Source organism: Pseudomonas sp. CFBP 8770, from assembly GCF_014841705.1.
GTDB lineage: Bacteria > Pseudomonadota > Gammaproteobacteria > Pseudomonadales > Pseudomonadaceae > Aquipseudomonas.
Window position 1 is genome coordinate 1 of the sequence record NZ_JACYUL010000009.1, and the last position, 57,051, is coordinate 57,051.

Consider the following 57,051-nt stretch of genomic DNA (forward strand, 5'->3'; position numbering starts at 1 on the left):
TGGTAGTGTGGGGTTTCCCCATGTGAGAGTAGGTCATCGTCAAGATTAAATTCCGAAACCCCTATCTGCGTAAGCAGGTAGGGGTTTTGTCTTTTCTAACGTGATATTTCACGCTTCGGTCTAGAAGACACCCTTGCTTAACGGGGACGGTAACCCATGGCATGGGCGATGCCATTCCAGTATTGCTCGGTCAGTGTCATGAAGTCATAGAACCCGTCTGCCAACGCCACGAATTCATCGTCGTTGCGGCATTCGAGTGTGGCAGCGTGGATGGCCTGTATCTTGTGTTCCTTTTCGGCATTGCCGATATGCACGTAAAAGTACTCGCAGTGTTCATGGAACTCGTCGTTTGAGGCGTATAGGTGCTGGTAGTGCCGCACCCCTTCGTACAAGCGCGTGAGCATGGAAAAGGCCAACCACTCCTGAGCCAACAGTGTCCCCAGTATGCGCTGACAGCCATGCTCGTCAGGGCGGCGGGTATAGAGGGTTTGCTGTTCCTCGATGAATTGTCGGGTACTGGGCAGGATCAGCTCATCACTCAGCTTGGTCACCGGTTTGTAGGCAACAGCCACTCGACTGAGTAGATCAGTGAGGAATTTCTCGAGCATATGGATGTGTGCTTTTTGCGGTTGGCCGTAGCCATATTCTGAGTACAGATTCTTGGCGATCTCGACACGCGCGCACAGGTTGTCGGTGTGCAGCAGTGACAATGCAATCATCGTCGGCGTTTGTGAAGTTCTTACCAGATAATTCTTGGCAAACAGGGCCAGCTCGTCAAAAGGCAGGGGTGCGTCCATCCAACGTGCATAGAACGCGTTGTTCAGCGCCCCGTGCTGATGCACAGAGGTTGCAAGTTTCGTGATCTCTTCATAATAACCGGACATGCGCAGCTCCTTATTTGTAACTTGGTGCTTCGAAGTTGCCGTTTGGTTTTTGGTATCAGCTTGGCATTAGCAGTAGAATCCACGGGCAAGGGGACTCGCACAACCAACAAAAAATGAATCAATGATTCACTCGAGGTGTATATGGATATTTCGCAATTGCGCATGCTCACCGCCATCTACAAAGCGGGAAGTATCGTCAAAGCCGCCAAGTCCGTGCACTGCGTACCATCGAATGTCACTGCCCGCATGAAGGCTCTGGAAGCCGAAGTTGGGTGTTGCTTGTTGAATAGAGGAGACAAGGGCGTTGAGCTAAGTGCGGCGGGTAAACATCTGCTTGCCCATGCAGAGAAGGTGTTGGAGGCATTTGGTGAGGCACAGTCTTGTTTCAATGACACTAAAAAGCTCGGCGGTACTTTGAGGGTGGGAAGCATAGACTCCTTCGTCAGCACGCAGTTGGCGAGCATTGCTGCAGCATTCGAAAGTGAGTATCCGGAGGTTGTATTGGAAGTCGCTACGGCTACCTCGCCAGAACTTGTAGAACAAGTTATCGAAGGAAAGCTGGATATAGCGGTGGTGGCGGTGAATACGACCAACCCAAAGATCATCAGTCAAAGGTTGCCCGGCGAGCGACCGGTATTGGTCTATCCGCAACGGTGGTTGCACGATGGGCCTTTGAATCTTAACAACAGGAAACTTCTGGCATGGCCCAAAGGTTGTCCATTTCAAACTGTGGCGCAGGTTTGGTGTGACGACTCATTGAAGGGCGTTGAGTGGAGGGTATGTGCGAGTTGGGGAGGCATTTTGACCTGTGTGGAACAAGGTCTGGGCATGGCGGTGGTTCCCAGAGGCGTCTACGACAACTACAGCGCACTAGACGGCCTCGCCGTCTGTGACGCGCTCGAGTTCGACAGGGTTGATCACTATTTGCTGACCCACAAGCGCACTGGCGGTCATCCGGTCAGAGACGGATTCGAACGGATACTATGCGGTACATCCGTACATTCGGGTTGAATGTACGGATGTGTTGCTTCAAGCGAGCGAGGCTATCGTTCCAAAGTCGCAGTAAGGTATTTGCGTTTGCTCAGGCAATGAACTCGACCGCTGCGGTTTCCTGTGCCTGGATGCGTACACCGAAGCTCTTGATGCTCGGCAGCGTGGCAGTATGGTGCGCAATGATCTGCGCTGCATCGGCATGCGCCTTGGATTGGGTGGTATGGGCGTCGCTTACCAATGTGATCTCGTAACCCAGGCCTGCCCCACGACGGATCGTCGTGTCCACACAGAACTCGGTCGCATATCCGCACACTACCAGGTGTGAAATATCGGCTTGCTGCAACAGCGGCTGAAGATCGGTCCTGAGGAACGAGTCGGGCGTGGTCTTGCTGACGTAGTGGTCAGTGTCAGCTGTCACGAGCCGGTTGTCGACTTTCCAGCTTTCACTGCCGCGCACCAGAAACTCGCCACTGGCAAGTTCATGCTGAACGAAAATGACCGGAACGTTTTCAGCTCTGGCACGTGCCGTCAGTGTGTTGATGCGTTCAATGACTTCAGCGGCGAAGGCCGGCGCAGGGTCTGCTTGGAACAGGCCTTGTTGTACATCGATGACGATTAGCGCTTTCACGGATTTCAAGTCCTTTGAATGAGATGAGAAGCATCGAACCCAGCCCGGCCAACGTACCGGGCTGAGCACGGGTCAGCCTAAGCGCTTGCGCCTGATGGGTCCATATGCAAAACGTTGACTGCGAGAAACTTCATCCATGCGCACCTTGATCCAAACGGTGCTACGGGCGCTGCAGTTGGATGACCACTTTCCCCTTTGCGCGGCCGCCTCGAACATGGGCCAGGGCATCTGCAGTGGCCTCGAAGTCATAGACCTTCTCGACCACCGGCGTGATGACGCCGGCTTCAAGGAGTGAAGCTATCTCCCCGAGCTGACCGCCGTCCGCACGCATGAACACGAAATCATAGGACATGCCCCGTTGCCTGACCTGGCTGCGAATGCGGTAGCTCAATGCACGCATTACTTGTATCAAGGGCCAGCCAAGACCTTGTCTGGCGCCAAATTCCGCAGTCGGTGGTCCTGAGATCGAGATCAGTCGGCCGCCACGCTTCAACACCTTCACGGACTTGCCCAATACGTCTGGTCCCAAGCTATTGAGCACTACGTCGTAATCGTGAAGCTGCTCTACGAAATGCTGAGTCGTGTAGTCGATCACCTGGTCGGTTCCGAGGGCCTTCACCCACTCGACGTTGGCCGTACTGGTGGTAGCGGCGACATAGGCACCCAGGTGTTTGGCGAGCTGTATCGCCACCGTGCCTACACCGCCGGATCCTGCGTGGATCAGAACCTTCTGACCGGGCGTGACTTGTGCGGTTTCAACCAGGACTTGCCAGGCGGTCAATGCCACCAGGGGCAGCGAGGCCGCCTCGACCATGGTCAGGTTCGCAGGTTTTTTAGCCACACAGGATTGATCGATGGCAATGCGTTCGGCGAACGTGCCGATACGCGTTTGATGGACCCGGGCGAACACATCGTCGCCCGGTTTGAAGCGGGTGACGTTCGTGCCCACTTCGAGCACCGTGCCTGCCACATCATTACCCAGTATCAGCGGCAGGGTGTAAGGCAAGATGAGCCTGAACTCGCCGTTGCGAATCTTGACGTCCAACGCATTGACGCCCGCCGCGTGTACCTGCACCAGGACATCGTCGGCCGCCAGGGTGGGCTCCGGCATGTCAGCTATCCGGCCGATGACACGTTTGCCGTAACGATCGATTACAAAGGCTTTCATGGGTCATTGCCCGACAGGGGCAGAAGCCAGGTAGCGCTCGGCTGGACTTGCCTGGCGGAGATCCGAAAGCAGATGGCGACGGGCACCTTCCAACGCCTCCCAACGTTCGGCCACGTGCAGCGGTGGGATGGTCACAAGCTCGCGACGGTCGTAGCCCACCAAGGCGGCGTTTACCAGATCATCCACTTCCATGATTTCCGGCAAGGTTGCCATATCGATCCCGGAATGCTGCCAGATCTCGGTGCGCGTGGTTGCGGGCAGCACGGCTTGCACGTAGACGCCCTTGGGGCCCAGTTCCGCCTGCAGGCCCTGCGACAGGAACAATACGAAGGCTTTGGTGGCGCCGTAGACGGTCATTTGCATTTCCGGGGCGAGCCCTACGACCGAGCCGATGTTGACGATACTTCCAGCGCCCGCTTGAATCAGGCGCGGAGCGATGGCTGCCGCCAAGCGCGTCACTGCGGTGACGTTCAGCGCCAGCAGGCTGTCGAGAGCAGTGACACGCTGTTGCAGAAAACCGCCTGACTGGCCTACGCCGGCGTTGTTGATCAAGACGCCGATGCTGGCATCTTCGGTCAAGCGTCGTTCTACTTGTGCAAGGTCTTCAGCGCGGGTGAGGTCAGCCTGGATGACATCGACGCTCACGCCGCTCTCTTCGCGTAACCGTTCAGCCAGGACGTCAAGGCGTTCGCGATTGCGCGCTACCAGTACCAGCGCGTGGCCACGACTGGCGAAGCGTCGTGCGTAGGTAGCGCCGATGCCGCTGGAGGCGCCGGTGATCAGTACTGTAGGGAGATTGCTCATGGGGATTCATTCCTGGGAGAGACGCGCGGCAAGGATGGGCAGTGACGGTTTATGATGATGATCGAAATCTAAACGGTCAAGCATTTTGATGTTGGTCGACATCAATGTATGCTTGTCACTGGCTCTATTTCATAGGCACCGGCATGAAAGTCTCCAAGGCACAGGCGCAGGCCAACCGTGCGCACATCGTTGAAACCGCCTCCACCTTGTTTCGCGAACGGGGTTACGACGGCGTGAGCGTGGCTGATCTGATGGCAGCCGCTGGCTTTACCCACGGCGGTTTCTACAAGCATTTTCGCTCCAAGTCAGACCTCATGAGCGAAGCGGCGGCGTGTGGTTTCGCGCAGATGGAAGCCAGCACCGGTGAGGCGGAACGTGCAACGCTGATCGAGCGCTACCTGTCGCGCGAGCACCGCGACGCACCCGGTGATGGCTGTACCCTTGCCGCATTGTCGGCCGATGCCGCACGGCAGCCCGAAGAGATCAAAGCAGTGTTCGCGCAGGGAATGGAACGGCTGTTGGCCAAAGCGACGCCCGTTGAGCCCGATGCAGACGAGGTCACCCAGCAGACCACCCGGGCCGAACGAATCAATGCACTGGCGCATCTGGTCGGCGCATTGATGCTTTCCAGAGCCTGTCCGGACGACTCCGCGCTGGCTGACGAGATCCTGGAAAGCTGCCGAGCACATGCGGTGGCGCGGGTGGAGAGTTGAGGGGACTGTCTTAACTTTGTGTCTGATATTCCGTATGAGGAATGTGCTGCGAGACGCCGTTCTACGCGTATGCCCGATGGCAACTCGAATCTACTTACGTGAGTGTTCACCATGACTTACCCGAACCCCACCACACTCAGGGGTACGTATCCATTGAATAATACTGGAAGGCATCTTTGCCTATCGGGCCGATAGGCTCTTCCAATTTAGCCACGCTAGTGGCTGCCGTTACCCTCGGGGTTTCTTCATAACATAAGAAGCGTGAGGGATTCACTATGAAAATCAGAACCTTATCAGGGTATGCGGTCACGGCATTGGCCATCGGCATATTCTCGTCATCCGCTTTTGCCGACACCTTGACCCGCGACAACGGTGCCGCCGTTGGTGACAATCAGAATTCACAGACGGCCGGACCCAACGGGCCGGCGTTGCTTCAAGACGTACAGCTATTACAGAAACTGCAGCGTTTCGACCGCGAACGTATTCCGGAGCGCGTAGTGCATGCCCGCGGTACCGGCGTGCATGGCGAGTTCGTCGCGTCCAGCAACATCAGTGAGTTGACCAAGGCAAAGGTGTTCACGCCAGGAACCCACACACCGGTGTTCGTGCGCTTCTCGTCGGTCGTTCACGGCAACCACTCGCCGGAAACGCTGCGTGACCCACGTGGTTTCGCGACCAAGTTCTATACGGCGGACGGCAACTGGGATCTGGTCGGCAATAACTTCCCGACCTTCTTCATTCGTGACGCGATCAAGTTTCCAGACATGGTGCACGCGTTCAAACCCGATCCGCGCACCAACCTCGACGACGACTCCCGTCGTTTCGATTTCTTCTCCCACGTGCCGGAAGCGACGCGTACGCTCACGCTGCTGTATTCCAATGAAGGCACGCCTGCGGGTTATCGCTTCATGGACGGCAATGGCGTGCACGCCTACAAGTTCGTCAACGACAAGGGCGAAGTGCACTACGTGAAGTTTCACTGGAAAAGCCTGCAAGGTCTGAAGAATCTGGACCCGGATCAGGTCGTGCAAACCCAGGGCAAAGACTACGCGCACATGACCCACGACCTGGTCACCGCAATCAACAAGGGTGATTTCCCGAAGTGGGACTTGTACATCCAGGTGCTCAAGCCTGAGGACCTGGCCAAGTTCGCCTTCGACCCGCTAGACGCGACCAAGATCTGGCCAGACGTGCCGGAGCAGAAGATCGGACAAATGGTGCTGAACAAGAACGTCGACAACTTCTTCCAGGAAACCGAACAGGTCGCCATGGCACCGTCCAACGTGGTGCCGGGTATCGAACCGTCTGAAGACCGTCTGCTGCAAGGCCGTGTGTTCTCGTACGCCGATACCCAGATGTACCGCCTGGGCGCCAATGGCATGAGCCTGCCGATCAACCGTCCTCGGGTGACTGTCAACAATGGCAACCAGGATGGTGCCTTGAACAGCGGCCATACCACCGGTGGGGTGAACTACGAGCCGAGCCGTCTTGCGCCGCGCCCCAGTGACGACAGCGCGCGTTATAGCCAAACGGCTTTGAACGGTACAACCCAGCAGGCGAAGATTCAGCGCGAGCAGAACTTCAAACAAGCGGGTGACTTGTACCGCTCCTATTCGCCCAAGGAGCAGCAGGACCTGATCAACAGCTTCGGCGGTTCCCTGGCTGACACTGATACCGAGAGCAAAAACATCATGTTGTCGTATCTGTACAAAGCCGATCCGGCCTATGGCACAGGCGTAACCGAAGTTGCCAAAGGCGACTTGGAAAAGGTCAAACAGTTGGCCGCCAAGCTGCAGGACTGATGCATCCGATCACCGACCGTGCAACAACGGTCGGTGATCTTCAGGAGCAAAACCTAATGCGCTATTTCATTCCCTGGATCTGCTCGGCCATGATGGTCGCAACGGTCGCCTTGGCCGATGACACACCACCCTCCGATACCCGGCAGCAACTTCGAGAACTGTACTTCGACGCCGCACGCACGGGCAGTACCGACCGTTTGGGCGCGTTCATCGAGGCTCATTATGATTTGGACACCCGCGATGAAAGCGGCTACACCGCACTGATTCTGGCGGCCTATCACGGCCAGACTGCGGCGGTGGAGCAGTTGCTGGCGGCTGGGGCTAATCCGTGTAGTCAGGATAAGCGCGGAAACACTGCGCTGATGGGGGCTATTTTCAAAGGTGAAGTGAGCATCGCTCATCGGCTGCTCGGCGCAGACTGTGCGCCGGATGAGCGTAATAACTCAGGGCAGACGGCGGCGATGTATGCGGCGCTGTTTCAGCGCAAGGATATTCTTGAAGCGTTGGCGGCAAAGGGCGCGGATTTGGATGCGCGGGATGATAGGGGGAATGATGCACGGGCGTTGGGGGAGGGGCGGTTTAGTTCGGCGCCAATACGCTGAGCTGTAGCGCTGGGGTAAGTTGGGTATGTCATTAGCCCAGCGTACTGCCTCGGGGGTGTCAGAAATTTTGTGTTCGGGCATAACATGAGTAAGAGGTGCATGTATGCCAACCAAAAAGAAACCCGAGTTACGGAAGCTACCGAAAATCCCAAAAGAACTGCTTGAGCAGTTCAGCGAGGGGATGATGACCGCGGAAGCCATCGAGGACGCCTCTGCGGCGTTCAAGAAGGCTTTGATCGAGCGAGCTCTGGGTGCCGAACTCGGCCATCACCTGGGCTATCCGCCGGGCGCGCAGCGCCCCGAGGATGAGACCAACCAGCGCAATGGCAAAAGTGGCAAGACGGTTCTGACCGGAGATGGCCCCATCCGACTGGATATTCCGCGCGACCGGGACGGCAGTTTCGCGCCCATCCTGATCCCCAAACACGAGCGCCGTTATACCGGTTTTGACGACAAGATCATCGCCATGTATGCCCGTGGAATGATGGTCAGAGAAATCCGTGCATTCCTCTCCGAGCGGTACGGTACGGACGTTTCGCCCGACTTCATTAGCTCGGTAACCGACGAGGTCATGGCCGAGATCGGCGCATGGCAGCAGCGGCCTCTAGAGCCGATGTATCCGGTGATTTTCTTCGATGCCCTGCGGGTCAAGATCCGTGAAGAAGGGCTAGTTCGCAACAAGGCGATCTACTTGGCCTTAGGCGTTTTGCCCGACGGAACGCGCGATATCCTCGGCATCTGGATAGAAAATACCAAAGGCGCGAAGTTCTGGATGAAGGTTTTTAACGACCTCAAGACACGCGGCGTCGAAGACGTACTAATTGCCGTCACCGATGGCCTCAAAGGCATGCCAGAAGCCCTTGGAGCCGTGTTCCCGGATACGACATTGCAGACCTGTATCGTTCATCTGATCCGCAACAGCCTTGATTACGCGGCTTGGGATAAACGTCGCGAACTGGCGAAGGCGCTCAAACCGATCTATCAGGCGGTCACCGCCGAAGCGGCTGAGCAAGCCCTCGATGCGTTTGAAAACGGGCCATGGGGCAAGCAGTATCCAACAGTAGTGGCGGCTTGGCGTCGGGCTTGGGATCGAGTGATTCCATTCTTTGTTTTCCCGCCAGCGATCCGAAAAGTGATCTACACGACCAACGCCATCGAGAGCATCAACGCTCAGCTGCGCAAGATCATCAAGACCCGCGGCCACTTCCCGACCGATGATGCGGCGACGAAACTGATCTGGCTTGGGCTACGCAACATCACGGCAAACTGGGGCTCAGCGGCCCATGATTGGAAGAGTGCGATGAATCAATTCGCGATTCTGTACGGAGATCGATTTATCAGGCCGACCTGGTAAAAGCACGGCCTGCCTGGCGGCAGGCCGTTAACGCCCCGCACACAAAAAATCTGACAGTCCCGACGACTCAGCCTGCCATTTCCCTACGACCAGCATTCAGCGCCGCTCAGCGAACTGGGAAATTCAGCCGCATGCAACAGGTATCACTTCCAGCTCATTACCAGCGGCGATGAGATTGCATTCATCGTCACAGCAAGCCCAGATCATCGCGGGTATGACAAGCGAAGTCAGAAGCCCGTAGTGCACAACTTCGCAGTCAAACGCTTTTTTGAAATCTACAGAACTGACCATGGCAAGCAGCACCTAGCCTAGTTTTCGGAGGGCAGCGATGCCAAATTCCTTTATCTTTGAAAGACGTTCAGCGATGATGCCAGAATGAAATCACTGCAATGCAGGACGCCCTGCCTCTGTTCGCAGACCTGACCCCTAGCGTTTATGATGGAATCGAGAAATGGATATCAACACTTTAAAAGACTTGGCAAGCTCCTCATTTCTTGCAAGTAGCTATAGAGACTCTTATAAATACAGCTCCTCAGTAATCGAAGCCGATCCCACCGAGTCAGAGGCTTGGCTTATTAAAGGCCTATCTGCTGCTGCAATGATGGTTGATGACGACACCATTAAAGTTGAAGAAGTTCTCTTCAGTCTAGATCGAGGCTTTAAAAATCACACGCCAAGATTCAGCATTGAAAACATTCAGTCGATTATAGAAAACTGCTACGCAGACATTATTAAAAGCCTGGAAGCCAGTCACAAAGAAAAAATTATCGATCACCACAAGGTGCCAATGCCTCCAGGCGGCTCAGCATTGCTCCATCGTGTAGCTCAGAAAGGATTCGCACGGTTATCTGCGAAGGGCTTCATCCCCAAACGCATCGCAGCAATTAAGCTTTTGGAGAAATCGATTTCGTTGAATGAAAACGAAACCTCCTTGAAGTCCATCATAGCTGCCGTAGATTCCTTTTACTCTCACTCATCAGAGCATATGGACTATTTAAAAGATGAGCCTGAAGCCACATCCTACCTGTCGCAGCTAAGAACCTCGCTTATCTCGAAAGCAAATGCGGCTGGCGTTCAAGTAAATACAGCACCACCTGCAAAATCAGGTTGCTTCATTGCAACAGCAGCGACAGGGAGCTCTGACCATCCAAAGGTTCTCGTGTTGAGGTCGTTCAGGGATGAAATCCTTCAAAAGCACAAGCTCGGTCAGGCATTCATAGCTTATTACTACAGGGTCAGCCCTTCGATTGCTTCCAAGATTCAAAAGAGCGAAATGGGAAAGAAGTTAGTTCTTGGAGCATTCGTTACACCTCTCGCCTTCATGGCCAGTTGGATTGTAAACGCCACACAAGCTAAGAAGCGATAAGATCAAAAGTTTGACGTTGCTGGGCGCGCACCTCCCAGCCACATCAATCTTTGAAATTAAATCAAGCAGTGATGCACTCAGTAGCTAATCTGTCCGCGTTGTCCTCAATCGAAAAGTCATTGCCCATGATACCCAGACGCTTTAGTTCCCTAGGTGGGGACCATGGTGATGTTGTCAGTTTGTGTGCCGCTCCGTGCCGGTACGCCGCTTGCCGTCGACTGCTTATGGTCGGTTCTTGCCTTTCGTGAAGAGCAGCTTTGGGTCGATAGTGGCCAGTCGCAATCGCTCACCATCCCCTTGATATGCTTCAATTAAGATGAGCTATTAGGGCATGAAGATTCTTACCTACCCAAGGACGAGCAGGAGAATGGATGAAAGCTGACATTAACGATGCCCCGGAACGAGTCCTTCGGAGACGTCACAAGCATAGCGTCGTCTACACGGTCACCTGTCTGGTGATTGGAGGCGTAGCCATAATAGGTGCGTTCCTACTGATCAATAGGCCCCTAAGCGTTGACTCAACATACAAACAGCCGATCGGATCAAACTCTAGAGTCGAGGAAACGCGTCAGGTAAGTGAAATGCCTTCGAGGCAAGACCTCGAGTCCTCTCGATCTCGAGCATCATCCGAACTACCTTTACCATCCGATACCGCCCGGCAAACCGTCTTCAACGATCACAACTTCGTTCCCAGAGGTGCTGACAACGTCGTTACCTTCCGAACTGGCCGCGATCCTTACCCAGCGAACGCGGCCCCAAAGGAAGTGACACTGACAGTCGTTCCTCAACCGCGCAGCATGAAAGAGCGTGCGTGCTGGCCGTATAGGCAGGGAAGTGTCGAATTCCGAAACTGCCGCGCTTCGATCGGCCTCAAGCACCGAGACTAGGCCATGGATCACGTCCAGTAAAATGATGGCCTCTCGACGCCAGATAGCCATCGCCGCGCTGGTGCGAAGTAGCTCCCAATATCTTGTAGGAAATTTCCTCATCTTTGGTAGGCTTTTGCCACCACGTGAGAGGAAATGGAATGCCCGTAGTCATCGTTGAGAACGACACATCGCAATGGGAAGACGAGACAGGTTCCGTTTACCATTTTCCAAAGCGCTACCGCCCCTGGCTTTCCACCGGCGCCGAAGTGATCTACTACAAGGGACGCATTAAGGACAAAGCATTTGCCCCTACGCGCCTTAGCGGCGAGCCGCATTATTTTGGTATGGCACGTATCGGCAAGGTGTACGCCGACCAAAGCAGCGAGAAAGGTGATCTTTTCGCACTGATCGAAAACTTCACTCCTTTTGAAAGGGCAGTACCGTCAAAAACTGGGGGCGAATATCTAGAAACTGTCCCTACGAGCCGTCTAAAAAACTATTGGCGTGATGGAGTCCGACCTGTCTCTCAGGCTGATTATGATCGGATCCTGAGCCACGCGACGCTTTTGCCTGCTCAGGTTGAGCCGGATGTACCGGATATTCAGGATGATCCGTTGACCTTCATATCCGCGAACGAAGGCAGCAAGACAAGCTACTTCGGAACGCGCTACGAGCGCCGCAAAGATTTGCGGGTGAAGGCTATTGCGATCCATGGGCTGGACTGCAAAGCGTGTGGTTTCAATTTCGAACAGGCTTATGGTGACCACGCGAAAGCCTTCATCCATGTTCACCATGTAGTACCTATTTCAGACTTCGGTGGCCAAAAAGCCGTCAACCCGGAAACAGATCTTGTGACGCTTTGCGCCAACTGTCATGCAGTGGTCCATCGTAAGCGCGACATGACGTTGTCCCTCGATGAATTGAAGAGCATCTTGCGCGGCCGATGGGTCAAAACCCCCTGAATTCCCGGCACAAAAAAAGGCCGCCCAAAGGCGGCCTTTTCCTAGCAGTGCTAAGCAGGACCAACCATCAATCCCAGCTCAAAGCCCCACCCGTCTGATACTCAATAACCCGAGTCTCAAAGAAGTTCTTCTCTTTCTTCAAGTCCATAATCTCGCTCATCCAAGGGAACGGATTGGTAGTCCCTGGATACTCTTCCTTCAACCCAATCTGCGACAGGCGACGGTTGGCGATGAACTTGAGGTAGTCCTCCATCATCGCCGCGTTCATGCCCAGCACGCCGCGAGGCATGGTATCGCGGGCGTATTCGATCTCGAGCTGGGTGCCTTGCAGAATCATCTGCGAAGCTTCTTCCTTGAGTTCGGCGTCCCACAGGTGTGGGTTTTCGATCTTGATCTGGTTGATCACGTCGATGCCGAAGTTCAGGTGCATGGATTCGTCGCGCAGGATGTATTGGAACTGCTCGGCGACGCCGGTCATCTTGTTGCGGCGGCCCATGGAGAGGATCTGGGTGAAGCCGCAGTAGAAGAAGATGCCTTCGAGTACGCAGTAGTAGCCGATCAGGTTGCGCAGCAGTTCTTTGTCGGTTTCGACAGTGCCGGTGTTGAATTCCGGGTCGGAGATGGCGCGAGTGTACTTGAGGCCCCAGGCGGCTTTTTTAGCGACCGATGGGATCTCGTGGTACATGTTGAAGATTTCGCCTTCGTCCATGCCCAGGGATTCGATGCAGTACTGGTAGGCGTGGGTGTGGATCGCTTCTTCGAAGGCCTGGCGCAGGATGTACTGGCGGCACTCCGGGTTGGTGATCAGGCGGTACACGGCCAGGGCCAGGTTGTTGGCGACCAGGGAGTCGGCGGTGCTGAAGAAGCCCAGGTTGCGCATGACGATGCGGCGTTCGTCGTCGGTCAGGCCTTCCGGATTTTTCCAGAGGGCGATGTCGGCGTTCATGTTGACTTCTTGCGGCATCCAGTGGTTTGCGCAACCGTCCAGGTACTTCTGCCAGGCCCAGTCGTACTTGAAGGGTACGAGTTGGTTGAGGTCGGCGCGGCAGTTGATCATGCGCTTTTCGTCGACGGCGACGCGGGCGGCGGAGCCTTCGAGCTCGGCCAGGCCTTCGGCGATGTCGAGTTTGTTCAGCGCGGCCTTGGCGCGGGCTACGGCAGCGGAGTCGCTGGCGCTGGCGGCGCGTGCTTCTTGGGCGGCGGCGCCGCCGGCGCTGTCGAGCTTGTCCATCGCAGCTTCGCTGGCGTGGCCGGCGTTGGCGCCTTTGGCGGGTTCGGCTGCGTCTTCTTTGTCGAATTCGTCCCAGCTCAGCATGGGGGAGGCTCCTGCTCGAGGCCGCTGTGGGCGGCTGATGAATTTAGAAATCTGATTGCCGAGGTTGCGTGGCGCAAGCTGGCTTTGTGTGCGTGTTGCGTCGCCGGGTCCAGGCTTTTTCAGCGTGGTGCCCTGGCGGGGGCTATCAACGATCCGGTTGGAGCGCGCTGAGACGCTGACTTCGCGGGCAAGCTTCGGTCGAGGTGCTCGTGCCGGCTTCGATGTCGCGATGGGTCATGTCTCAGGTCCTTGAAGTGGGCGGCGATTATAGGGTTTTTTGCCTGCTCGTGTTCACGCCAGGACACAAAAAAACCGCCGAAACGGGTATTTTTTACAACCTTGGTGCCAGTCGTCCGGCCAGGACCTGAACGCTTTGGTTTGCACCAAAAATCGCATATGTGGTGGTTTTGGTAAGAAGTGGACACAGGATATAGGCTTGAGTTCGGGTTGCAAACCCGATGAGCTGGTTAGAAAACAGCCAGATTTTCGCTGTGCTGGGCGCAAAACCTTGCCCGGCTTGGCTTGCAGCGAATGCAACCGTTTCAAGGTTTTTTTATGGTTCTGTGAAGGAGTCGATGAGCGGCAAGAAAGCAAGTGCGACGGCGTTTATTTCACCGTCCATTTGCCCCTTCCAGGCTTATGGGCTATTTCCGGGCGGTGATCACTGCGCGCATCGGCGCCGGCAGGCCTTCGACCGTTTTGCTGTGGTCATCAGGGTCCAGGAAGTCGCTCAGCGACTGGAATTTCATCCATTCGGTGCCGCGTTGCTCGGCCACGGTGGTGATGCTCACGTCCACGCATTTCACGTCGGTGAAGCCGGCGCGGCGCACCCACTTTTCCAGGGCTGGGACGGAAGGCAGGAACCAGACGTTGCGCATCTGCGCATAGCGGTCTTCGGGGACCAGCACCTGGTGCTCGTCGCCGGGCACTACCAGTGTTTCCAGGACCAGTTCGCCGCCTTTGACCAGGCAGTCCTTGAGCGCCAACAGGTGCTCGATGGGGGAGCGGCGGTGGTAGAACACGCCCATGGAAAACACTGTGTCGAAGCCTTCCAGGCCGGCGGGCAGGTCTTCCAGGGCGAAGGGCAGGTGCCAGGCGGGGAGGCCGGGCAGGTAGCGTTGCACGGTCTGGAACTGACAGAAGAACAGCCAGTTGGGGTCGACGCCGATGACGCTGTCGGCGCCGGCGCCGAGCATGCGCCACTGGTAGTAACCGTTGCCGCAGCCGACGTCGAGCACGCGTTTGCCGCGCAGGTCGAGGTGGGGGGCGACGCGGTCCCATTTCCAGTCCGAGCGCCATTCGGTGTCGACGTGGACGCCGAACAGGTCGAAGGGGCCTTTGCGCCACGGGGACAGGCCCATCAGGGCGGCACGCATTTGATCGCGGGTAGCCGCGTTGTCGGCGCAGTCCAGGCGCAGGCCGTTGACCAGGTCTATGTTGCAGGCGGTCACCGGGGGCAGGGCGTCGAGGGCGCTCTGCCAGCGCTGGAGGTCGCCGTGACCTTTTTCCATCTTGGTGTCGAGCTGGGCTTGCAGGCCATTGGCCCAGTTGGCCAGTGGGGTGTTGGCCAGGCGGCGGACGAGCGGGGACAGGTCAATCATGGCAGGGCGATCATCGAGGCGAAGTTGAGGCATTGGAACCAGGGCACGACCTTGCTGAAGCCGGCGGCGAGCAAACGGTCGCGGTTTTCTTCGAGGCTGTCAGGTTTCATGACGTTTTCGATGGCGCTGCGTTTCTGCGCGATTTCCAAGTCGCTGTAGCCGTTCGCGCGTTTGAAGGCGATGTGCAGGTCGGTGAGCAGGTCGTGTTGCTGGTCGTCTTCGAAGCGCAGTTTTTCCGAGAGGATCAGTGCGCCGCCGGGGACCAGGGCCTGATGGATGCGGGTGAGCAGTTCCAGGCGCTGGGCCGGGGGGATGAACTGTAGGGTGAAGTTGAGCGCGATGACTGATGCGGGTTTGAAGTCCAGGGCCAGGATGTCGCCCTCTATGACGTCGACCGGGAGCAGTTCCTGGAACATGGAGTTCTGCGCGTTGAGGTATTCGCGGCAGCGCTCGACCATGGCTTGGGAGTTGTCGATGGCGATCACCTGGCAGCCTTCGGCGCGCACGTGGCGGCGCAGGGCTTGGGTGACGGCGCCCAGGGAGCTGCCCAGATCGTAGAGCGTGGTGTTGGGCTTGGCGAATTGCGCCGCGAGCACGCCGAGGTTTTCGACGATGGTGGGGTAGCCTGGGACCGAGCGTTTGATCATGTCCGGGAACACGCGCACCACGTCTTCGTTGAAGGCGAAGTCGGGGACCTGGCTCAGGGGCTGGGCGAATAGGCGGTCGGGCTCTTTGCTCACGGGGCGATCCAGGCGGGTTGCAGGAAAACGGGGCGGCATTTTAGCGGATGTAGGGCGGGGGTGCATTTTTTGTGGGATGTGCGGTGTGGCAGTTGAACGGCGGTGCCTGTTTCGCGGCCGATGACCGCTCCCACAGAGGGTACGCGGTTTGCTGTAGGAGCGATCTGTGGCCGCGAAGGGTTTGTGCGGTGTGTCAGGTGAACCGCGGTGCCTGTTTCGCGGCCGATGACCGCTCCTACAGGGGGTACGCGGTTTCCTGTGGGAGCGGTCTGTGGCCGCGAAAGGTTTGTGCGGTGTGTCAGGTGAACCGCGGTGCCTGTTTCGCGGCCGATGACCGCTCCCACAGGGGGTACGCGGTTTGCTGTAGGAGCGGTCTGTGGCCGCGAAGGGTTTGTGCGGTGTGTCAGGTGAACGGCGGTGCCCGTTTCGCGGCCGATGACCGCTCCTACGGATTATTTTACGGTGATGTCGCAGCTGAAGGTTTGGGCTGGGGGGATTTCCGGGGCCCAGGGTTGCTGCAGCACCAGCATCAGGTGTCCCTGGCCTGGGGTGCGCGCCTGGAAGCGCCAGGTGGATTGCCCGGCGGCTCCGACCACACCGGCCTCTTCGGGATGGCTGTAGACCTCCGGCCCGAGGCTGCGCAATACACTCGCGCCCGGATTCTGAACCAGCCAGCGGTAACCGGTGCTCGGGTTGGTGGGCAATTGCAGGGTGATGGTCTGGTCGACGCTGAGGAAAACCGGGCACTGGCTCTGACTTTCCAGCACGACGCTGTGAAGCGGTTGCTGGGCGCAGGCCGTGAGCGCGGCAAGGCTGGCGGGCAGTATCAGGCGGACGACGGACATGGTGGCTCCGAACGGACGAGGATCTGGAAAGCATAACCCAGTTCGTTGAATGTGCAGGAGTGAGGCACCTGAGCCGCGTTTGGGAAGATTGCGGTGAGTCTGGTAGGGCGGTGGCGGGGCCGGACGCGGCTCGCGCCGCTGCTACAGGGATCGTGTTGTTTAGAGGCGTTGTGGCCACCGCCCGAACCGCGTCAGGACGCAACGGTGTGGCGGACGAGGCCGTCGTAGCAGCAGCGCGAGCCGCGTCAGCGCGCAAGGGGTGTGGCGAATGGGGCCGTTGTAGCAGCGGCGCGAGCCGCGTCAGCGCGCAAGGGGTGTGGCGAATGGGGCCGTTGTAGCAGCGGCGCGAGCCGCGTCAGGGCGCAAGGGTGTGGCGGATGGGGCCGTCGTAGCAGCAGCGCGAGCCGCGTCAGGGCGCAAGGGTGTGGCGGATGGGGCCGTTGTAGCAGCGGCGCGAGCCGCGTCGGCGGTAGATGAGGTGTGTCTGAGCAGACGCGATGTCCCCTGACGCGGCTTGCGCCGCTGCTACAGAGGATTGTGTTGTTTGGAGGCGTGGCCACCGCCCGAGCCGCGTCGGCGGTACATGAGGGATGTCTGAACGGCCGCGATACCCCCTGATGCGGCTTGCGCCGCCGCTACAGGGGGTGGATGGGTCAGAAGAGGATCTTGGCGACGTCGGCAAAACGTTTGGCGAAGTGCACGGTGATGCCCTGCTTGAGGTAGTCCGGCAGCTCTTCGAAATTGCCACGGTTTGGCTCGGGCAGGATCAACTCCATGATCTTCTGCCGCCGTGCGGCGATGACTTTTTCGCGCACGCCACCGATCGGCAGCACGTGCCCGGTCAGGGTCAGTTCGCCGGTCATGGCCACGCCTTTCTTCGGCGCCTGATCACGGGCCAAAGACAGTAGAGCACTGGCCATGGTCACCCCTGCACTCGGGCCGTCCTTGGGCGTGGCGCCTTCGGGTACGTGCAAGTGCACGAACGCCTCGTCGAAGAACTTGGAATCGGCGCCGAACTGCGCCAGATTGGAGCTGACATAGCTGTAGGCAATTTCTGCCGACTCCTTCATCACCTCGCCCAATTGCCCGGTCAGCTTGAAGCCACGGTTCAGCGTATGGATACGTGTCGCTTCGATCGGCAAGGTGGCGCCGCCCATGCTGGTCCAGGCCAAGCCGGTGATCACGCCCTTGCCCGACAGCACCTGCTCGCTGCGGAACACCGGCATGCCCAGGGAGGCTTCGAGGTCCTTGGGTACCAGCTTGATCGGCACGTCGGGCTTGTCGATCAACTGCACCACCGCTTTGCGCACCAGTTTACCCAGCTGTTTTTCCAGCTGGCGCACACCGGCCTCGCGGGCATAGCCTTCGATCACCGTGCGCAGCGCACTGTCGCTGATGGTCAGGCGGTTCTTGTCGACACCGGCCTTGGCCAGTTGCTTGGGCCACAGATGGCGCTTGGCAATGGCCATTTTCTCTTCGGTGATGTACCCGGACAGGCGGATCACTTCCATACGGTCGAGCAGCGGGCCGGGGATGGAATCCAGGGTGTTGGCAGTACATACGAACAGCACCTTGGACAGGTCCAGGCGCAGATCCAGGTAGTGGTCGAGGAAGTCGACGTTCTGTTCCGGGTCCAGGGTTTCCAGCAGCGCCGACGCTGGGTCGCCCTGGAAGCTCTGACCCATCTTGTCGATCTCGTCGAGCATGATCACCGGGTTCATCACCTCGACGTCCTTGAGCGCCTGCACCAGCTTGCCCGGCTGGGCGCCGATGTAGGTGCGGCGATGGCCCTTGATCTCGGCTTCGTCACGCATGCCGCCGACGCTGAAGCGATAGAAGGGACGACCCAGCGATTCGGCGATGGACTTGCCGACGCTGGTCTTGCCCACGCCCGGCGGGCCCACCAGCAGCACTATGGAGCCGCTGATCTCACCCTTGTAGGCGCCGACGGCAAGAAATTCGATGATGCGCGTCTTGATATCGTCGAGGCCGGCGTGGTGCTGATCGAGCACCTTGCGCGCGTGCTTGAGGTCGAGCTTGTCCTTGCCGTACACACCCCATGGCAGGGCAGTGGCCCAATCCAGATAGTTGCGCGTGACGGCGTATTCCGGCGAGCCGGTTTCCAGGATCGACAGCTTCTGCATTTCCTCGTCGATGCGCTTCTGCGCGGCGGGCGGCAAGGTCTTGTCCTGCAGACGCTGCTGGAACTGCTCGACGTCGGCGCTGCGATCGTCCTTGGTCAGGCCCAGCTCCTGCTGGATGACCTTGAGCTGTTCCTTGAGGAAGAACTCGCGCTGGTGCTCGCCGATTTTCTTGTTCACTTCGGCGGAGATTTCTTTCTGCAGCCGTGCGACTTCGACTTCCTTGCGCAGCATCGGCAGGACTTTTTCCATGCGCCGCAGCATCGGCACACAGTCGAGTACGCCCTGCAGCTCGTTGCCCGTGGCCGAGGTGAGCGCGGCGGCGAAGTCGGTCAGCGGCGACGGGTCGTTGGGGCTGAAGCGATTGAGGTAATTCTTCAGCTCTTCGCTGTACAGCGGGTTGAGCGGCAGCAGCTCCTTGATGGCGTTGATCAGCGCCATGCCGTAGGCCTTCACCTCGTCAGTGGGCTCGATGGGCTGCTGCGGGTATTCGACTTCCACCAGATACGGCGGGCGATGGTGCTTGAGCCAGGTGCGGATACGCACGCGCGACAGCCCCTGCGCGACGAACTGCAGCTTGCCGTTTTCGCGGCTGGCGTGGTGGATTTTCACCAAAGTGCCGTACAGCGGCAGGCTGGAAGTGTCGAAATGACGATGATCGTCGGGCGGGGTGTCCATGAAGAACAGCGCCAGCGAGTGGTGCTCGGTGTTGGCGACCAGGTCCAGGGTTTCTGCCCAAGGTTCTTCGTTGACGATGACCGGCAGCACCTGCGCGGGGAAGAACGGGCGGTTGTGGATCGGGATGACGTAGACCTTGTCCGGCAGGTTCTGCCCAGGCAGGGCCAGCTCGGTGCTGGAGTGGGTCGAGTGCTCGATGTGCTCGTTGTCCAGATCTTCGGACGGATTCTCGTTGGATTCCTGCTGGTCGCTCATGGGGCACCTGCGTCAATGACTATGCTGCTTAGATGGGGCAGGGTGCGACTGGTTTCAATGGTTGCACTGAAGCTTTGCAGCCGGCTGCCGATAAGGTTGTAACCGGGCTTGTAGCCCTAGCAGGCCACGGCAGGCGACACTTTCATCCGTCAGGTAAATTTCATGATCAGGTTTGGCGCCTTGCTCGGCAGTTTCGTCCTCAGCACTTGGGTCAGCGCGGCCTCCTTCGAGGCACGTATCACCCAGGCCGACGGCAAGCCGCTGGCCGACGCGGTGCTCAGCCTGTCCGGGGGGCCGGCGGCCGCCGGATCCAGGCAGGCCACGGCGATCATGGACCAGCGCGCGCAGAAGTACCTGCCGCACGTGCTAGCCGTGGCCACCGGTACCTCGGTTTCATTCCCCAACAGCGACAATATCCGCCATCAGGTGTATTCCTTTTCGCCCGCCAAGCGCTTCGAGCTGCGGCTCTATGAGGGCACGCCAAGCAAGCCGGAGTTGTTCGACAAGCCTGGTGTGGTAGTCCTGGGTTGCAATATCCACGACTGGATGCTTGGCTATATCTATGTCACCGATGATCCCTGGTTCGCCGTCAGCGACCAGCAGGGGCGCGTGCGTTTCGATCAATTACCCGCAGGCCGCTACCAAGTGAGCCTGTGGCATCCGCGCAGCGTGGATGCGCAAGTACAGCCAGGAGGCGAGATCGACATGACGGCTACGGCCATGACGCAGAACTACACCCTGAAGGTCGAGGCAGCGGCAGACGACGCTGCGCAGGAGCCGGCGACCGGCGCTTTCAGCGATGCATTCAAAAAGGCTGCCGGTGAAGCTGCGCAATAGTTTCCAGGCGCGCATCGCCTGCGTACTCATTCTGCTGCTGTCAGTGGTGGTGGGGGCCTTGACCGTGGCCGTGAAAGTGGCCACCAACGATGCCGTGCGCGCCCAGGCCCGCGAGCAGCTGCAAGTGGGCACGCGAGTGTTCGAGCGTCTGCTGGATGTGCGTGGTCGGCGCCTGCGCGACGGCGTGCAGTTGCTGGCTGCCGACTTCGGTTTTCGCGATGCGGTGTCCAGCGGCGACTCGCCGACCATCCGTTCGGCGCTGCAGAACCAGGGCGCGCGCATCGGCGCCACCGACATGTTCGTGTTGGGCATGGACGGTCGTGTACTGGCCAGCACCGTGGATCAGGTTCCCACCGGCAGCGTGTTTCCCTACGACACGGCGCTGCGCGAAGCCCGCCGAACCAGCCAGTCGATGCTGTTCGTGCCGTTGCAGGGGTTGCCGCACTTGCTGGTGGAAGCGCCGGTGCTGGCACCGCTGCCGATTGCGCGGGTGGTGATGGGTTTCAGCATGGATGTGACCCTTGCCCAGGAATTGCACTCGCTGACCAACTTGCAGGTGTCCTTCCTGACCACCGAGGCCGGCAAGGTCGGCACGCTGGTGAGCACCCAGCCGACCGAATTGTCCGCCAGCATCAGTCAATGGATGCAGGTCAATGAATCGGCGGCGCAACACATTTCCCTTTCCGAACACAACGAACGTACCTACCTCAGCCAGCCCTTGCTGCTGGCCAGCAGCAGTGGCCCGGAGGGCGGAAAGGTCATGGCACTGCTGCAGAGCCCGCTGGATGAGGCGATGCGCGCGTTCGTCGCCCTGGATCGCAATATCTTCGGCATTGCCTTCGCCGCATTGCTGGCCTCCCTGGTGGGTGCCTTGCTGCTGGCGCGCAGTGTCTCGCTGCCGGTGCAGAGCCTGGCGCGGGCCGCCGGGCGCATTGGCCATGGCGATTACCAGACCGACGTACCGCTGGACCGCACCGACGAACTGGGCGTGCTGGCCCAGGCCATCAGTCGCATGCAGGCCGGGATCGCCGAACGCGAGCTGCAGCTGGCCCACAATGCCTTGCACGATGCCCTGACCGGCTTGCCCAACCGCACGCTGGCGATGGAACGACTGGGCAGCGCCATTGCCGCTGACCGACCGATCGGCCTGCTGTACATCGGGATCGACAATTTGCGTGAGCTCAGTGAAAGCGGCGGACCGACCTTCGTCGACAAACTGCTCCAGCAAGTTGCGCAGACCCTGCTGGAACTGGTGCGGCCTGGTGACACGGTGGCGCACCTGATCACCGACGAATTCCTCCTGCTGCTGGAAAACCTCGACAGCGACAGTGCCGTGGCGGTGGCCGACAAACTGCAACAGGTGCTGCTGCAACCCCACCGTTTTGGTGGCCACGACATTGCCATCGACTGCCGTATCGGCATCGCGGCTTTTCCCTCCGACGGCCTGAGTGCCGAGGAGTTGCTGGCGCGTTCGGCGATCGCGATGAAAGACGCCGCCGACATGCCGGGTCGCCTGCAGGTGTATCAGCACGGTCGTGACCTCGCGCACCAGCGTCAGGTGCGGCTGATCCGCGACCTGCGTCGGGCCGCCGCGAACAACGAGTTGTCCCTGCACTACCAGCCCAAGCTTGACCTGCGCGACAAGCAGGTACGCCAGGCCGAAGCCTTGCTGCGTTGGCAGCATCCACAGTTGGGCAATGTCTCGCCCGGTGAATTCATCGAGCTGGCCGAGCGCACCGGCAGTATCCAGACGCTGACCCGGTGGGTTATCGAGGAAGGCATTCGACAGTTGAGCGAATGGAACACGCGCGGCTTGGTCGTGCAGTTGTCGCTGAACATCTCGGCGGACGACCTGCTGGGTTCCGACCTGCCCGAGCGGGTCGTGCGTCTGCTGGGCCTGCACCAGGTGCCGGCCGAGCAGTTGATTTTCGAGATCACCGAAAGCGCGATCATGCGCGAGCCCGAGAAGGCATTGAAGGTGCTCAACAGCCTGCGCGACTGCGGTATCAGCTTGTCTGTCGACGACTTTGGCACCGGTTATTCGTCGCTGGCCCACCTCAAGCGTCTGCCGGTGCAGGAGCTCAAGATCGACCAGTCGTTCGTGCGCAACCTCGACGAAACCAGTGAGGATGCAGTGATCGTGCGGTCCACCATCGAAATGAGCCACAACCTGGGCCTCAAAGTCGTGGCCGAGGGCGTCGAATACGAACACAGCCTGCGCTTGCTCGAACGTTGGAACTGCGACACCGCCCAGGGCTATCTGATCAGCCGGCCGCTGACCGCTGTCGCCTTCGAAGCCTGGATGCAGCAGTCCTCGCGCATTTCAATTGTCGTGGTTCATTGATGTCATGATGCGAAAAGCCATGTTGTTGTGCTCGCTGGCCTTGTGCTGGCAACCGTCGCTCCAGGCCAACGAGGGCCGTCTGTTGGCCACCGGCGGTGCCAGCAGTATCGACGGCGCCGCCGGTGGGGGGATCACGCCCTGGGCGGTGCTTTCCGGCTATGGCGAGCAGGGTGAGTGGGGCGCGACGGCATTTGCCACCCGCGTGGACCTGCCGGACTACCGGCTCGACGTGGCAGGCATGGCGGCCAGCTACGACAATCGCATCGAATTCTCCTACGCCCGACAACGCTTCGACCTGGGGTCGCTGGTGCACAAGCTGGGGCTGCCCGAAGACAGCCTCAGCCAGGATGTTTTCGGGGTGAAGGTGCGTCTGTTCGGTGACCTGATCTACGACCACCTGCCACAGGTGGCGCTGGGCCTGGCGTACAAGCGGCAGAAGGATTTCCTCATTCCCAGCCTGGTCGGCGCCAAGCGTGACGAAGATGTCGAGGGTTACCTGACGGCCAGTCGCCTGTTCATGGGCGCAGCGTTTGGCTACAACCTGCTGGTCAATGGCGGTGTGCGCTACAGCCGCGCCAACGAACTGGGCCTGTTGGGTTTCGGCGGTGATCGCCGCGACAGCCGCAGCCTGCTCAAGGAGGGCTCGCTGGCCGTGCTGTTCAACCCGCGCTGGGCGTTGGGCGTGGAGTACCGCGAGAAGCCGGACAACCTGTCGTTCGCCGGCGAAAGCGACTGGGCGGATGTGTTCCTGGGGTATTTCCCCAACAAGCATCTGGCGATCGTGCTGGCTTACGCGAGGCTGGGCGAGATCGCCACGCTGGACAATCAGAACGGTACCTACCTGTCTGTGCAAGGGAGTTTTTGACATGCGCATGTGTGTGCTGGGCATGGCCCTGCTGTTGGGTGCCTGTACGGGGCACCAGCAGCCGGCCAAGGACGACAGCCTGTACCAGGCGCTGGGTGGCAAACCGGGGATCAGCCGGATCGTGGAGGGGATGTTGTTGAACGTGGCCCGGGATGAGCGAATCGTGGCGCACTTTCGCAACGTCAACATCGAGTTGCTGCGTGTGCAGTTGATCGACAAGTTCTGTGTCGAGGCGGGCGGGCCGTGCAAGTACACCGGGGATGACATGGTGGAAGCGCACAAGGGCCAGCAGATCAGCCGCAGCGAGTTCAACGCGCTGGTGGAGGATCTGATCAAGGCCATGGAAGCCCAGGGTGTTCCGGTGCCGGCGCAGAATCGGCTGTTGGCCCGGTTGGCGGCGCAGCGCGGAGAGGTGATCGAGAAGTAGGGGGGTGAATGGTCGTCACTGACACACTCAAAAAAAACGGCTCCCGAAGGAGCCGTTTTTCATTACATCGACATCACTTTTTTTCAGGCAGTGCAAACGCCATCACGTAGTCACCTTGCTTGGTGCCCAGCGAGCCATGCCCACCAGCGACCACCAGCACGTACTGACGGCCGTCCTTGCCGGTGTAGGTCATCGGCGTGGTCTGTGCGCCTGCAGGCAGGCGACCTTCCCACAGCTGCTTGCCGTTACGGATATCGTAGGCACGCAGGTACTGGTCAAGCGTACCGCTGAGGAACGACACGCCGCTGGCGGTGGTGAAAGCGCCACCCAGGCTCGGCACGCCCATGCTCAACGGGATTGGCACAGGCGAGCTGTCGCGCACGGTACCGTTCTTGTGTTTCCAGATGGTCTGGTGAGTGGTCAAGTCGACCGCAGCCACGTAGCCCCAGGCAGGCGCCTGGCAAGGCAGGCCCATTGGCGACAGCAGCGCCTCCAGGATTACCCCGTACGGCGCGCCCTTGTTGGGCTGCACACCCTCGGTTTCGCTCTTGCGACCAGGGCCGCCGGCCACTTCTGCAGCAGGCACCAGCTTGGAGCGGAAGGCCATGTAGCTTGGGTTGACGAACGCCACCTGGCGAACTGGGTCGACCGACAGGCCGCCCCAGTCGAACACGCCGAAGTTGCCTGGGTACACCAAGGTGCCCTGCAGCGAAGGCGGAGTGAACGGGCCTTCATAGCGCAGCGACTTGAAGTCGATCCGGCACAGCATCTGGTCGAATGGCGTCACACCCCACATGTCGCGTTCTTGCATGACCGGTGGCATGAAGTTGAGGTCGGATTTCGGTTGAGTCGGCGAGGTATGGTCGCCTTCCACCGCGCCCTGGGGCACCGGTACTTCCTGGATCGGCACGATCGGCTCGCCGGTCAAGCGGTTCAGCACGTAGATGCTGCCCTGCTTGGTCGAGGCCAGCACGGCCGGCTTCACGCCATCGGCGGTCTTGAGGTCCATCAGGGTAGGCTGACCGCCCACGTCCATGTCCCACAGGTCATGATGGGTGAACTGGTAGGTCCACTTCACATGGCCCGTGTCGATGTCCAGCGCGGTCAGGCCAGCGCTGTACTTCTCCGACTCGGGAGTGCGGTTGCCGCCCCACTGGTCGGGCATCTGGTTGCCCATGGGCAGGTACAGCATGCCGTTCTTTTCATCGACGCTGAACATGGACCACATGTTCGGCGAATTGCGGGTATAGGTCTGGCCCGCAGCGATCGGCGTGGTGTCGTCGGGGTTGCCGCTGTCCCAGTTCCATACCAGGTGACCGTCGTGCACGTCGTAGGCGCGGATCACGCCCGAAGGCTCGTCCACCGAAACGTTATCGGTCACGTGGCCGCCGATCACCACCAGGTTCTTGGTCACGGCCGGTGGCGAGGTGGAGTAGTAACCACCCGCGGCGAACTCGCCGATGTTGGCGCGCAGGTCGATCTGGCCCTTGTCACCGAAGTCTTCGCACATCTTGCCAGTGTCGGCATTCAGGGCGATCAGACGGGTGTCGGCAGTCGGCACGAAGATGCGCTTCGGGCAGGCAGTCGGCGCAGCCGCAGGTGCGCTGGCGTCGGTGGCCGGGCTGGCGGCGGCGTAGGCTGCGTCATCGTGATACGACACGCCACGGCAGGTCATGTGCGCCCAGCCCTTGAAGTTCGGCGCGTTCTGCGTGCTGATCTTCGGGTCGAAACGCCAGATTTCCTTGCCGGTGTCCGGGTCCAGGGCGATGACCTGGCTGTGCGGCGTGCACACGTAGAGCATGCCGTTGACCTTGAGCGGGGTGTTCTCCGCAGTGGTCTCGCCCGGATCGTTCGGGCCAGGGATGTCGCCGGTGCGGTAGGTCCAGGCCGGGGTCAGCTTGCTGACGTTCTCCGGGGTGATCTGCGCCAGTGGCGAGTAGCGATCGCCATGGGCACTGCGACCGTAGGAGTTCCAGTCACCGTCGGGCATCGCCGGTGCGGTGTTGGGCATGTTGGCGGTTTCGCGGTCCAGCTCGCCTTTGATTTCACCAGGGTTGGTGAACTGGCTGGCCAGTGCGCAGAGGCCCGCCAGCACCACGGCGATGCTCAGCGCAGCCGTGGCCTTGGGCGCAGGCTGGCGCAGCAGTGGCTTGCGGAACCAGGGCAGCAGCAGGACCACGCCCAGGGCAAACCACAAGGCCAGACGCGGCACCAGTTGCCACCAGTCCAGACCCACTTCGTACAGCGACCAGACGGTGCTGGCGAACAATACCGCTGCATACAGACCAATGGCCGAGCGACGACCCTGCAGCAGCAGCACGCCGGTGAAGCCTACGCCGATACCGGCGATCAGGTAGTACAGCGAGCCACCCAAGGTGGCCAGTTTGATACCGCCGGCCAGCAAGGCCAGGCCCATCAGCAGCATCACGATACCCAGAAGTTTGGGCAGCAGGCGCGACCGACGCAAAGCACCGTCAGTGCTCATAGTGAGTTTTCTCCGTCATGTTCAAATGGTTCAGCAGAGTTCAAGTTTTTCTGAGCTCGTGTGTGTAAGGGTATTTCAGCGCCGTTTAGTTTCAGAACGATGCTTGAATCTTCAAGCCGCCAATCAATGCGTCGTCGATGTGGCTGACGCCGCCCGGGTGGCGGATGTATTGCAGGTTCGGTCGCAGCACCAGCCAGTTGGCCATGTGAACCCCGTAGTAGAGCTCGGCGCTGTATTCGGTGTCCTGGATCGGCAGGTACGCGGCATCGTTGTAATCGCTGATCGCGAGGGTACGGTTGTGCCACTCGGCGTTCTTGCGATACGCCGGGTTGACGTGGACCCTGGCCACAGCGAAACCGATGTCATCGCGCGCACGCGCATCGAACAGACCCTTGTAGACGACGCCGGCCTGGACGTAGTTGTCGATCGCGTTGGTTTTCTTGTCATGCAAGGTGGCGTTGGCGAACACGCTCAGGCCCCGCGAGTTGTCGCTGGCGATGCGGGTCAGCTGTTGCTGGGCACCCAGCCAGAAACCGTGGCGGCTGGAAGCGCTGCGGTAGTCCTGGCCGGTGATGGCGGCAGGCTGGCCGCTGCGGTCCTTGTAGACGTCGTCGGCGTCTGCGGTGCTGTAGTAGTAGCCGGCGCGGTACTCGCCCGGCAGCCCGTTAAGCGTAGGCTTCCAGATCAGCTCGACCGGCAGCATGGCGCCCTCGGTACCGCTGCCGCTGAGCTTGAAGCCGTTGTCGTTCTCCAGATTCGAGGGGTTCTGCTCGAAAATGCCGACCTGGGCATACAACTGCGGCGTGATGTTGTACTTGATACGCAACGCCCACTGGCTCACCGGCCAGTTGTACCAGACGCTGCCGACCCAGTTGCCCACCTGCGATCCACAGAACGCCAGGTTCTGGAAGTCGCACGGGAAGCTGTTGAATTCTTCGCCTTCACCGAAGCGACCGGCCTTGATATCCAGGCGCTGGTCGAAGAACTTCTGTTGGTACCACAGCTGGGTGATCCGCGTGATGTTGCCGCGACCCCAGACTTCCTGCGCCGATGTGAAACCGCCGACACGCGGATCGTTGATCCGGTCGTTGCTGATGTTGTCGCCGTTGCGGTCGGTCAGGGTGAGCTGGAACTCGGCGTCGTGCCAACCGAGGATCTTCTCCAGGTCCATGTGCACGCCCAACGCAAACTGGTCGCTGTAGCGCGTGGCATGGTCGTGGTTGTAACCGCCGTGCAGGTTGCTGCCGACTTCGCCGGTGTAGTCGAGCTTGAAATCGTAGCCTTTGGCGGAAAGATCTCCGCGGGTGCCGTTCCAGTCGCCGAACATGAACGGAGACTGCGAATCGAAGGCGGGCAGGGCAACAGCGCTTTGGCTGGTGCCCAGGGTACCCAGCGCAAGTAACGCGGTGAACGGCAAAAACGCCATGGGGCGTGAGGGGGCAGTAAGAGGCATTGGCAGAGGGTTCTTCTGGTGGGTCCGAAGCTGTTCGAGAAGCGCTTCGTTATTTTTCAAAAGTGAAACGTTTCAGTTTGTTGCAGCGGAAGGATATAGCTCGAGGCCCCGCTTTTAAAGCCGGGTTTGAAAGAGGGTCAGTTGCCGAAACTGCAACAGTGCGGCGACCTGCCGCAGGGCACGGGCACGCGCAGCGCCCGCTTCGATAGCCTTTGCGCCCCACTGAGGTGGCCCAATAAAAGCTTTGCGCAACCGTGCCCGTTGGTTAAGGTGCGCACCTTCTGCCCCGCCGCTTTTGGAGCCTGGCATGCATGAGCCTACACACAACCCCCTGCACGGCGTGACGCTGGAGCAGATCCTCATTGCGCTCGTGGCGCATTACCAATGGGAAGGACTGGCGCAACGGATCGATATCCGCTGCTTCAAGAGCGACCCGAGCATCAAGTCGAGCCTGACCTTCCTGCGCAAGACGCCTTGGGCGCGGGAGAAAGTCGAGCGGCTCTATGTGCAACTGCAGCGCGGCAAGCGTTGATCCCGGCCGAACGCCGGCTGGTTGCACTGGCCGCGGCCGGCACCTGGTTTGCCCTGGCCTTGCAGCTGTACCTGGTGCTGTGGTCGCGCTGGCAGATCGAAGCGAGCCTGCTGGGTGGGTTGGTGCATTTCTTCAGCTTCTTCACCATCCTCACCAATACGGCAGTGGCTGGCGTGTTGACTGCCCACGTGTCGAAGCGCGATTCGATGTGGCGTCGGCTCTGCCTGCGACCAGCGGTGAGCAGCGGGGTGCTGGTCAGCATCGTGGTGGTAGGCGTTGCCTATAGCTTGTTGCTGCGCAACCTCTGGCAGCCTCAGGGCTGGCAATGGCTGGCCAACGAGTTGCTGCACGATGTGCTGCCGGTCGCGTTCGTGGTGTATTGGGCGTGCTGCGTGCCCAAAGGTACGTTGCGCCTGTGGCACGTACTGGCGTGGGCGATCTATCCACTGGTGTATTTCGCCTACCTGTTGCTGCGTGGACAGAGCATCGGCGTCTACCCTTATCCGTTCCTGGACGTTTCGAAGCTGGGCATGGGGCAGGTCTGGTTGAATGCACTGGGCGTATTGATGGCCTTCCTTGGCTGCTCCGTGCTGGTGTTGGCTGTGGACCGCTGGTGGGGGCGTCGGGGCGCGCGCTAGGCGACCCCGTGCACCGACCAGGCGCCAACGTCACTCGCCGTCGTCACCCTCGAGCCGCCAGTAGCCGGCGGCCTTGATCTGCTCCTCGCTCAGCCCATGCTTGTCGAGCAACACGCGCCGCAGCTTGCGCGCGAGCCCCGCCTCGGTGGCGATCCAGCCATAGACCACGCCTTCGGGCAGGCGTAGGTCGCTCACCGTCTGCAGCAGGTCGCCATGGCGACGGTCGACCCAGATCACCTCGAATGCCGCCGCGCTGTCGAACGGCTGCTGCTCGTCGGCGTTCTCCACCTCGACCACCAGCAGAGCGCGGCGGTTGGCCGACAGTTCTTCCAGACGGCGCGCCATGGCTGGAATCGCCGTTTCGTCACCGATCAGCAGGTAGGCATCGAACACATCCGGTACATGCATCGAGCTGCGTGGGCCGCCGATATGCAGGAATTGACCTGGCTCGGCCTGGGCGGCCCAGGTCGCGGCAGGGCCGTCGCCGTGCAGGACGAAGTCGATGTCCAGCTCGCCGGCCGCGAGGTCGAAGCGGCGAGGGGTGTAGTCGCGCATGTCGGGCTTGGCACCTTCGGGCGTGGGCGCCCCCAGCACCATGGTGTCGAGCGCCGCTTGTTGCTCCGGGGTGGTGGCGAACATCAGCTTGATGTGGTCATCGCAGCCTTCGCTGACGAAACCGGCCAGCTCGGGGCCGCCGAGGGTGATGCGACGCATGCGCGGCGTGAGCTGCGCAACACGCAACACCTGCAGGCGGCGACGTTTGATCTCGTGCATGACGCGCTGAATACCGAACGGGTTGTCTGCCTTCATTGCGAGGGGCTCCTGGGCCGATAGGGGGCTATCGATATAGCTTATTACGCCGCCAGGCGCGAGTGAATGAATTCGTTCGCCGTATACCCGCCCTTCAACGCGCCGCCTGCAAGGGCGCATTGCACTGGGTATGCGCACCTGGCTGCAGGTAGGGAGTGAGAATCGGAGCCATGCCCTTGAGCACCTGCACCGGAAGCGCCGAAGTGAAGCGAAAGCCCTCCGCCGCCTTGCCCGGCACGAATGCGGTCAGGGTGCCGAAGTGGTTCTCACCGATGAAGAACACGAACGTGGCGGTACGGTTGATGGCCTTCGAGCTGATCACCCGGCCACCGGCACCGAAGCTGGAAATGCGGTTGTCACCGGTGCCGGTCTTGCCGCCCATCACCAGCGCCGTGCCGTCATCGGTCTTGAAGCTGCCCGATACCCGCCGCGCGGTGCCGGCGTCCACTACCTGCGACAGTGCCTCGCGCATGGCCGCCGCGACCTCGGCGGGCAGAACTCGCTTGCCGCGGTCCGGATCGCTGATCACCCGCGTGTCGTAGGGGGTGTCGGCAGCAAAATGCAGGGTGTCGATGCGCACGGTAGGCAGCTTGATGCCATCGTTCTGAATGATGCCGATCAGCTCGGCCAAGGCCGCAGGGCGGTCACCCGAGCTGCCGATGGCGGTCGCCAGCGACGGCACCAGATGATCGAACGGATAACCCACGCGCTGCCAGCGCTGATGGATATCGGTAAACGCTTCGATCTCGAGCATGGTGCGAATACGGTTGTCGCGAGCGCGCTTGTGGCGACTGTTGAACAACCAGCTGTAAACCTCCTGCCGTTCGAACCGACTGGCCGCGCCCGCCTCGCCGAACTTGGCGTCCGGATGATTGAGCAGGTAGCCCAGCAGCCACAGGTCCAGCGGGTGGACGCGCGCGATGTAGCCCTGATCCGGCAGGTTGTAGCGGCCCGGGCCATAGCCGGTGTACATCTCGTTCAGGCGCTTGTCGGTGACGTTGTCGCTTTTGCTGTGCTCGCGCACGAAGCGATCGAATTGCGCCTGGGGCGCATTGGGGTACAGGTAGCGATGCACGGCCGCCAGCCGCTGCGGGGTAGGGCGCATGCCGTCGAGGAAGGTTTCCAGGCGCTGCTCGGTGGTCTTGCGCTGGTACTTCTTCCAGAAGCGCTGGAGGAACTCCGTGCCTTCGCGATCGGCGAAGCGTGCCAGGTATTCCTGGCGACGCGGATCGTCGTCGTCCCTGAGCAACTGCCCGCTGTTGCTTGGCGCAGAGTAGGTGCTGTAGCGCACCAGGTCGCGCATCAGGCGGATGAAGGGCAGGTTGATGGACTCCTGCAGCGCTTCCTTGAGCGTGGGAATACGGCCGTTGTCCTCGCGGCGAAAGTTGCCGAAAGTGTGGATCCCGCCGCCGGTGAAGAAACTCTCGGCAGGGCTTGCCGAGTACTTGCGCTCCAGGGCGGCGCCGAGCAATGCCCGCGCATCCGCGCCGGGGTTCTGGATCATGTAGTCGAGCACCCAGCGCGACAGCCGATCGGCTTCTTCGATCTTCACCTGGCGCAGTTGCGCGGGTGTCTGCCCGGCATAGCGCTCATGCAGTTCGTGAATGATCTCGAGGTAGGTGGTGAGCACGCGCATCTTGGCCGTCGACCCCAGCTCCAGCTTGCTGCCTTCGTTGATGTCGAAGGGCTGGTCGGTGTTGTCGGTCTGCACTCGTACCCGCGAGCCGTCGGCCGTCCGTTCGAACAGGGTGAAGCTGTAGCTGACCTCTCGGGTGCTGGCCGAGGTCAGCAGGCGCTCGCCGATCAGGCCGATCTGCTGGGCGAAGGCCGGGTCGGCGAGGTGGCGCAGGTAGTCGCTGGCCTGTTTCTGCAGATCGGCATGCAGGGTGGTGGTGGCCGAGAGGTCCAGCCGGTCCAGGTCGTACAACGGTCGGTCAAGCATGGACGAGAGGCGGTTGCGCGCCACGCTGATGCCCTTGTTCGACTCGTTGGGTTGCCAGGTCGGCTCCTGCACCCAGTCGCGGTACACGACCTGGCTGGCCAGGGCTGTGGTGGCCAGGGTCGGGTCAACGATACCGTTGGCGGCCAGCAGGCGAATATGGCTGTCGGTCAGCTCGGCGAGGTCGTCATGGCCCTTGTTGAGGAAGTACGAAGGACGGCGCTGGGCGATCATCAGCGACAGTACCTGGCGCAGGGCGAGCCCACGCGCGGCTTCGCTGGCGGGGTCGGTGGTGGTGCTGGCGAGGGCGCGGTTGACCTGCTCGAAATCGGCGCCGTACCAGACCCGCAAGCCTTCGGCCATGCCGTGCACTTCACCATGGCCAGGCACGGCTGACAGCGGCACGCTGTTGAGGTAGTCGCGCACGATGCGCTGGCGCGCCTCCAGGGTCTGCGGACCGTCCTGATAGGCACGCACGCTGGCCGAGATCATCTGGCGAATCTTCTCAGGCCCCGAACCGGTCAGGCCGTCGGGCGAATGCCGATACTTCTCCAATTGCGTGGCCAGGGTGCTGCCACCGGCCGACTGGCCGGGGAGGGCGAACATCTTGGCCACCTGCGACCACGCGGCCTTGGCAAAGCGCGGCCAATCCACGGCAGGGTTGAGCAAGGGCTCGGGACTGTCGAGCAAGCCGCGGTTCTCGACGAACAGCAGGCTGTTGACCATGACTGGCGGAATCTGCGCGAACTCGGTGTAAAGCTGCTGGGGGTAGCGATACAGGTACAACGGGTCGCCCCGGCAATCGGTGATCACCAGCCCGGCCTGGGGTTTTTCCTGATAGGGCACGAACAGGTCGTGCCCGGCGTAACGCATCAGCGCCGGCGAGAAATGGGTCTGTCGTTCGACCACGTAATTGCGCTTGAGCAGGCGTGGAATGAAATCGCCCAGGGCGCTGTAGCCCAGGCGCTTGTCGAACGGACCCTCCCCGGGATAGACGATGGCTTCGCTCGGCCCAGGCTGCACATCATAGGTCAGCGATGTCGCCCAGCGGCTGAATTCGCGCGCCTGCAGTCGCGATGTACGCATTTCCGCATATATCGCATACGCCAGCGCCGCAGCAGTGATCAGTACCAACAGCCAGAACAGACGCCGCCACAAGTGACGTTGACGTGGGCTATCTGGCAATGGAGACGGGTCAGGACTGCCAGCCGGAGTTGCAGTCTTGTCAGGTTCGGTTTGCCACAAAACGCCCATAGATATTCACACCGGTCACGGAAAATTCATCGCACCTGGAGCAAGTCTAGACGCTAGAGCAGTTGCGTGAAAAAAATGTGAAAATCAATGTGTCGGATATGTCGGTTCATTCCGATCGACTCTGCGGGCCCGATTCGGCTCGCCGGGGTCTCAGCGCAGCATTTCCTTGACCAACCGATCCTGCTCGATCAACTCGCGCTGCCGTGCATCGATTCGCGAGGCGAGCTGGAAGTTGTCCGCAGCCCGGCGCTTGGCCAGGTCCAGTTGCTGGATGGCCTGGTCGAACTCGCCGACCAGGGCGAAAAACTCGGCGCGTGCCTGATGCAGCCCGATGATGTTGCCGTTCTGCCCGCGCGTTTCGGCCACCAGATACCAGACGTCCGGGTCATCCGAGCGGCTCTTGAGCAAGTTTTCCAGCGCTTTCTCTGCATCCGCCATGCGGTTCTGCTTGAGCAGCACATCGACCCGCTTCTGGTTGATCGGGTAGTTGCCGGGGTACTGCGTCACCAGCCGATCGATGCGCTGCTGCGCATCGGGGATTCGGTTGTTGGTGATGTCCAGATCGACCTGCGCCAGGTTGAAAGTGATGTCGTCCGGCTGCTTGGCCAGCAGCTGCTTGAGGTTCTCCCGTGCTTCGTTGAGTTGGCCAGCCTTGACCTGAGCCAGTGCCAAGCCATAGCGCGCGGGGAGCGCATTGGGGTTTTCATCCAGTTGCGCGCGGAAGCGCTTGGCTGCCAGCCCTGGGGTTTCCTCGTAGTACAGCTGAACGCGCGCGCGCATCAGTTGGTACCACAGGCTGTCTTCCTTGCCCCCTTTGGCCGCTTGTTCGGCGCGGTTGCGCGTGTCGGCGATACGCGATTCGCTGACCGGGTGAGTCAAGAGGAATTCCGGCGGCCGTGCATCGAAACGGTACTGGCGCATCAGCCGTTCGAACATGGTCGGCATATTGCGCGGGTCATAGCCGGCCTTTTCCATGTTGATGATGCCGATGCGGTCGGCTTCTTCCTCATTCTGCCGGGAGAAGCGTCGCTGCTCCTGGATCGCGGCCGCCTGGCTGCCGGCGATTGCCGCAATGCCGGCATCACCGGCACCGGAGGCGGCGATCACGATGCCAGCCAAGAGCGCCGCCATCATCGGCAACTGCATGCGCTGCTGAGCCTCGACCCCGCGAGCGAAGTGGCGCTGCGACAAGTGCGCCAGTTCGTGGGCCAGCACACCGATGTACTCGCCCTCGGTCTGGGCATTGAAGAACAACCCGCCGTTGACCCCGACGATGCCCCCTGGCGCGGCGAAGGCATTGAGCTCTTTGCTGTCGATCAGGATGAACTCAAGGCGCCGGTCGTTCAGCTGGCTGGTTTCGGACAGTCGATACACGCTGGTTTCGACGAAATTCTTCAGCTGCGGGTCATTGAGCTGTTTGACCTGGCCGCGCAGCAGGCTCAGCCAGGCGCGACCCAACTGATGCTCCTGCTGGGGCGAGACGATCGCGGAACTGGCGTCGCCAAGGGACGGCAGATCGCTGGCGTGGCCCGGCAGTGCCAGCAGGCAGGCAAGTGTCAGCAGGGTAGGGCGCAGAAAGGGCATGCACTGAGCTCGGCAGATGAAAGGCCCTACTGTAGCCGCCCCATCCGATGACCACCAGAGGCGCCGGCCTTGGGTTATCCTGTCGCGCCGCTGGCTGCCGCGATCGAGGCAGCATCACGGCTTTCTTTGGTTGGAGAAGATATCGATGAGCGATGCGCCCGAATGTGACGCCGAGCTGGACACCAGCGGTCTTAATTGCCCGTTGCCACTGCTCAAGGCCAAGCTGGAACTGAACCGGATGGCCAGTGGCACGGTATTGAAGGTGATCGCCACGGACGCCGGCTCGCAGCGCGACTTCCGCTCGTTCGCCACGTTGGCAGGTCACGCGCTGTTACATGAACAGGCGCTGGACGGGGTCTACTCGTATTGGTTGCGCAAGGCCTGAGCCACCACCTTCGGTAGCTGGGCCATTCAAGGGAATTTCAATGTTCAAAGTGTTACGCAACTGGATCCAGCGCTACTTCTCCGACGAAGAGGCCGTCGTCCTGGCGGTGCTGCTGGTGCTGGCGTTCACCGCCGTGCTGACCCTGGGCGGCATGCTGGCGCCGGTGCTGGCAGGGATGGTGCTGGCGTTTCTCATGCAGGGCCTGGTCAATTTCCTGGAGCGCTTGCGGGTGCCTTCGGGTGTGGCCGTGGGAGCGGTGTTCGCGCTGTTCATGGGTGCGCTGGCGCTGTTCATGCTGGTGCTCGTGCCGCTGCTCTGGCACCAGTTGATCACGCTGTTCAACGAGCTGCCCGGGATGCTGGGCAAGTGGCAGTCACTGCTGTTGCTGCTGCCCGAACGCTATCCGCACCTGGTCAGCGACGAACAGGTGCTGCAGGCCATCGAAGCGGCGCGCGGCGAGATCGGCAAGTTCGGCCAGTGGGCACTGACCTTTTCGCTGTCCAGCCTGCCGCTGCTGGTCAACATTATGATCTATTTCGTGCTGGTGCCGATCCTGGTGTTCTTCTTTCTCAAGGACCGAGTGATGATCGGCCGCTGGGTCAGCGGTTACCTGCCTCGCGAGCGGGCGCTGCTGACCCGGGTGGCACAGGAGATGAACCGGCAGATCGCCAATTACATCCGTGGCAAGGTCATCGAGATCTTCATCTGCGGCGTGGTGACCTACATCGCGTTCGTTGCGCTGGGCTTGAACTACGCGGCGCTGTTGGCCCTGCTGGTAGGCTTGTCGGTGGTGGTGCCCTACGTGGGCGCCGTGGTGGTGACCGTGCCGGTGACCCTGATCGCGCTGTTCCAGTGGGGGTGGGGCGACCAGTTCATCTACCTGATGGTGGTGTACGGCATCATCCAGACCCTGGACGGCAACGTGTTGGTGCCGCTGCTGTTCTCTGAGGCGGTGAACCTGCACCCGGTGGCGATCATCTGCGCGGTATTGCTGTTCGGCGGGCTGTGGGGGTTCTGGGGCATCTTTTTCGCCATTCCCCTGGCGACTTTGTTCAAGGCCGTGCTCGATGCCTGGCCGCGCCAGGAGCCCACCGTGGCGCCGATGCTCTGAGACTGCGGCGCGGCCTTCGCGGCCGCTGACCGCTCCTACACACGATCGTTGCAGGAGCGGTCAGCGGCCGCGAAAAACCCAACCCCCTCTCAACCCTTGCTCAACGCCTGTGCCGCCTCCAGCACACTCTGCACATGCCCCGGCACCTTCACGCCACGCCATTCATGGCGCAACACACCTTCCCGGTCGATCAGGAAAGTGCTGCGATCCACGCCCAGGTATTCCTTGCCATACAGCTTCTTCAACTTGATCACGTCGAACAGCTGGCACAACGCCTCGTCCTGATCACTGATCAGCTCGAAGGTGAAGCCCTGCTTGGCCTTGAAATTCTCGTGGGACTTGAGCCCGTCGCGCGACACCCCGAACACCTCGGTGTCGGCGGCCTTGAACTGCTCGAGCAGGTCGCGGAAATCCTGGCCCTGGGTGGTGCAGCCCGGCGTGCTGTCCTTGGGATAGAAGTAGACCACCACCTGGCGACCCTTGAGCTCGCTCAGGTGGACGGTCTGGCCGCCGGTGGCCTGGGCTTGAAAATCGGCAACAGGTTCATTGAGAGCGACAGCCATCGGTCAGTCCTTACATGGGGTTCTGTGGGCGCCAGGGTTCGATCAGCGCATCGAGGTTCAAGGCATCGGCGAAGTCCAGGAACTGGTCGCGCAACCAGCTGATCTGCACGCCGGCGGGCAGTGTCACGGTAAACGTGGCATTGAGCATGGTGCCACCGGTCTGCGGCGCCTGATAGGTGTCGCAGGTCAGGTTCTCCAGCTCGACGTTGTGGTCGATGAAGAACTGGCACAGCTCGTTGATGATGTCCGAGCGGTACGCCGAACTGACGTAGGCCACGTACGGCAGCGCCTGCGGGCGGCTGTCGAGGGTGGCGCTGCGCACCAGGCTGACCGTGAAGTCGTGCTTCTTGGCCAGCGAGGCCAGGCTGGTTTCCAGGCGCGCCAGGGCGTCCCAGTTGCCTGCCACCTGCAGCACCAGGGCGCTGTATTCGCCGTGGCGGGTCAGGCGCGAGGTGGACACCGAGCAGCGGGCGTCGTGGGCCGCGCGGCACAGTACATTGGTCAGTTCCATGGGATTGCGGCCCAGGGCGCTGATGACGAGGAATTGTTCGCGAACTGTGGGGGTGGACATGCAGCATTCCTAAAGCGATGAGCGGTCGGCGGCGTCAAGGGGCCGGATGACTGGTTCAAGGCCTGCGCCGTACCTCGTGCGTACCTCGGCCGACCGCCCGGCAACGCCCGCAAATACGGGGTAAAGCCAGGTGGCAAGGCTCAGGGACGGGGTTCGAAGCGCCGTTACGGCAGGCGATGACCAGGCAAGAAAGGCAACCCCTGCCGATCAAAGTCTGAAAGGGTATAGAAAACCGGCGCCAAGGGGAATGCTCGCGGCGTGGTACTTCGCTTGTGCAAGGTGGATAGCGCCAGTACCATTACCGCTCTCTTTTTCCGGCAGGAGCGGTTGCATGATTGCGGGCAGTATGGTGGCACTGGTCACACCCATGGACGCCCAAGGGCGTCTGGACTGGGACAGCCTGAGCAAACTGGTGGACTTCCATCTGAAGGAGGGCACCCATGCCATCGTCGCGGTCGGCACCACCGGCGAATCGGCGACGCTCGACTACGAAGAACACATCAAGGTCATCGAGCACGTGGTCAAGCAGGTGAACGGGCGCATCCCGGTCATCGCCGGCACCGGCGCCAATTCCACCCGCGAGGCCGTCGAGCTGACCCGCAATGCCAAGAAGGCCGGCGCCGATGCCTGCCTGCTGGTCACGCCGTACTACAACAAGCCGACCCAGGAAGGCCTGTACCAGCACTTCAAGCACATCGCCGAAGCCGTCGACATTCCGCAGATCCTCTACAACGTCCCTGGCCGCACCGCCTGCGACATGCTGGCCGACACCGTCGTGCGCCTTTCCAGCGTGCCGAACATCATCGGCATCAAGGAAGCCACCGGCGACCTGGCCCGTGCCAAGGACATCATCAGCCGTGTCGACAGCGACTTCCTCGTGCTGTCCGGCGATGATCCCACTGCCGTCGAGCTCATCCTGCTGGGTGGCAAGGGCAATATTTCGGTCACCGCCAACGTCGCCCCGCGCGCCATGGCCGACCTGTGCAATGCGGCGTTGAAGGGCGAGGCCGAACTGGCCCGCGCCATCAACGACAAGCTGATGCCGCTGCACAAGAACCTGTTCCTGGAAGCCAACCCGATTCCGGTCAAATGGGCGTTGCATGAAATGGGCTTGATGCCCGAAGGCATTCGCCTGCCGCTCACCTGGTTGAGCGCCACCTGTCATGAACCGCTGCGGCAGGCCCTGCGCCAGTCCGGCGTCCTGGTTTAATTGAGGAAGTAAGACGCATGAAGCGATTGGCTGGCCTTTCTGCCCTTGCCTTGGTCATTTCGAGCACCAGCGGTTGCGGGTGGCTCTGGGGCGAAAACGGTTACTTCCGCGATCGTGGCAATGATTACCTCGAGGCGACCCAAACCGCCCCGATGCAACTGCCGCCCGGCGTGCAAACCGACAAGCGTCTGGATCCGCTGCTGCCGATCCCGCGCAACGTCGCCGACGATAACGCCAAGGCTTCCGAATTCGAAGTGCCGCGCCCACTGCCTTTGCAGGTGGCTGCGCAGGCCAGTGATTTCTCGCTGCAGCGCAGCGGCGAAAACCGCTGGATCATGGCCCAGCGTGCGCCTGCCGAAGTCTGGCCGATCGCTCACCAGTTCTTCGAGGACAACGGTTTCCGCATCGCCGAAGACCGTCCGCAAACCGGTGAATTCACCACCACCTGGCAGCGCTTCGACGAGCTCTCCGCCGCTATGGCACAGCGCCTGAGCGGTGCCACCACCTCCAGTGGAAGCGAAACCCGTGTGCGCGTGCGCATCGAACCAGGCGTGCAGCGCAACAGCAGCGAAATCTACGTGGTCAGCGTCGAGCGCCCGGCCGGCAGCAGCACCGAGCCCGATTTCCCGGCGCGCTCGGTGAACACCGGCCTGGACTCGATCCTGGTCGACCAGATGCTCGCCAGCATGACCCGCGACTCGGAACGCGGCGGCTCGGTGTCTCTCGTCGCCGCGCGTGATTTCGACGCGCCCAGCCGTGTGGCCATGAGCGAAGACGGCAGCGGCAACCCGGTGCTCAACGTCGGCGCCGACCTGGACCGTGCCTGGTCCAGCGTGGGCCGTGCCCTGGAGCAGGGCCAGTGGCGCATCGAAGACATCAACCGCAGCCTGGGCCTGTACTACATCAACGTTGCCGAATCCGCCCAGCGCGCCGACGACAAGCCCGGCTTCTTCAGCCGCGTGTTCGGCAATGCGCCGAGCAAGGAAGAAATCGAAGCCCGCGCCGAGCGTTATCAGGTGCGCCTGAGCAAGGTGGGCGACAGCGTCCAGGTCACCGTCGAGAAGAACATCAACACCGTGGCCCCGGCAGATGTTGCCCGCCGCGTGTTGGGTGTGATTCAAGACAACCTGGGTTAAGCGATGCGTTTTGCCGTTCTCGGCAGCGGTAGCCAAGGGAATGGCACGCTGATCAGCAGCGAAGACACCCATGTGCTGGTCGATTGCGGTTTCTCCCTGCGCGAAACCGAACGTCGGGTGGCCCGCCTGGGCCTGAGCGCCGCGCAATTGAGCGCCGTGCTGGTGACCCACGAACATGCCGACCATGTGCATGGCGTGGAGCTGCTGGCGCGCCGCCATGGCGTGCCTGTCTACATGAGCCTCGGCACCGAGCGCGGCCTGCGCAAGCCGGTGCCGGTACGTACCCATGTGCGCTGTGGCGACGTGCTGGAAATCGGTGCGTTGCGTGTCGAAGTGGTTGCCGTGGCTCACGACGCCCTGGAGCCTACCCAGTACGTGTTCAGCGACGGCAAGCGGCGCTTCGGCCTGTTGACCGACCTGGGCTCCCACTGCGCCAGGGTGCGTGACCACTACCAGGGCCTGGATGCCCTGATGATCGAAAGCAACCACTGCCGCGACATGCTTGCCCGTGGGCACTACCCTTATTTCCTCAAGCAGCGCGTCGGCGGTGACTGGGGCCATTTGAACAATCACCAGGCTGCTGGCCTGGTGGCGCAGTTGGGCTGGCAGAACCTGCAACACCTGGTGCTGGCCCACCTGAGCAGCAAGAACAACCTGCCGCAGCTGGCCCGGCAATGCTTCGTCGACACCCTGGGGTGCGACGCGGACTGGCTGCAACTGGCCGACCAAGATTCAGGGCTCGACTGGCGCCACATCGCCTAGCGTCCCAAAGGGGCGCCTAGCCCATACTTTTAGCAAGCGGAGCCCATCATGGAAAAACGTGAAGAACTCTACCGCGGCAAAGCCAAGTCGGTGTACAAGACCGACGACGCCGACCGCTTGATCCTGCTGTTTCGCAACGACACCTCGGCGTTCGACGGCAAGCGCATCGAACAGCTCGACCGCAAGGGCATGGTGAACAACAAGTTCAACGCCTTCATCATGCAGAAGCTGGAAGCCGCCGGCATCCCGACCCAATTCGACAAGCTGCTGGCCGACAACGAAGTGCTGGTCAAGAAGCTCGACATGATTCCGGTCGAATGCGTGGTGCGCAACTACGCCGCCGGCAGCCTGGTCAAGCGCCTGGGCGTCGAAGAGGGTATGAAGCTGAACCCGTACACCTTCGAGCTGTTCCTCAAGGACGACGCCAAGGGTGACCCGTTCATCAACGAGTCCCACGTCGTCGCCTTTGGCTGGGGCACCGCCGAGCAACTGGCGAAGATGAAAGAGCTGTCGCTCAAGGTCAACGACGTGCTGACCAAGCTGTTCGACGACGCCGGCCTGCTGCTGGTGGACTTCAAGCTCGAGTTCGGCGTGTTCAGCGACGGCTCCATCGTCCTGGGCGACGAATTCAGCCCCGACGGCTGCCGCCTGTGGGACAAGGACACCCGCAAGAAAATGGACAAGGACCGCTTCCGCCAGGGTCTGGGCGACGTGATCGAAGCCTACGAAGAAGTGGCCAACCGCCTGGGCGTGCCGCTGTAACACCGCTGTAAACGCGCAAGCACCTGAATTCGCAAATTATTTTGCATCAGGGGCTTCGCGTTTGGCGCAGACGCTGGTATGATTCGCGCCGTTGGAGAGATGCCAGAGTGGCCGAATGGGACGGATTCGAAATCCGTTGTACCTTCACCGGTACCTAGGGTTCGAATCCCTATCTCTCCGCCATTATTTGAAAAGCCCCGAGTGCTTATAGCCTTGGGGCTTTTTTGTTTCGGGGATTTAAGTAGTTGGTGCCTGTGCGTCTGCAGCCGGCCATCCCTTGACGCTTGAGTCCGTGGTTGTCAGTGCAATGCTGCCCTCTGCGATTCCTGTTTGGCGCCTACAATAACGACACAGCAGCTTTCAAAAAATCAGACGTGTTTCATATCGGACCGAGTAAAGTTCCAGCGGCCAAACGAAAACCCAACGGCAGGGTCGCCCGCTATTCAAAGGAAGGAACAAATGTGCGCGTTCAGAATGATCGTAACAACTGCATGCTGTTTTTTTATGATGGGCTGCGAAAAACGGCAGATAGAACCATGCCCCAAGGCAGGGAGAGACTTTCTGGAGAGATCGGTGCGGGCCTACTTTGATAGGTTCAGGCCGAATCAAGGGGGCAATTCCGTCCAGATATTGCATGACGAAGAATATAACCCCTCGACCAAAGGCTGGATAGTTTCGGTAGACAGCCCTGGCAAAGAGTACTTCGCGCTTGTGTCGTGCGCGGGCAGTGTGGAGCTGTCGGTTAGGGAGCTAGGAGCGGTGGCTCCGAAAAAATCCCTATAGGGGTTTTTCCCAGGGTTTCCAGCAGGGAATGATTTAACCCGCCTGAAGCAGGCTTTATGGGATAAATAAAGAAGCTTTTAGTAAGCCTTGATCGCTATAGATTCGTGCTGGAGTACGATAGATATGCTAACCGGTTGGGTTGCAGCAGTATAGAAATTATAAGTGCGAACTGGTGGCGGCAGATGACTGGAAAAACAAGATTAATCGATTCGCGATTATCTAGTGAGATATGGTAATCAAGTTAACTCGGTAAAAGCACGGTCCGCACACAAAATGATCTAAGAGTCGCGTATCAAGCTTAGTTTCGGTGCCTACATAGCCCTGATAATCTCCGACGCCCACCACTTCTATCTGAACGCCCAGGCCGATAACGACCTTTCAGTCAAATCCCAACCATACGTCGTCACCCATCCAGTGGAACTTCCCCGCCTTAATTCCCTTCAATACCCATGAACCTGTCGCGCCGTCTGTCCCCTTCGGCACCCGTGCAGGTTTTTTTTCGGTAGATCCTGAAATCGGTTTCAGGATCTACCCTATACCAGTCCATCTCATCCCGCAGGAGCCTGGAACGGATGACCAAAAACCCATTGAAGCGAGCCTCGATCACCGTCCTGGCGGCCGCAACATTGGCGCTGGCATTGAACGCAGCCCATGCCGAGACCATCGATCGCAGCCTGGTTCCCGTTGGTTCGATCCAGGAGGTGGCTGCGTTCAGCGGCCCAGGCCCGTCAGGTATCGTGGTGACCCCGGAAGGGCGCACGTTTGTTGGCTTTCCGCGTCATGCCGAGGATCACGCGGGCATGACGCTGGGTGAGTTGGTCAACGGCAAGCTGGTTCCCTATCCCTCCGCCGCCGTCAGCCTGCCGTCTGAGCTATCCGACGCCAAGCGGCTTGTTTCCCTGCACGGCATGACCCTGGACAAGCGTGGGCGCCTCTGGTTGATCGACGATGGCAAGCGCGCCGGCAAGCAGGGAATTCCGGCGGGTGCAGCGAAGGTGGTGGGTATCGATTTGAGCAGCGACAGCATCGTGACCTCTATCGAGCTCAAGGATGCCTTGCGTCAGGACAGCCATATGAATGACCTGCGCATCGATTTGACCCACGGCAGCCAAGGCACCGCTTATGTCGCCGACTCATCCTTCGGCGACGACCCGGCTTTGGTAGTGGTGGATCTGGCCACCGGGAAGCAGCGTCGTGTGCTTGCCGGTCATCCTTCCATCGTGGCGCAGAAGGATTTCGTCACCCAGCTCGACGGTGTGCCCATGCGCTACGACGGCAAGAACAGCGCATTCCCTCACGATGGCGTCGATGGCCTGGCGCTGACGCCCGACAGCTCGCGTCTGTTCTACTCGCCGCTCACCAGTCGACACCTGTGGAGTCTGCCGACCGCGGCGCTTGCTGACTTCGGCCTCGATGATCGACAACTGGCTGCGCAGATCAAGGATGAGGGAGAGAAGGTGATGGTCGACGGGATGGACATGGATGCTCAGGGCCGCTTGTACATGACCGATGCCGAGCATCATCAGGTGTTGCGCCGCTGGCCAGATGGCCGCCTCGACGTGGTCGTGCGCGACCCGCGACTGGTGTGGCCGGACGGGGTATTCGTGACTGCCGATTCGGTGTACGTGACGCTGGGGCAGTGGAGCCGGATGGGCAAGGGATTCGACACCCGGCAGCCGCCGTATTTGTTGGTCAAGGCACCTATCGAGGCCACCTCGCAGTTCGACGCTGCACAATGACCGGAGCGGGGGCACAATCGTGCTCCCGCTGACCGCGCAATCTCTCCGGATAGGTCCGAGTACCCCGACGACTTAAATCGTGGAAACCCCGTTGCTATCCGTGCCCCCTGAGCCTCATCAGCCACCAGTAAAAACCGCGGCACACATATTGCTCTGCTAACAATAATTTCATAGATAGCTAGCAAAGCCGGGGCTCCATATCATGATCGCTACCTCCTCTCGTGCGGTGATCTGCACGCCTCACGCCCAAGCCAGTGCCGCTGGGATGCAGATCCTCGACGCCGGTGGCACTGCCATTGATGCCATGTTGGCAGCCAGCGCCATGCTCGCCGTGGTCTTCCCGCACATGACCGGCCTGGGCGGCGATGCCCTATGGATGATCCACGACACTCAGGTCCGCACCATCGTGGGGATCGGGCAGGCTGGGCAGCGTTTGCCTGAGGGTGGAATCATCGGTTTGAGGGGGCCGTCGTCGGTCGCCACCACGGCGGGTGCGCTGGCGAGTTGGCAGACGGCGGCAACCATCAGCCGGCATGAGTGGGGTTCCCATTTTGGGTGGGGCGACCTGTTGCAGGACGCCGCCAGCGTGGCGGAGGCGGGAACGCCTGTTTCACAGTCGCAGCTGTTTTGGCAGACATTGCGGCAGCCACTCATTGAGCAGTTGCCGGACCTGCATGGTGTTTGCAAAACCGATGGGCGTTGGCTACGCGCGGGCGATACGCTGCGCCAGCCGGCGCTGGCCAATACCTTGCGGCATCTGGCCAGGTACGGTGTCGAGAACTTCTATCAGGGCGAGTTGGCCCACGCCTTCGGGGCGGAGTTCGATCGCCTCGGTTGTGGCTTGACCCAGGCCGATTTGGCGGCCACGCGAGCGCCGCTGGTGGCCCCTGTTTCGGTACCTTATCGCCAGGGCCGACTCTATAACGTCGCACCGCCGTGCCAGGGTCTGTACACATTGCAAGCCATGGCCGCGCTGCAGCATAAGCCACTCGCGCGGCTCGGCAATGGCAGTGCGCTTTACTACCACTACCTGGTCGAAGCCATCAAGCAAGGCCTGCTGCGCCGTAACGCGCAGTTGTGCGATCCCCTGAGCACGCCATGGGATTTTGCCGCCAGTCTCGATGAACGACACATTCAAGGGTATGCCGATGCCATCGACGACCAGCGTGCAGCGCCGTGGAACGAGCCGGGACGTCCGGCCGATACGGTGTGGATGGCGGCGACCGATGCTCAGGGGCGGACGGCCTGCCTCATCCAGAGTTTGTTTCACGACTTCGGCTCCGGCTGTATTCTGGGTGACACCGGGGTGCTGTGGCAGAACCGTGCTGCGGGTTTCAACACCAACCCCGAACACGTCAATGGCTGGGCTCCTGGCAAGCGTCCCGCGCACACGCTCAACCCGTCCTGTTACCTGGCGGATGATGGCCAGCGCTGGTTCTTCGGCACGCAGGGTGGCGATGGGCAGCCGCAGACGCAGATGGTTCTGGCGACTCAGCTGATCGACTATCGGCAGCCTGTCGATCAGGCGCTGGCCACTCCACGCTTTCTGCTGGGTCGCAGTTTTTTCGACAGCACCGACAACCTCAAGCTCGAGGGCGACATGCCTGCCGCGACCATCGAAGGCCTGGCGGCGCTAGGCCATGAGGTGGAAATCATAGCTGCGCAGAGCCCGATGACGGGCCATGCCGGTATCATTGCCATCGATGCCGAGGGTCGGCGCAGCGCCATGCATGATCCGCGAGGTGAGGGTACGGCCCTCGGCCAGGTAGACTGAGGGCCGAACCGGGCATTTGCCGGATACGGGGCTTCTCGTGTATAGGCATGAGGCCTTCCAGACAACAGAGGAAACGATGGGGTTGAGTACCGTCACTGCCAAACAGCTCGAGGTGCAGCGCATCGTCGATGCGTTGTTCAAGGCCATTGCCCAACATCGCCTGCCGCCCGGCACTCGGTTGGTCGAAGCCCACATCGTCGAAACTTTGCAGGCCAACCGCAATCATGTGCAGGTCGCGCTACAGCGGCTGGCGATGCAGAAAGTCGTGACCATCGAAGCCAATCGCGGCGCCATGGTTGCCCAGCCTACGGCGAAGGAAGCGCGGGATATCTTCAGCGCCCGTCGTGCCATTGAGCGGGCCATTGTCGAGGCGATTACCCCGGCCGTGATGCGCAAGCAGCGGCAACGCATTGCCAGCCATATGAGTAACGAGCGCAAAGCCACCAGCGATACCGATCGCCGCGCCATTGTTCGCGAGCTGAGCGAATTTCACCTGCTGCTCGGCGAGATCAGCGGCAATACCGTGCTCAGCGATATCCTCGGCAACCTGATGGTGCGCAGCTCGTTGATCGTGGCGCTGTACCAGCGTAACGACGTGCCGTCGTGCGCGTCGGATGAGCATCAGGAAATCATTACCGCGCTGGAGCAGGGCGACAATGCACGGGCCGTGGCGGTCATGCTCGAACACCTGGACGAACTGGAAGGGCAGCTGGCGCTGGAAGAGCGGGCGCTGGAGGAGTTCAACCTCAAGCAAGCGCTGCGTGGCTGATGCGCAGCCTTTGCCTGTTCGATCACGGCCTCAGCAACTTCCCCGCCGGTCGACTGAAGGTTTGCCTGCCACCCTTGAAGCCCATCACCGGCGCGCTGATCTCGGCGATCACCGCAGCGGGTGAGGGCGCGTCGAAGACGATGAAGTCGGCGCGGCAGCCCGGTAGCAGGCCGTAATTTTTCAGCCTGAGCAGGCGTGCCGACTCGCTGGAGACCCAGGCCAGGCATTGCAGCAACTGCCCGACAGTACCCATCTGACAGACGTTGGCGAACAGATTGGCCTGACGCACCAGCGAGGCATCGCCATAGGGCGTAAACGGATTGCCGACATTGTTGGTAGACACCGAACACGTCACGCCGCAGGCGTGCAGATGGGCCAGCGGCGCCAGCCCCCGGGGTTTGTTGTGGAACACCTCGCGACCCATCAGGAACAGGTCGGTGCTGGGCAGGCAGGTCACCTGTACGCCGGCTTCGGCCAGCTCGAGGGCGATTACCGTCAGTGATTCCCTGGGCAGGGCGGACAGCTTGGTCACATGGCCGATGGTCACGCGTCCGCCCCAGCCGTGCAGCCGCGTACAGCGTGCGACTTCCATGACGGTCAGGCCTTCGGGGTTCAGATCGAAATCCAGATGCAGGTCAAGGTCGCAGTCGTAACGCGTAGCCAATTCGAACAAGCGCTGGATCTGTCCCAGCGGGTCGCTGTCCATGTACGGACACCCGCCCAGGACTGTTGCGCCACTTTCCAGTGCCTCGCACAACAGTGCTTCGGTCCCCGGATTGTTCAGCAGCCCTTCCTGCGGGAATACACACAGCTCCAGGCTGATCGCCCAGGCATAGTCAGCCTGCAAGCGGCGAATGGCATGGAAGCCGGTCAAGCCGATCTGAGGGTCCAGCTCGACATGGGTGCGCATGTGTGTCGTGCCTTGCACGATGGCTTTGTCCAGCACCTGCGCGCCGCGCCGATAGACATCGTCTTCGGTAAACCCCGCTTTCGCCGCTCGGGTCTGGGCCACTGCTTCGGCCAGCGTGCCTTCCTGCAGGTGGCAGCGTTCCATGATGCAGGCCTTGTCCAGATGAATGTGGGTTTCGATCAGGCCGGGCATGATGAGCTGCCCATGCAGATCAAGGGTGGCCCACTGGCGTATGTCGTCACTCCAGGCGTCGACGAAAAAACCGTTCTCTACCTGCAGCTGGGTCAGGTGGTGACCGTCGCCAAGCCGCGCATTGATGATCTGCAAAGCGTTCATGCGCTGACTCCTTCGCCCAGGTAGGCCGCGGCCAGGTCTTTGTCGTCGCGCAATTGCGTGGCGCTGCCGGATTTCACGATGGTTCCGGTTTCCAGCACATACGCGCGGTCAGCCACTTGCAGCGCGAGGTTGGCCATCTGGTCTACCAATAGAATGGTCACGCCCTCGTCGCGCAGTGCAGCCAGTGCGTCGTAAAGCTCGCCGATCATGGCAGGTGACAGGCCCAGCGACGGTTCATCGAGCAGAAGAATTTTCGGCTTCGCCATCAGGCCGCGACCCACCGCGACCATCTGTTGCTCGCCACCGGACAGCAGACCGGCCGGGTTGTCGATGCGATCGCGCAGACGAGGGAAGCGCTTGAGGATGGCCTCGATTTCAGCGTCGGTATCGAAGGGTTCGCGACGTGAGTAACCACCCAGCAACAAATTGTCGCGCACGCTCAGGTAAGGAAAGACCTGACGGCCTTCGGGTACCAACGCTAGGCCCTGCGCGGCAATCAGGCTGGCACTGGTCTGTTCGATATTTTCGTTGTCGAGCAGGATGCTGCCACTGCTGGCGCGATGCAGGCCGGCCAGGCATTGCAGGATGCTTGATTTACCTGCGCCGTTCGCGCCGAGGATGGCCACCAGTTCGCCGGGATTCACCAGCAGACTGACTTTGTTGACCACGGCGGACGCGCCGTAATCAATGACAAGATCCTTGACATACAAACGCGCGTCGCGGTTACCCGCCCAGGGTTGTGCGCGCGGGGAGGCTTGGTAGTCGGTGCCGCCCAGATACGCGGCGATCACCTGCGGGTTCTGGCGGATTTCGGAGGGTGGCCCCGACGCAATCGGCTTGCCCGCATCGAGCACCAGTAAATGCTCGGACACCGACATCACCAGTGTCATGTCGTGCTCGACCAGAATCACCGTGAGGCCAAAATCCGCCAGCTTGCGCAGCAGTATCGCCAGGTCGTCGGTGTCGCGACGGCTGAGGCCTGCCGCTGGCTCGTCCAGCAATAGCACGGTCGGTGCAGTCGCCAGCGCCCGGGCTATTTCCACCAGGCGGCGGTCTACGTGGGGCAGCTCCTCGGCGGCAATGTTGACTTCGCCGCGATAGCCCACCAACGCCAGCAGATCCAGCGCCAGGCTGCGTTGCGTTTCCAGCGCACGACTGAACGGCAGCCCCAGGCGCCCCTTCTGCATCGCCAAGAGCAGGTTGTCGAGTACGGACAGTTCACCGAACAACAAGGTGGTCTGGTACGTACGGGCGATACCGGCCCGGGCAGTCTTCCAGGCAGGCAGCCCGGCCAGCGGTTGCTGCAATTCGATCTGGCCGCTGTCAGGGGCGTAAAACCCGCTGATCATATTCAGAACGGTGGTTTTGCCTGCACCGTTGGGGCCGATGATACTGGTGATACTGCCAGCGGGAGCCTGCAGGCTGACGTGTTGCGCAGCCTGCACGCCGCCGAAGCGGATGCCGATGTCCGTCACCCGCAGGCCTGAGGACGGGCCGCGGCTGCGTAAATGAGCAGCGATGCGTGCGTGATCGATGCACGTCGGCGGCAGCAGGCGAGCGGGTTTGATCACGCGCCGGGCGAGGGCACCGAGCAAGCCGTTGGGCGCGATCCACAGCACGATCAGCAGCAGTATGGAGAAAATCAACAGCCGGTATTCAGCGAAATCCGACAGCAGTTCCGGCACCAGCACGATCAACACGGCACCGATCAACGGCCCGAACAGCATACCGCTGCCGCCCACGATCACGGCCAGAACGAACAGGATGGATTGCGAGAAGGGGAAGGATTCCGGGTTGATGAACATCAGCAAGGGCGCGAGCAACCCGCCTGCCAGCCCGGTCAAGGCCGCCGACAATGCGAATGCCAGGGTTTTACTTATCACCGGGTTGAAGCCCAGCGAGCGCGCGGCGATCTCCGAAGTTTTCACCGCCAGCATGGCCTTGCCCCAGCCGCTCTGGCTCAGGCGCCGATAGAACAACAGCGCGCCGATCATCAGCGCGGCGGCCAGCAGTGCGAGCAGGATCGCCGGATCGAGGCCGGCGAACTCCGGCAACGGGATACCCATCAGGCCATTCGAGCCCCCTGTTACGTCCCGCCATTCGATCAAGCCGTGATGCACCACGAACGAGAAGGCGATGGTGATCATCGCCAGATACGGGCCGCTGACCCGAAGCGCGGGGATCGCCAACAGCGCGCCGATCAGACCCGCCACGGCACCGGCCATCGGCAGGGCCAGCCACAGCGTCCATCCGGCCATGCTCAGCAGGGCCGATACATAAGCGCCAATCGCGTAGAACGCGATGTGCCCGAAGGAAATTTGCCCGCTCAGGCCAATCAGGATGTTCAGACCCACACCGACCACTGCCGCCAGCGCACAGAGGGTGAAAACCAACAGCGAGTAGCTGTCGAGGGTGAATGCCAGAACGCCACAGAGCACAGCGAGCAAGGCGATGAACGCCGGAGCGACCAGGGTTTTGAGGTTGTTCATACTTTCACCAATGCCCGGCTGCCAAACAGACCGTTGGGACGAATCGCCAGCGCCAGAATGACCAGCGCGAAGGTAAATATCTGGGTGAATGCAGAGCCGAAGTACAAGGTGATCAATGCTTCGGCCAGGCCGAACAGCAATCCGGCGGCAAATACACCGCCCGCGCTGCCGATGCCGCCGAGAATCGCTACTGCAAAGGCTTTCAGGCCGAACAACATGCCCATTTCCGCGTTGACGCTGAACAGCGGCGCAATCAGCAGGCCCGCCACCCCCGCGAAGACGGTCGACAACGCAAAGGCGATGGCCACCACTCGATTGACGTTGATACCCATCAACATCGCGGCGCGCGGATTCTGCACGCAGGCTTCGAGTACCTTGCCCAGCCGGGTGTAGCGCCGCACCAGATGCAGCGCCAAGGCGACGGCTGCGCCCGCCAGCGGAATCAGCAATTGCAGGGCACTGATGTGGCTGCCGAACAGCTCGACACTCAGGTTCACCAAGGCGCTTTCGAACTGCCGAGGCTCCTTGCCGAAGGTAAACAGCGCAAGGTTGTCCACCAGAATTCCGCCCGCCACCGTTGCCATCAGCCAGGCCTGCGAGCCACGGCTGTGGAAAGGTCGCACCAGGTAGCGCTCGATCACCAGGCCATACAGCGCAGAGAGGATCAGCGTCAGCGGCACGCCCAGCCACAGTGGCCAGCCCCAGTTGATGCAAAACGTGTAGCCGAGCACCGCACCGACCATCATGGCGCTGCCCTGGGCAAAGTTGACGGTGCGCGATACGACGTAGGTCAGGTGAAAACCCAACGCCAGCAACGCATACATGCTGCCCAGGCCGAGCCCGGTGATAATGGCGGCGGTGAACATCGCTTACTCCTGAGGCTTGAGCGGTACGATCTGGTCGTTGACGAAGTGGCTGAAGATATAGTCGTCAGGCCCCAGGGCATCATGCTTGGAGGCGCTGAACGGCTGCTTGTAATGCTTGATCAAGCCGTCATGGTCGGTGATTGCGTAGAAACCATCGCGCACGGCCGGGCCGTCCGTTTTGCCGGCCTTTTCGATGGCTTGCGCGGCGAGATGCAGCGCGTCGTACGCATTGGCAATGCCGACTGCCGGGGTCACGTCGGCCACGGTCTTGATCTGCGGGTAGGCTGTTTTCAATGCGGCCAGCAATGCATCGCCCTTGGCGCCGTTGTGTTCAGTGAACACGTAGGTCTGGATGAAATGCACCTTGGACGCATTCGGGCCTGCCAGTTCGCCGAAGCGACCACCGGCCGGTCCCCAGTGGGAAACCACCGGGACGTTCCAGCCCATGCGGTCCAGAGACTTCACGACCTGCGCCGATGGACCCACATTGCCGACCATCAGCAAAGTGTCCGCACCGGCGTTTTTCAAGCGCGTCAGTTGCGGAACCACATCCAGATCGCTGTCCTGGATGCGCTCGACACCGGCATTGGCCAGGCTGCGTTTTTCCAGGGCACGTTTGAAACCTGCCTCGTTGGATTCGCCCCATGGGTTATTGATAAGGATCATGCCCGGCTTTTTCATGCCGTTGGCGACGCCGTATTGCACCAGCGCCTCGTCCACCAGCTCGTCGACAGCAGAGACACGGAACACATAGTTATCTGCCGCGCCGTTCTCGGTGATCTTCGTACCTGCCGCCCAGATGCCCATGAACGGTACTTTCAGCTGATTGGCCAGCGGTACGATTGCCAGAGAAACCGGCGTGTCCAAGCCGCCGAACAGCACGGTGACCTTCTCGCGCTGGACCAGCTCGCGGGCGGCGAGCATACCTTTGGAGGGGTTGCTTTCGTCATCACGACGCACCAACTCCAACTGACGGCCAAGCACGCCGCCGCGGGCGTTGACCTCATTGATGGCCATGCTCAGGCCGCGCGTCAGGGCTTCGCCGGACTTGGCCGATTGACCCGAGAGGGCGGCTACCAGACCGACTTTGATCGGCGGTTCGGCCGCGTGCGCGCCCAAGACCATTGCCAGGTTGAGAGTGGCTGCCGCAGCCACGGGGAACAGCAGACGTTGCAGGTTTGGAAGCCAGGTGGCCATGGTTTACTCTCCTGATTGCTAGCATTTGCATATTTATTGCTAGCAAGTAGGGTGCCAGTCGTTACATCCTTGGAAACGGCTCACCTATCCATTCGAGCGCCTGTTTACGCGCCAAAATAAAGCGGCCCGCACCAGGCAGAGGCATGCCTGGTTAGCGGGCTTCCCTTGATTCAGGAGTCATGGCAATGATTGAGATGAACGAAGACGTACAGATTGTTAGCAGTTTCCTCGAGGCTTCGATGGCTCCGGATCCGGTCCGCGCTGCGACGTTCATGAGTGAGGATGTGCAGATCACCTTCACCGGCGGGCGGGTGATGCCCAATCCCCAGGCAATCACTGCGTTCAACGGTTCACGTTACGCCTGGGTCAAAAAAGCCTTGGGTAACTTCGATTGGATGGATCGCGGCGATCACACCGTGGTGTATTCGAACGGCACACTGTTCGGCGAATGGGCTGATGGCCGGAGTTTCTCGGGTAATCGTTATCTGGATCGGTTCGAGGTACGCAATGGCAAGATAGTGCGCATGGACGTCTGGAATGACAGTGCCGAATGGCTGCTGGCGCCAGAGATTGCCAAGGCCTGAAAAGCGGTCTGGCGAACCTTTTTTCCATGGGTCCGACCGCCCATACCTGCGTCCAGGGTGAGCCGGGTACCGGCTCGCTACTCAGGCCCTCCGGCATACATACGCCGCATTGAAGAAACCCTGTAGGACAAATCTGAAAATCCCCTCTTCGCCTATCGCCCCACCCCACCCGCTGCCAACCTCCGGCTTTCCTTCACCAAACGCTTGAGCCGGAGAGCTGCATGGACGTCGCCTTGTGCACCATCAACAACACCGTTTACGACATCGCCGGATTCGAGGCACTGAGCCCCAATTGCGTGGCTGTCATGCGGCGCAATCTGCTGTGTCCGCGTTGCCTGGGGCCGGGGTTCTATCGCAAGGCGGCTCGCAGTGGCCAGGCGTCGTGTTTCGGCGCGCGGCCGCATGCCGACTTCTGCGACATGGGCGGCCCGCAAAGCGAGTCGTATCGGGGCGATACGCTGGAGCAGGATGATGTGGTCAATCGTGGCGAGCGCATCGAGGTGGACTTTGCCTTCGGTGCGCCGCTGCGTCACTACGGGGTAGAGGAGGGTGCCGAGCCGGGCTACGGAGTGGGCCGGCACAGTGGCGGACATCCCGCCCAAGGGGCGCAGACGCGCCAGCGCCGGTTGAGCACGCTGTTGAAGAACCTGATTCTAAGCGAGGACTTCCGTCACTCCGAGCAGCTGATTTCGGTGGAAAGCGGGCTGTTCAAGGTGCGCGATTTCTTCGTGCCGTTCGCCCGTGCCGAGTTCGATGAGCTGGAGCGCATGCGCGGTTACTGGGGCTTGGTGTCCGATGCAGCGCAGTCGGGCGATCAGCCACCGAGCCTGTGGCTCAACACCGGTGGGCGGCAGGACCTGAGCGTGGTGGTCGACGGTTCGCTGGTCGATGATTTCACCCAGCGTTTCCCCATCCATGAACTGGAGGACCTGGCCGGTGCCTACGTACTGGTATTTGGCTGCATGCGTGTGTCGAAGAATGCCAAGAAGTACATCGCGGTGAATGATATCTCGCGTATAACGCTCAACAAGACGCTTTGACGTCGCGCCGGGCTTCACGCCTGGCGCCGCCTGTTCGATTTTGAAGGAGTGATGCATGTTGTTGGAATACGGTGCTATCACCGTGATGTTTCCAATTGCGCTGGTGATTGCCGGTTGGTTGTGGTTGGCCGGTTCACGCCCGGCTTGTACGGTGTGGTTGCTGACGGTGCTGTGCGCCTATGGCTTGGTGGGTGCCAGCAAGATCCTGTTCAAGGGCTGGGGCATCGGCCTGCCATCGTTGAATGTTGCGGTGTTCAGCGGTCATGCGATGAATGCCTGCCTGATGGTGCCGGTGCTGGCGAGCATTCTGGCGCGGCAGGTTCACCCGTACCTGCGCTGGCCAGCAGCCTTGGCGGGTATCGGCTTTGGGGTATGGTTCGCCGCGACGCTGGTGGGCAATGTGATCCACCCGATGGCGGAGGCCATCATGGGCGCACTGATTGGCGGTAGCGCCGCCTTTGCATTCTTGCTGGTGCTGGAGCGTTGGAACCTGCAACCCCTGGGGCCGGCCAAGCTGTTGCCCGGCCTGATGCTGATCATGCTCGCGGGGGCTGCGCCAAAATTCACTGCCGAGCACTGGCTCGATCACGTGGCCACGTCGCTGTCCGGAGCTACCAAGCCTTTCCGGCATGCAGACCTGAAGCGCGAATCGTCGACGTTGTGAACCGTGCAGGATCGGTGCGGCGGGAGGCGGCGCGCATGCGCCGCTGAGATGGGTAGGGTCAGCCCAGATGCTGGACAATCTTGTCCTTGATCAGCAGGCGTTTTTCCTTGAGCTTTCTGACCTCGTCGTCCGGCGCGGCGCGGTCTTCGGCCTTGACCACGTCGGCGTCGCTGACATGGTACTGGGTCAGTAGCTGGCTAAGCCGATCGTCGCTCTTGGCGCGGTTTTCGACTTCTTCCTTGCTCTGTTGCAAATCAGCGAACAGGTTGTGTTTTACCGGCATCTCGACACCTCTGGGTGGGGTGGACAGAATGATGGGCCATGGAAAATGACCCGATGCCTAGGTTCGACCCCCCGTTGGGGGCAGATCGTTCAATGCATGTGCCCGCAACAGGTGCTCGCCGGATTAACGACCGCAGGCACGCATGGATGTCCCCGTGGAAGCAGGGCCGATATATACTGCGCGCCATTATTCGTGGGAGAGCCTTGTGGCCATCGATATTCACTGGATTCGCGACGATGCCAGCCTGGCTGAGCATTGCGCCCACTGGCAGAGCTTGCCGTACGTTGCCCTCGACACCGAATTCATGCGGGTCGACACCTTCTACCCCATCGCAGGGCTGTTGCAGATCGGTGATGGCGCCAGCGCTTTCCTCATCGATCCTCTGTCGATCACCCAGTGGCAGCCACTGACCCAACTGCTGGAAAATCCGGCGGTGATCAAGGTACTGCACGCCTGCAGCGAAGACCTGGAAGTGCTGCTGCGCCTGACCGGCAGCCTGCCGGCGCCGCTGTTCGACACCCAGCTGGCCGCTGCCTACCTCAATCTTGGTTTCTCTATGGGCTATTCGCGCCTGGTCCAGGAAGTGCTGGGCATCGAGTTGCCCAAGGGTGAGACGCGTTCGGATTGGCTGCAGCGACCGCTGTCCGACACTCAGGTCAGCTACGCTGCCGAGGATGCCGTGCACCTGGCCGAAGTGTTCGAAAAGCTGCGCCCGCAGCTGTCCGACGACAAGTACGCCTGGGTGCTCGAAGACGGCGCCGAATTGGTGGCACAGCTGCGCCGCGAAGTGAACCCCGACGAGCTGTACCGTGACGCCAAGCTGGCATGGAAACTGTCACGCGCGCAGTTGGCGGTATTGCGCGAGCTATGTGCCTGGCGCGAACGGGAAGCCCGTGCGCGCGACCTGCCACGCAACCGCATCGTGCGCGAGCAGTCGCTGTGGCCGCTGGCCAAACTGCAACCGGACAACCTGCAGACGCTGGCCAAGATCGAAGACATGCATCCGCGCACCGTCCGCCAGGATGGCGAGCAGATCCTGGCGTTGATCAAGTCTGCGGCCAGTGTTGCGCCCGAGCAGTGGCCCGCGGTGCTGCCCGAGCCGTTGCCGATCGAAGCGTCGGCCGTGCTCAAGCAATTGCGTGCGATTGGCCAGCGTGAGGCCGAGCGTCTGAACATGGCGCCCGAGCTGATGCTGCGCAAGAAGACCCTCGAGGCATTGCTCAAGACGGGCTACCCCGACGGCCCCTATCAATTGCCCGATTCGCTGCGTGGATGGCGACGCGAGCGCATGGGGCAGGCCCTGCTCGACAGCCTGGCCACCGCTGGAGACCAGCCATGAAACGTATCTGTTCGATCTACCGCAGCCCGCGCAAGAACGAGATGTACCTCTATGTGCTCAAGAGCGATGCGCTGGAGCGCGTCCCCGAAGGGCTGTTGGGTGTGTTCGGCAAACCGGTGCACGCCTTCGATCTGGTGCTCAGCCCGCAACGTGCCCTGGCGCGCGAAGACATCAACCTGGTGCTCGAGCATTTGGAAACACAGGGTTACCACCTGCAGATGCCGCCTGCCGAAGACGAGTACATCGAGCATCTTCCCGAAGAGCTGCTGCGCCGCAACGACCCTATCTGACTCTCTTTATCTGACCAACCCTGCCTGCTGCCGCCCTGCCGATACGGGGTCGCGCAGCTGTCTTGACCAAGGCCTCGCAATGACCCGCGTTCTGATCGCCGAACACGATTATGCCGTTTACGCCAAGTTGCTCGGCGCAGCTGCTCCCCATTTGAATGTACAAACCAGCGGCGACCCCGCCGAGCTGGCGCGGCTGGCGGCGGACTGCCCGGTCTGGCTCGGCCAGCCGGACCTGTTCGTCAACCTGCTGCGCACCGGCGCGACGCCGCAATGGGCACAGTCGACGTGGGCGGGCATCACACCGCTCTTGGGCGACGGCCTGCCGCGTGCCTATCGTCTGACCCGCGCCGTGGGCATATTCGGCCAGGTCATGGCCGAGTACATGCTGACCTATATGCTGGGCCATGAGCGCGAAGTGCTGGCGCGGTTGGTCAGCCAGGTCGAGCGCAAGTGGGATCCGCGCCCCGGTTGCAGTCTGGCCGGGCGTCGCGTGCTGATTGTCGGCGTCGGCGAGATCGGCCAGGCCGTGGCGAGGTTCCTGCAACCCTTCGGCGTCACGCTGATAGGTGTGGCCAGCACTGCAAGGGAGTTGTCACCGTT

At 60.8% G+C, this 57,051-nt stretch carries 49 protein-coding genes and 1 tRNA gene (1 of these 50 only partly in view); 29 read left to right on the forward strand and 21 right to left on the reverse strand.

Annotation, left to right across the window (positions count from 1 at the left end):
- Positions 1-137 precede the first annotated feature (137 nt).
- Positions 138-884 carry an iron-containing redox enzyme family protein gene (locus IFT98_RS18740; protein ID WP_192051047.1) on the reverse strand — a complete coding sequence of 249 codons (747 nt, stop codon included), beginning with the start codon at positions 882-884 and terminating at the stop codon, positions 138-140.
- A 141-nt stretch (positions 885-1,025) separates the two neighbouring features.
- On the opposite strand from IFT98_RS18740, the gene IFT98_RS18745 reads away from it, so the two are divergent.
- On the forward strand, positions 1,026-1,895 hold the full coding sequence (locus tag IFT98_RS18745) for a LysR family transcriptional regulator (protein WP_192051049.1): 870 nt from the start codon (positions 1,026-1,028) through the stop codon (positions 1,893-1,895).
- 70 nt (positions 1,896-1,965) lie between these two features.
- Here IFT98_RS18745 and IFT98_RS18750 read toward each other — a convergent pair whose 3' ends face one another.
- The 3 genes from IFT98_RS18750 to IFT98_RS18760 all read right to left on the reverse strand — a co-directional run bounded on the left by IFT98_RS18750 (position 1,966) and on the right by IFT98_RS18760 (position 4,477).
- Entirely contained in the window at positions 1,966-2,574 is a 609-nt protein-coding gene (locus tag IFT98_RS18750; RefSeq protein ID WP_342214188.1) for a cysteine hydrolase family protein, read from the reverse strand.
- Positions 2,575-2,665: 91 nt separating this feature from the next.
- Positions 2,666-3,673 (reverse strand): NADP-dependent oxidoreductase, encoded by a 1,008-nt coding sequence (locus IFT98_RS18755; RefSeq protein WP_192051051.1) that lies wholly within the window; start codon positions 3,671-3,673, stop codon positions 2,666-2,668.
- Positions 3,674-3,676: 3 nt separating this feature from the next.
- Entirely contained in the window at positions 3,677-4,477 is an 801-nt protein-coding gene (locus IFT98_RS18760) for an SDR family NAD(P)-dependent oxidoreductase (RefSeq protein WP_192051052.1), read from the reverse strand.
- A gap of 143 nt (positions 4,478-4,620) precedes the next feature.
- On the opposite strand from IFT98_RS18760, the gene IFT98_RS18765 reads away from it, so the two are divergent.
- From IFT98_RS18765 to IFT98_RS18790, 6 genes are all read left to right on the forward strand, one after another.
- A complete protein-coding gene (locus tag IFT98_RS18765) occupies positions 4,621-5,190 on the forward strand; it encodes a TetR family transcriptional regulator (protein WP_192051054.1) in 570 nt (189 codons plus the stop codon).
- A gap of 275 nt (positions 5,191-5,465) precedes the next feature.
- Positions 5,466-6,992: a catalase KatB gene (gene katB, locus IFT98_RS18770; RefSeq protein ID WP_192051056.1), complete on the forward strand. Its 1,527-nt coding sequence runs from the start codon at positions 5,466-5,468 to the stop codon at positions 6,990-6,992.
- A gap of 56 nt (positions 6,993-7,048) precedes the next feature.
- Entirely contained in the window at positions 7,049-7,594 is a 546-nt protein-coding gene (locus IFT98_RS18775) for an ankyrin repeat domain-containing protein (protein ID WP_192051198.1), read from the forward strand.
- 103 nt (positions 7,595-7,697) lie between these two features.
- Positions 7,698-8,948 carry an IS256 family transposase gene (locus tag IFT98_RS18780; RefSeq protein WP_192051058.1) on the forward strand — a complete coding sequence of 417 codons (1,251 nt, stop codon included), beginning with the start codon at positions 7,698-7,700 and terminating at the stop codon, positions 8,946-8,948.
- Between the two features lie 451 nt (positions 8,949-9,399).
- Positions 9,400-10,314, forward strand: a complete 915-nt coding sequence (locus IFT98_RS18785) for a CFI-box-CTERM domain-containing protein (RefSeq protein WP_192051060.1) — start codon at positions 9,400-9,402, stop codon at positions 10,312-10,314.
- Between the two features lie 1,027 nt (positions 10,315-11,341).
- Positions 11,342-12,145, forward strand: a complete 804-nt coding sequence (locus IFT98_RS18790) for an HNH endonuclease (protein ID WP_192051061.1) — start codon at positions 11,342-11,344, stop codon at positions 12,143-12,145.
- Positions 12,146-12,212: 67 nt separating this feature from the next.
- Here the strand turns inward: IFT98_RS18790 and IFT98_RS18795 are convergent, their stop codons facing one another.
- From IFT98_RS18795 to lon, 5 genes are all read right to left on the reverse strand, one after another.
- Positions 12,213-13,460, reverse strand: a complete 1,248-nt coding sequence (locus IFT98_RS18795) for a ribonucleotide-diphosphate reductase subunit beta (protein ID WP_122476712.1) — start codon at positions 13,458-13,460, stop codon at positions 12,213-12,215.
- 644 nt (positions 13,461-14,104) lie between these two features.
- Entirely contained in the window at positions 14,105-15,061 is a 957-nt protein-coding gene (cmoB, locus tag IFT98_RS18800; RefSeq protein WP_192051063.1) for a tRNA 5-methoxyuridine(34)/uridine 5-oxyacetic acid(34) synthase CmoB, read from the reverse strand.
- Positions 15,058-15,840, reverse strand: coding sequence for a carboxy-S-adenosyl-L-methionine synthase CmoA (gene cmoA / locus IFT98_RS18805; RefSeq protein WP_192051065.1), 783 nt, complete (start codon positions 15,838-15,840; stop codon positions 15,058-15,060). Before cmoA ends, cmoB begins: the two co-directional genes overlap by 4 nt.
- Positions 15,841-16,253: 413 nt before the next feature.
- Positions 16,254-16,646 carry a protease inhibitor I42 family protein gene (locus tag IFT98_RS18810; RefSeq protein WP_192051066.1) on the reverse strand — a complete coding sequence of 131 codons (393 nt, stop codon included), beginning with the start codon at positions 16,644-16,646 and terminating at the stop codon, positions 16,254-16,256.
- A 653-nt stretch (positions 16,647-17,299) separates the two neighbouring features.
- The gene (gene lon / locus IFT98_RS18815) at positions 17,300-19,720 is read right to left on the reverse strand and encodes an endopeptidase La (protein ID WP_192051068.1); all 2,421 of its coding nucleotides are present in this window, start codon (positions 19,718-19,720) and stop codon (positions 17,300-17,302) included.
- A gap of 162 nt (positions 19,721-19,882) precedes the next feature.
- Here lon and IFT98_RS18820 point away from each other — a divergent pair, with 162 nt between their 5' ends.
- Genes IFT98_RS18820 through IFT98_RS18835 form a run of 4 tightly spaced genes read left to right on the forward strand, consistent with a single transcriptional unit; the run spans position 19,883 to position 24,193 of the window.
- On the forward strand, positions 19,883-20,557 hold the full coding sequence (locus IFT98_RS18820) for a methylamine utilization protein (protein ID WP_192051070.1): 675 nt from the start codon (positions 19,883-19,885) through the stop codon (positions 20,555-20,557).
- On the forward strand, positions 20,541-22,901 hold the full coding sequence (locus IFT98_RS18825) for an EAL domain-containing protein (protein ID WP_192051071.1): 2,361 nt from the start codon (positions 20,541-20,543) through the stop codon (positions 22,899-22,901). The genes IFT98_RS18820 and IFT98_RS18825 overlap by 17 nt, the downstream gene beginning before the upstream one ends.
- 19 nt (positions 22,902-22,920) lie before the next feature.
- Positions 22,921-23,766 (forward strand): DUF3034 family protein, encoded by an 846-nt coding sequence (locus IFT98_RS18830; RefSeq protein WP_244651027.1) that lies wholly within the window; start codon positions 22,921-22,923, stop codon positions 23,764-23,766.
- A 1-nt stretch (position 23,767) separates the two neighbouring features.
- Complete coding sequence (locus IFT98_RS18835) at positions 23,768-24,193, forward strand: group I truncated hemoglobin (protein WP_192051073.1); 426 nt, start codon at positions 23,768-23,770, stop codon at positions 24,191-24,193.
- A 73-nt stretch (positions 24,194-24,266) separates the two neighbouring features.
- Here IFT98_RS18835 and IFT98_RS18840 read toward each other — a convergent pair whose 3' ends face one another.
- Positions 24,267-26,678 carry a glucose/quinate/shikimate family membrane-bound PQQ-dependent dehydrogenase gene (locus tag IFT98_RS18840; RefSeq protein WP_192051075.1) on the reverse strand — a complete coding sequence of 804 codons (2,412 nt, stop codon included), beginning with the start codon at positions 26,676-26,678 and terminating at the stop codon, positions 24,267-24,269.
- A 91-nt stretch (positions 26,679-26,769) separates the two neighbouring features.
- Complete coding sequence (locus tag IFT98_RS18845; RefSeq protein WP_192051076.1) at positions 26,770-28,131, reverse strand: carbohydrate porin; 1,362 nt, start codon at positions 28,129-28,131, stop codon at positions 26,770-26,772.
- A 307-nt stretch (positions 28,132-28,438) separates the two neighbouring features.
- Between IFT98_RS18845 and IFT98_RS18850 the strand changes: the two genes are divergently transcribed.
- Together IFT98_RS18850 and IFT98_RS18855 are read left to right on the forward strand one after the other, a co-directional pair.
- Positions 28,439-28,663, forward strand: a complete 225-nt coding sequence (locus tag IFT98_RS18850; RefSeq protein ID WP_122476696.1) for a VF530 family protein — start codon at positions 28,439-28,441, stop codon at positions 28,661-28,663.
- Entirely contained in the window at positions 28,663-29,301 is a 639-nt protein-coding gene (locus IFT98_RS18855) for a Pr6Pr family membrane protein (protein ID WP_446730849.1), read from the forward strand. The genes IFT98_RS18850 and IFT98_RS18855 overlap by 1 nt, the downstream gene beginning before the upstream one ends.
- A gap of 30 nt (positions 29,302-29,331) precedes the next feature.
- On the opposite strand, the gene IFT98_RS18860 is transcribed toward IFT98_RS18855, so the two are convergent.
- The 3 genes from IFT98_RS18860 to IFT98_RS18870 all read right to left on the reverse strand — a co-directional run bounded on the left by IFT98_RS18860 (position 29,332) and on the right by IFT98_RS18870 (position 34,888).
- Positions 29,332-30,111, reverse strand: coding sequence for a siderophore-interacting protein (locus IFT98_RS18860; protein WP_192051078.1), 780 nt, complete (start codon positions 30,109-30,111; stop codon positions 29,332-29,334).
- Between the two features lie 94 nt (positions 30,112-30,205).
- Positions 30,206-33,304, reverse strand: a complete 3,099-nt coding sequence (locus IFT98_RS18865) for a transglycosylase domain-containing protein (protein WP_192051079.1) — start codon at positions 33,302-33,304, stop codon at positions 30,206-30,208.
- A 150-nt stretch (positions 33,305-33,454) separates the two neighbouring features.
- Positions 33,455-34,888, reverse strand: a complete 1,434-nt coding sequence (locus tag IFT98_RS18870) for a M48 family metalloprotease (protein WP_122795156.1) — start codon at positions 34,886-34,888, stop codon at positions 33,455-33,457.
- A gap of 145 nt (positions 34,889-35,033) precedes the next feature.
- Between IFT98_RS18870 and IFT98_RS18875 the strand changes: the two genes are divergently transcribed.
- Together IFT98_RS18875 and IFT98_RS18880 are read left to right on the forward strand one after the other, a co-directional pair.
- The gene (locus IFT98_RS18875; protein WP_122476689.1) at positions 35,034-35,273 is read left to right on the forward strand and encodes a sulfurtransferase TusA family protein; all 240 of its coding nucleotides are present in this window, start codon (positions 35,034-35,036) and stop codon (positions 35,271-35,273) included.
- Positions 35,274-35,313: 40 nt separating this feature from the next.
- Entirely contained in the window at positions 35,314-36,384 is a 1,071-nt protein-coding gene (locus IFT98_RS18880) for an AI-2E family transporter (protein WP_122714079.1), read from the forward strand.
- 89 nt (positions 36,385-36,473) lie between these two features.
- Here IFT98_RS18880 and IFT98_RS18885 read toward each other — a convergent pair whose 3' ends face one another.
- Together IFT98_RS18885 and IFT98_RS18890 are read right to left on the reverse strand one after the other, a co-directional pair.
- A complete protein-coding gene (locus tag IFT98_RS18885) occupies positions 36,474-36,947 on the reverse strand; it encodes a peroxiredoxin (RefSeq protein ID WP_192051080.1) in 474 nt (157 codons plus the stop codon).
- A 10-nt stretch (positions 36,948-36,957) separates the two neighbouring features.
- Positions 36,958-37,518 carry a glycine cleavage system protein R gene (locus tag IFT98_RS18890; protein WP_122476686.1) on the reverse strand — a complete coding sequence of 187 codons (561 nt, stop codon included), beginning with the start codon at positions 37,516-37,518 and terminating at the stop codon, positions 36,958-36,960.
- Between the two features lie 331 nt (positions 37,519-37,849).
- On the opposite strand from IFT98_RS18890, the gene dapA reads away from it, so the two are divergent.
- The 8 genes from dapA to IFT98_RS18930 all read left to right on the forward strand — a co-directional run bounded on the left by dapA (position 37,850) and on the right by IFT98_RS18930 (position 46,453).
- Positions 37,850-38,728 carry a 4-hydroxy-tetrahydrodipicolinate synthase gene (gene dapA / locus IFT98_RS18895; protein ID WP_122714077.1) on the forward strand — a complete coding sequence of 293 codons (879 nt, stop codon included), beginning with the start codon at positions 37,850-37,852 and terminating at the stop codon, positions 38,726-38,728.
- Positions 38,729-38,745: 17 nt separating this feature from the next.
- Positions 38,746-39,864 (forward strand): outer membrane protein assembly factor BamC, encoded by a 1,119-nt coding sequence (bamC, locus tag IFT98_RS18900; protein WP_192051081.1) that lies wholly within the window; start codon positions 38,746-38,748, stop codon positions 39,862-39,864.
- A 3-nt stretch (positions 39,865-39,867) separates the two neighbouring features.
- Complete coding sequence (locus IFT98_RS18905) at positions 39,868-40,626, forward strand: MBL fold metallo-hydrolase (RefSeq protein ID WP_192051082.1); 759 nt, start codon at positions 39,868-39,870, stop codon at positions 40,624-40,626.
- A gap of 48 nt (positions 40,627-40,674) precedes the next feature.
- Complete coding sequence (purC, locus tag IFT98_RS18910; RefSeq protein ID WP_056843894.1) at positions 40,675-41,388, forward strand: phosphoribosylaminoimidazolesuccinocarboxamide synthase; 714 nt, start codon at positions 40,675-40,677, stop codon at positions 41,386-41,388.
- A gap of 93 nt (positions 41,389-41,481) precedes the next feature.
- A tRNA-Ser gene (locus IFT98_RS18915) sits at positions 41,482-41,571 on the forward strand.
- Between the two features lie 1,172 nt (positions 41,572-42,743).
- The gene (locus IFT98_RS18920; RefSeq protein WP_192051083.1) at positions 42,744-43,910 is read left to right on the forward strand and encodes an SMP-30/gluconolactonase/LRE family protein; all 1,167 of its coding nucleotides are present in this window, start codon (positions 42,744-42,746) and stop codon (positions 43,908-43,910) included.
- A gap of 202 nt (positions 43,911-44,112) precedes the next feature.
- Positions 44,113-45,684 (forward strand): gamma-glutamyltransferase family protein, encoded by a 1,572-nt coding sequence (locus tag IFT98_RS18925; protein WP_192051084.1) that lies wholly within the window; start codon positions 44,113-44,115, stop codon positions 45,682-45,684.
- Positions 45,685-45,760: 76 nt separating this feature from the next.
- A complete protein-coding gene (locus tag IFT98_RS18930; RefSeq protein ID WP_122476658.1) occupies positions 45,761-46,453 on the forward strand; it encodes a GntR family transcriptional regulator in 693 nt (230 codons plus the stop codon).
- A 22-nt stretch (positions 46,454-46,475) separates the two neighbouring features.
- Here IFT98_RS18930 and IFT98_RS18935 read toward each other — a convergent pair whose 3' ends face one another.
- The 4 genes from IFT98_RS18935 to IFT98_RS18950 are packed head-to-tail and all read right to left on the reverse strand — an operon-like array spanning position 46,476 to position 52,251.
- The gene (locus IFT98_RS18935) at positions 46,476-47,699 is read right to left on the reverse strand and encodes an amidohydrolase family protein (RefSeq protein WP_192051085.1); all 1,224 of its coding nucleotides are present in this window, start codon (positions 47,697-47,699) and stop codon (positions 46,476-46,478) included.
- Entirely contained in the window at positions 47,696-50,188 is a 2,493-nt protein-coding gene (locus tag IFT98_RS18940) for a branched-chain amino acid ABC transporter ATP-binding protein/permease (protein ID WP_192051086.1), read from the reverse strand. The genes IFT98_RS18935 and IFT98_RS18940 overlap by 4 nt, the downstream gene beginning before the upstream one ends.
- Positions 50,185-51,054, reverse strand: coding sequence for a branched-chain amino acid ABC transporter permease (locus tag IFT98_RS18945; RefSeq protein WP_192051087.1), 870 nt, complete (start codon positions 51,052-51,054; stop codon positions 50,185-50,187). The genes IFT98_RS18940 and IFT98_RS18945 overlap by 4 nt, the downstream gene beginning before the upstream one ends.
- A gap of 3 nt (positions 51,055-51,057) precedes the next feature.
- Positions 51,058-52,251, reverse strand: a complete 1,194-nt coding sequence (locus IFT98_RS18950) for an ABC transporter substrate-binding protein (protein ID WP_192051088.1) — start codon at positions 52,249-52,251, stop codon at positions 51,058-51,060.
- Positions 52,252-52,436: 185 nt separating this feature from the next.
- Here IFT98_RS18950 and IFT98_RS18955 point away from each other — a divergent pair, with 185 nt between their 5' ends.
- The 3 genes from IFT98_RS18955 (at position 52,437) to IFT98_RS18965 (ending at position 54,539) form a co-directional block, all read left to right on the forward strand.
- Positions 52,437-52,835, forward strand: coding sequence for a nuclear transport factor 2 family protein (locus tag IFT98_RS18955; protein WP_122714066.1), 399 nt, complete (start codon positions 52,437-52,439; stop codon positions 52,833-52,835).
- Positions 52,836-53,056: 221 nt separating this feature from the next.
- The gene (locus IFT98_RS18960; RefSeq protein ID WP_192051089.1) at positions 53,057-53,875 is read left to right on the forward strand and encodes a hypothetical protein; all 819 of its coding nucleotides are present in this window, start codon (positions 53,057-53,059) and stop codon (positions 53,873-53,875) included.
- A gap of 55 nt (positions 53,876-53,930) precedes the next feature.
- Positions 53,931-54,539 (forward strand): hypothetical protein, encoded by a 609-nt coding sequence (locus IFT98_RS18965; protein WP_244651023.1) that lies wholly within the window; start codon positions 53,931-53,933, stop codon positions 54,537-54,539.
- A 58-nt stretch (positions 54,540-54,597) separates the two neighbouring features.
- Here the strand turns inward: IFT98_RS18965 and IFT98_RS18970 are convergent, their stop codons facing one another.
- Positions 54,598-54,822, reverse strand: a complete 225-nt coding sequence (locus IFT98_RS18970; protein WP_192051090.1) for a hypothetical protein — start codon at positions 54,820-54,822, stop codon at positions 54,598-54,600.
- A gap of 205 nt (positions 54,823-55,027) precedes the next feature.
- Between IFT98_RS18970 and rnd the strand changes: the two genes are divergently transcribed.
- From rnd to IFT98_RS18985, 3 genes are all read left to right on the forward strand, one after another.
- Positions 55,028-56,161: a ribonuclease D gene (gene rnd / locus IFT98_RS18975; RefSeq protein WP_122795135.1), complete on the forward strand. Its 1,134-nt coding sequence runs from the start codon at positions 55,028-55,030 to the stop codon at positions 56,159-56,161.
- Positions 56,158-56,451, forward strand: a complete 294-nt coding sequence (locus IFT98_RS18980; protein ID WP_192051091.1) for a YcgL domain-containing protein — start codon at positions 56,158-56,160, stop codon at positions 56,449-56,451. The genes rnd and IFT98_RS18980 overlap by 4 nt, the downstream gene beginning before the upstream one ends.
- A 79-nt stretch (positions 56,452-56,530) precedes the next feature.
- Positions 56,531-57,051, forward strand: partial view of a D-2-hydroxyacid dehydrogenase gene (locus tag IFT98_RS18985; RefSeq protein ID WP_192051092.1) — the 5' portion only. The gene runs 415 nt beyond the window's last position; the window shows 521 of its 936 coding nt (coding positions 1-521); its start codon is at positions 56,531-56,533; the stop codon falls past the right edge of the window.

Bases quoted from the DNA above. Each gene is read 5' to 3' on its own strand.
- IFT98_RS18740 (WP_192051047.1), bottom strand. From the start codon at position 884: ATGTCCGGTTATTATGAAGAGATCACGAAACTTGCAACCTCTGTGCAT.
- IFT98_RS18785 (WP_192051060.1), top strand. From the start codon at position 9,400: ATGGATATCAACACTTTAAAAGACTTGGCAAGCTCCTCATTTCTTGCA.
- IFT98_RS18925 (WP_192051084.1), top strand. From the start codon at position 44,113: ATGATCGCTACCTCCTCTCGTGCGGTGATCTGCACGCCTCACGCCCAA.
- IFT98_RS18945 (WP_192051087.1), bottom strand. From the start codon at position 51,054: ATGTTCACCGCCGCCATTATCACCGGGCTCGGCCTGGGCAGCATGTAT.
- IFT98_RS18810 (WP_192051066.1), bottom strand. From the start codon at position 16,646: ATGTCCGTCGTCCGCCTGATACTGCCCGCCAGCCTTGCCGCGCTCACG.
- lon (WP_192051068.1), bottom strand. From the start codon at position 19,720: ATGAGCGACCAGCAGGAATCCAACGAGAATCCGTCCGAAGATCTGGAC.
- IFT98_RS18790 (WP_192051061.1), top strand. From the start codon at position 11,342: ATGCCCGTAGTCATCGTTGAGAACGACACATCGCAATGGGAAGACGAG.
- IFT98_RS18920 (WP_192051083.1), top strand. From the start codon at position 42,744: ATGACCAAAAACCCATTGAAGCGAGCCTCGATCACCGTCCTGGCGGCC.
- IFT98_RS18840 (WP_192051075.1), bottom strand. From the start codon at position 26,678: ATGAGCACTGACGGTGCTTTGCGTCGGTCGCGCCTGCTGCCCAAACTT.
- IFT98_RS18830 (WP_244651027.1), top strand. From the start codon at position 22,921: ATGTTGTTGTGCTCGCTGGCCTTGTGCTGGCAACCGTCGCTCCAGGCC.
- IFT98_RS18835 (WP_192051073.1), top strand. From the start codon at position 23,768: ATGCGCATGTGTGTGCTGGGCATGGCCCTGCTGTTGGGTGCCTGTACG.
- IFT98_RS18875 (WP_122476689.1), top strand. From the start codon at position 35,034: ATGAGCGATGCGCCCGAATGTGACGCCGAGCTGGACACCAGCGGTCTT.
- IFT98_RS18980 (WP_192051091.1), top strand. From the start codon at position 56,158: ATGAAACGTATCTGTTCGATCTACCGCAGCCCGCGCAAGAACGAGATG.
- IFT98_RS18890 (WP_122476686.1), bottom strand. From the start codon at position 37,518: ATGTCCACCCCCACAGTTCGCGAACAATTCCTCGTCATCAGCGCCCTG.
- IFT98_RS18780 (WP_192051058.1), top strand. From the start codon at position 7,698: ATGCCAACCAAAAAGAAACCCGAGTTACGGAAGCTACCGAAAATCCCA.
- IFT98_RS18745 (WP_192051049.1), top strand. From the start codon at position 1,026: ATGGATATTTCGCAATTGCGCATGCTCACCGCCATCTACAAAGCGGGA.
- IFT98_RS18850 (WP_122476696.1), top strand. From the start codon at position 28,439: ATGCATGAGCCTACACACAACCCCCTGCACGGCGTGACGCTGGAGCAG.
- IFT98_RS18905 (WP_192051082.1), top strand. From the start codon at position 39,868: ATGCGTTTTGCCGTTCTCGGCAGCGGTAGCCAAGGGAATGGCACGCTG.
- IFT98_RS18880 (WP_122714079.1), top strand. From the start codon at position 35,314: ATGTTCAAAGTGTTACGCAACTGGATCCAGCGCTACTTCTCCGACGAA.
- IFT98_RS18755 (WP_192051051.1), bottom strand. From the start codon at position 3,673: ATGAAAGCCTTTGTAATCGATCGTTACGGCAAACGTGTCATCGGCCGG.
- IFT98_RS18760 (WP_192051052.1), bottom strand. From the start codon at position 4,477: ATGAGCAATCTCCCTACAGTACTGATCACCGGCGCCTCCAGCGGCATC.
- cmoA (WP_192051065.1), bottom strand. From the start codon at position 15,840: ATGCCGCCCCGTTTTCCTGCAACCCGCCTGGATCGCCCCGTGAGCAAA.
- IFT98_RS18885 (WP_192051080.1), bottom strand. From the start codon at position 36,947: ATGGCTGTCGCTCTCAATGAACCTGTTGCCGATTTTCAAGCCCAGGCC.
- IFT98_RS18865 (WP_192051079.1), bottom strand. From the start codon at position 33,304: ATGGGCGTTTTGTGGCAAACCGAACCTGACAAGACTGCAACTCCGGCT.
- IFT98_RS18930 (WP_122476658.1), top strand. From the start codon at position 45,761: ATGGGGTTGAGTACCGTCACTGCCAAACAGCTCGAGGTGCAGCGCATC.
- bamC (WP_192051081.1), top strand. From the start codon at position 38,746: ATGAAGCGATTGGCTGGCCTTTCTGCCCTTGCCTTGGTCATTTCGAGC.
- IFT98_RS18795 (WP_122476712.1), bottom strand. From the start codon at position 13,460: ATGCTGAGCTGGGACGAATTCGACAAAGAAGACGCAGCCGAACCCGCC.
- IFT98_RS18775 (WP_192051198.1), top strand. From the start codon at position 7,049: ATGCGCTATTTCATTCCCTGGATCTGCTCGGCCATGATGGTCGCAACG.
- IFT98_RS18860 (WP_192051078.1), bottom strand. From the start codon at position 30,111: ATGAAGGCAGACAACCCGTTCGGTATTCAGCGCGTCATGCACGAGATC.
- IFT98_RS18955 (WP_122714066.1), top strand. From the start codon at position 52,437: ATGATTGAGATGAACGAAGACGTACAGATTGTTAGCAGTTTCCTCGAG.
- IFT98_RS18965 (WP_244651023.1), top strand. From the start codon at position 53,931: ATGTTGTTGGAATACGGTGCTATCACCGTGATGTTTCCAATTGCGCTG.
- IFT98_RS18940 (WP_192051086.1), bottom strand. From the start codon at position 50,188: ATGAACAACCTCAAAACCCTGGTCGCTCCGGCGTTCATCGCCTTGCTC.
- IFT98_RS18970 (WP_192051090.1), bottom strand. From the start codon at position 54,822: ATGCCGGTAAAACACAACCTGTTCGCTGATTTGCAACAGAGCAAGGAA.
- dapA (WP_122714077.1), top strand. From the start codon at position 37,850: ATGATTGCGGGCAGTATGGTGGCACTGGTCACACCCATGGACGCCCAA.
- IFT98_RS18950 (WP_192051088.1), bottom strand. From the start codon at position 52,251: ATGGCCACCTGGCTTCCAAACCTGCAACGTCTGCTGTTCCCCGTGGCT.
- IFT98_RS18765 (WP_192051054.1), top strand. From the start codon at position 4,621: ATGAAAGTCTCCAAGGCACAGGCGCAGGCCAACCGTGCGCACATCGTT.
- IFT98_RS18870 (WP_122795156.1), bottom strand. From the start codon at position 34,888: ATGCCCTTTCTGCGCCCTACCCTGCTGACACTTGCCTGCCTGCTGGCA.
- IFT98_RS18935 (WP_192051085.1), bottom strand. From the start codon at position 47,699: ATGAACGCTTTGCAGATCATCAATGCGCGGCTTGGCGACGGTCACCAC.
- purC (WP_056843894.1), top strand. From the start codon at position 40,675: ATGGAAAAACGTGAAGAACTCTACCGCGGCAAAGCCAAGTCGGTGTAC.
- IFT98_RS18820 (WP_192051070.1), top strand. From the start codon at position 19,883: ATGATCAGGTTTGGCGCCTTGCTCGGCAGTTTCGTCCTCAGCACTTGG.
- katB (WP_192051056.1), top strand. From the start codon at position 5,466: ATGAAAATCAGAACCTTATCAGGGTATGCGGTCACGGCATTGGCCATC.
- cmoB (WP_192051063.1), bottom strand. From the start codon at position 15,061: ATGATTGACCTGTCCCCGCTCGTCCGCCGCCTGGCCAACACCCCACTG.
- IFT98_RS18845 (WP_192051076.1), bottom strand. From the start codon at position 28,131: ATGCCTCTTACTGCCCCCTCACGCCCCATGGCGTTTTTGCCGTTCACC.
- IFT98_RS18960 (WP_192051089.1), top strand. From the start codon at position 53,057: ATGGACGTCGCCTTGTGCACCATCAACAACACCGTTTACGACATCGCC.